Genomic DNA, 57,671 nt, shown 5'->3' on the forward strand with positions numbered 1-57,671 from the left:
CTCCGGCAAGAGCACGCTGCTCAAGCACATCATGGGAGTGATGCGGCCCACCGAGGGACAGGTGCGCACGCGCGGCCGGGTCTCCGGGCTGATCGCCACCGGGGCGGGCTTCCACCCCCAGATGACCGGTCGCGAGAACATCTACATGAACGCCGCCATCCTCGGCATGAACGCGGCGGAGACCGACGCGAAGTTCGACGACATCGCGGCGTTCGCCGACGTCGGCGAAGCCATGGACACCCCTGTCGGCAACTACTCCTCGGGCATGTTCGCCCGGCTCGGGTTCTCGGTGGCCGTGCACGTCGACTGCGACGTGTTCATCGCCGACGAGGTCCTCGCCGTCGGCGACCAGCCCTTCAAGAAGAAGTGCATCAAGAAGATGGAGCAGGTCCGCGACAGCGGCGTCACGCTCCTCTACGTCAGCCACGCCGCGGCGTCGGTCCGGCGGATGTGCACCCGGGTCATCGTCCTGGAGAAGGGCGTCGTGGGCTTCGACGGTGACGTCGACGAGGGCATCAAGTTCCTCCACTACGACGACGACAACGACGAGCCCGACGCCGAGGAAGAGACCACCGACGCGGAGCTCGGCTCCGAGGTCTGAGTTCCGGGTTCGGCCCGCGCACTAACGCTTTCTTGCCTATCTGCGTGATCGGACGGCCGCTCCGCGGCAGATCCGGGCGAGAACTACCTGTCTGACTCGCCCAGGATCATCAGCGTCTCGGGGTTCGGCATCGGCACGAATCCGACGCGGGCATAGACCGCGTGCGCGTCGGCCGTCGCCAGAAGAACTCGCTTGAGACGCATCGGCCGGAGCGCGGCCATGACCGTCTCCGACAGACGTACGCCCAGCCCGCGGCCGCGGTGGCCGCGGTCAACGTACACGTCGCACAGCCAGCCGAAGGTCGCATAGTCGGTTACGACGCGTGCGTAGGCAACCTGGGTCCCGTCGCCGGTGAACACTCCGAAGTTCATGGAATGCCGGGCCGCGGTCTCGACGACCTCGCGGGAACGCCCCAGCGCCCAGTAGGCATCAGTCGATAACCATTGATGGACACGGTCGAAGTCCATCCGAGCGAGATCCGAGTCGAACTCGTAGTCATCACTCCTGCGGTCTGCCGTCACGACGGCATTCTCTGCCCAACGAGCGATTGGCAGGTCCATGAAGTCCTCGACCGCACTGAAACTCGAGACGAGCGACCAGCGGCAGATGAGGACGGTCGGTTCCCCGACGGTTCATCAAGGGATGCTGACGAACCTGCCGTTCCCATGCCGAGTTCACCCCGGGGAGTGCGGGTTGAGCGACATCCCCTGAGGAAACTGCGGCGACCTCAACTCGGCCATGTGAGGGCGGTTCCGGAGTCTGTCTACGCCGTGGAGTCGCGCCACAGGTAGAGGCCGGAGAAGCGTTGCCTGAGCTCGGGCGACTCGTTGGCATCGATCAGGGCCCGGCCCTCCAGGTCGAGCGTTGGGCTGGATGTTGAAGCCCCAGTACTGAAGTTGTGGAGGAACGAGACCGTCCAATCTCCCAAGAACTTCATCAGGCACTTCCGGCGTGTCGACTGGAAATTACAAGTTTGTAGTTACTCAGAAACCCTAGCGCGGCTCTGTGGCTGCTGTGACAGTTGCTTCTCGTGTGACCTTCCCCCACACCTTGGAGCTCGGTTTCTCATGCGTCCCTCACGTCGTGCCTACATCGCCTTGTGCCAGCGGCTGCTGGCGCTCGGCGTGGTTGTCGTGGCCCTCGTGCCGGCCGCCGGTGTCGTGTCCCTCGACGTCGTCGGGGTGGCTCCCACCAGGCCCGTCGAGCCGCGTCAGCCCATCCAGTCCACCGTCCAGACCCCGACCCAGGGCCGCTCGGTTGAGCAGCTGGACGAGCAGCTGCGCGACTACACCGCCGAGACCACCCAGGAGTCCGAGGTTCCCGCAGCACCGGTCGACCCGGTCGTGCGCGAGGTGCCGCTGACGCCGAAGAAGACTGCCCTGCCCAAGTCCAGCGCACCGGAGGAGCCCGAGCCCGCCGACACCGAGTCCGAGTCCGCACCCGAGCCCGAGCCGCAGATGGCCAAGGCGAACGAAGTGGTCAGCGACCCGCAGGCCGTGACCGGTCTCGGCGCGGTGGGCGTGACCTGGGAGGCGGGCTCGGCGGTTCCCGACGACGCCATCGCCATCCAGGTCCGCACCGAGACCGACGGGGCCTGGTCGGAGTGGAGCGACCTGGAGTACCACGAGGAGCACGGTCCCGACCCGGACAGCGAGGAGGCCGCGCGCGCCCGGCCCGGCACGGACGGCACGATCGTCGGCGACGTCGACCAGGTGCAGGTCCGGGTCGAGATGGCGCAGGGCGAGCTCCCGGCCGACCTCAAGCTCGCCGTGGTCGACCCCGGGACCCCCACCGCGACCGAGGAGGAGGCCCCGGCGATCGACACCGCCGACCTCCAGGCGCCGCCCAGTGCCGCGGAGACCGTGGCCCCGGCCGAGGAATCCGCCGAAGAACCGGCCGAGACGCCGGCAGCGCCGGACGACCAGGCGGAGCAGCCCACCGTCGCCGGCGAGGCCATCGCCCTCCAGGCGACCACGGTCACCCCGAAACCGGTGATCTACTCGCGGGCCCAGTGGGGCGCCGACGAGTCCAAGCGAGACGGCAAGCCGTCGTACTTCGAGGTGCACGGCGGGTTCGTGCACCACACCGTCAACGCCAACGACTACAAGCGCAGGGACGTTCCGGCGATCATCCGGTCCATCTACGCCTACCACACCAAGTCCCGCGGCTGGAGCGACATCGGCTACAACTTCCTCGTCGACCGGTTCGGCCGGATCTGGGAGGGCCGCTACGGCGGGGTCGACCGCGCGGTGGTCGGCGCCCACACGCTCAACTACAACTCCTACTCCTTCGCGATGTCGGCGATCGGCAACTTCGAGCTCGTGCAGCCCTCGGCCAAGATGATTCAGGCGTACGCCGCGCTGATGGCCTGGAAGCTCTCACTGCACGGTGTCTCGGCCGCGTCCACCGTCCAGCGCATCGGCTCCAAGAACTTCCAGGCGATCAACGGGCACCGCGACGCCGCGTCCACGGCCTGCCCCGGCAAGTACCTCTACGCCCAGATCCCCGAGATCCGACGGCTGGCAGCCCTGGCGCAGGCGGACTGGTCGGGCCGCGATCCCCAGACCAACCTGGTCGGCAGCCCCGCTCCGGACCTGATCGCCCGCCGGGTCAGCGACAACCAGGCCGTGATCCTGCCGCTCGAGGCCACTCCGACCGGTGTCACCCTGGGCCAGCCCGTCGAGACCGGCCTGAGCCTCAAGAAGAGCACCCTCGTGCTGTCAGTGGGCGACTGGGACCGTGACGGGTTCAACGACATCGCCACGCAGTCCAAGAAGGGCGCGCTGCGGGTCCGCCGCGGTGACGGCGCCGGCCACTTCGTGGGGGCCCCCATCCGCCTGGGCACCGGGTTCAAGGCAGTCAGCATGCTCGCCGCGGTCGGTGACGTGACCGGCGACGGATACCCCGACCTGATGGGCCAGCCGGCCGGCTCCGGGATGCACATCTACGCCGGGGGTGGCGGCGCGGGCCTGTCGACGACGTACCCGGCCTACAGCAAGGTCAACGGCACCCAGCTGGTCGGCGTCGGCAGACTGAACGCCGACGGAGCCCCGGACGTCATGGTGCGCAACGGCAACGTGCTCACGGCCTGGACGGGCAACGGCCCGGGCGGCCTCACCGGGGCGATGCCGGTCAGCGTCGACGTCACTCGCTACGACTGGGTCGTCGGCGTCGGCGACATCGATCTCACCGGGTCACCCGACCTGGTGGTGCGCAAGGCCGGCAAGGGCAGGCTGTGGCTGATCCAGGGGGATCCCAGCGGCTTCTCGGCGCCGGTGAGCCTGGCGCGCGGGATGAAGGCCTACGACCTGGTCGGCTAGGGAACAGACATGAGCGAGGTGACACGTTCGGCCTGCGCGAGGCCGTCGAGCCGGTCGGATCCAGCTTCTCCATCGAGGCCGGGACCGACCACGAGGACCACGGAGCCGCGGCGCGCGAGCGGCTCGGTGAAGGTGGCGAGCACCGGTGGGGAAGCCGGGCTCGCCGCAACCAGGAGACGGCCGCCGTCGGTGAGGAGACTCCCGGCGGCGGCCGTGCTCCAGAGCTCGCGGTGGATGGTCGCGCTCGGGTCACCGTCCACCTCGGCCAGCACCGCGATGTCGTCGGGGGTCGGCGGGTCGTAGGCCACGAACGAGTCCGGCTGCGACCAGACCTCGATGCCGACGTCGTGCACGCCGGGAGGCAGCGGCTCGGCGAACCGCACTCCCATGGGCAGCAGCGAGCACGCGAGCACGGGCAGGTCGTCGGCGCGCACCGCCCAGCGGTCCAGCCCCTCCGGCCCCGTCACGACCGCGTCCGGCTGGTGAGCGTCCAGGCTGACCACGAGCCCGGCCGCCCAGGCCGCGCCCAGGAACACGGTGGTGAGCCAGTGGACAGGCAGGTCGACGCGGAGCAGGTCGCCGCGACCCAGGTCGTGCTCCTCGACCAGGAGCGAGGCCGTCTTGGCGACCCAGTTGGCGTACGTCGCCACCGACAGCTCGACCCGCTCGCCGGTCGTCTCGTCGTACCAGGTGACCAGCGGACGTCCGGGGTCAGTTCGCCGTTCGGCCTCGAGGATCGCGGCGAACGTGGTCGGTGAGGTAGTCACAGGAGCCACCGTAGGGTTCGCCTTGTGACTCAGCCGATCGACCAGCAGGTCGACCACACGATCCCCCACTTCTGGGCGGTAGTCCCCGCAGGTGGCGCGGGCACCCGGCTCTGGCCCCTCTCGCGGGCGATGGCGCCGAAGTTCCTGCTCGACCTGACCGGCACCGGCCGCACCCTCATCCAGGGCACCCTCGACCGCCTCGGGCCGCTCACCGCCGAGCGGGTCGTCGTGGTCACCGGGGCGGTGCACCGCGACGCCGTGGCCGCCCAGCTGCCGGGCCTGGACAGTGAGTCGATCGTCGCCGAGCCGTCTGCTCGTGACTCGATGGCGGCGATCGGTCTGGCCGCCGCGATGCTGGAGCGCAGGGACCCGGACGCGGTGATGGGGTCCTTCGCCGCGGACCACGTGATCACCGAGCCCGGGGTGTTCCGCGAGACGGTCCGGGTCGCGGTCGACGTGGCCCGCGACGACTGGCTGGTCACCATCGGCATCGACCCGGTCTCCCCGTCGCCGGCCTTCGGCTACGTCCACCTCGGGGCGGGACTGTCCGACCACCCGGGTGCGTTCCGGGTGCGGGCGTTCGTGGAGAAGCCGTCGGTGCACATGGCCCGCGAATACCTGGCGAGCGGGGAGTACCGCTGGAACGCCGGCATGTTCGTGGTGCGGCCCACCGTGCTCCTCGACCTGCTCGCCGAGTCCGACCCTACGTTCGCCGCCACGCTGCGCGACATCGCGGCCGATCCCACCCGGCTCGAGGAGCTGTGGGAGACGCTGCCCAGGATCGCCGTCGACCACGCCGTCGCCGAGCCCGCGGCCGAGGCGGGGCGGGTGGCGGTCGTGCCCGCGTCCTTCGGCTGGGACGACGTCGGCGACTTCGACTCCCTGGCCGAGCTGCTCGGGGCGACGGGGGAGCGGGCCTTCCCCGTGGTCCTGGGCGACGAGGCCCAGGTGCGGGTGGTGCACGGCACCGGCCTGGTGGTGCCGGGCTCCGGCCGGATGGTCGCGGTCATCGGCATCGACGACGTGGTCGTCGTCGACACGCCCGATGCCCTGCTGGTGACCACCCGCAGCCGGGCCCAGGAGGTCAAGCGGATCGTCGCGGCGCTGAAGGAGACGGGGCGTGAGGACCTGATTTAGAAACCCTCGCGGGGTTGCGTCAGGCTCAACCTCGACCTGCGCTCCAAGTGCGCCGAGTCGGCGCTACGGCAATTGGGGGCGCTTCGCGCCGGCGCTGCAGTACCGCCGACTCGGCGTTGCGATGTTCGGGAGCACCCCCTCGCTGCGCTCGGGAGTGCATCCCTCACATAGCGCCCGGCTCAGGCGAGTCTGTGTAGGGGTAGGTGTCCATGAACGCCTTGAGGGCGGCCCCGCTCGGCTCCGAGCAGTACTGCCAGACGCCCACCTGCTTGCTCGCGTCGGTCTCGCCGTTGCCGCCGGCCGACCAGTGCGTCAGCGCGATGTGCTGACCGTCGGGGAAGTCCTCGCCGTCCTCGGACGTCCACGGTGCCGCGATGAACTTCAGCCGGAAGTTCTCGTCGTCCTCGGTGAACTTGTCCGCGATGCCCTCGATGGTGTTGAGCATGTCGTCGTCATCGGCGGCGGTCTCGTCGTACCAGAGGATCGTGTAGCCGTGCTCGAGGTTGTGGATCAGCGACTCGAGCTCGGGGCGGTCGTTGGCGGTGTAGAACTTGCGCTCGAACGCCGCGGGCGCGAGGCCGGCGACGTTCCAGTGGGCGCCGAAGGTCGGCGGAGCGTCGGTGTATTCGACCTGTTGGGTCTCCTCGACGTGGTCGGCGTTGCCCTCGGAGGGCTTGGTGGTGATCTCACCGCACACCGAGGCCTTGGCGCCGATCTCCTCGATCTTGAGGCCGTTGAACTCGCGCAGGTCGAGGTTGCGCTTGATGATCGGGTAGACCGCGAGCCCGAGGATGACCACCGCGATCAGCGAGCAGACGCCGATGATGGCGAAGCCCCGGCGCCGGTCGGCGCCCTTCTGCTTCTTGCGGATCTCGTCGATGACCGCCTGGCGGTCGGTCTTCACGGACTTCTTGGCCACGGCTGGGGCTACCTCGGAGGTCGGGACGGGTCTGGTCTGGGCGGGTCTGGTTGGGCGGGCAGAGTCTACGGAGTCGGCGGTCGGATCCGGGTCTCGACGGCACGATCCGTGTCCGGGGTGTGATCGGCCACGTCATCGAGGGACCAGCCGTGGGTGTAGGCGAGCAGCGCCAGGCGTACGTCGGGAGGTGCCGGCACCAGCAGGTCGTCACCGTCGCGGTGGGCGGCCACGCCCGTGACCAGACGGACCGCCTCGGCCAGCTCCTCTGCGTCCGCAGGCGCGCCGAACCCGGCCCGGTCGGTGTCGCGGCCGAGCAGTGCCCGCACCACCGCCTCGCGGGCCCCGAAGCCGAACAGGTCCCCGGACTCGGGGCGGACCAGAGCAGCGGCTCCCGGCCCGTCCTCGCCCGGCGCGAGCACGAGGTCGGCCCGGCCGCGGACCACCGCGAACGGCCGGCCGCCGAGCTTGCCGGCGGCGAGCTCCGCCAGCCCGGCGATCTCGTCGGCCACCGCGGGTGCGGTGACCGCGAGCGGGTTGCCGTGGGCGTCGACCCGGCCGGCGTGGTCGTCGAGGACGGTCAGCCCGGCGGCACCGATCGCGATGTCGGTCTGGCCCTCGCGCCAGGCCCGGCCGGCGGTGTCGGTGATGACCACCCCGACGTTGAGCCCGGTGCGCTCGGCGACGGCGGCCCGGAGCCGGCGGGCCGAGCCGTCCGGGTCGAGCGGGAGGAGGACGAGCATCCCGACCTCGACGTTGGAGTTGTCGACGCCGGCCGCGGCCATCGTCAGCCCGTGCCGGGTGCGGACGATCGTGGTCGGCCCGCGGCGGGCGACGACCCGCACGGCCTCGTCCGCGATCGCCCCCTCCCGGTCAGTGCCCGGGACGACGCGTCCCTCGGCCTTGCTCACGACCTTGCTGGTCGCCACGAGCACGTCGCCGTCGGCGAGGTCGACCAGCGGGAGGAGCAGCGAGACCAGGTCGTCGCCGGGCCGGACCTCGGGCGCGCCGCCCGGTGCGGTGACGGTGACGATCACGTGACCAACCGGATCGCCGCGGCGGCCATCGCCGCGGTCGCCGCGTCGTCGGTCATCAGCAGCGGGACGGCCTCGGCCGCGAGACCGGCCTGGTGGAGGCGGTCGAGGTCGCCGACGTCTTGGCTGTCGACGAGCCAGCCGTCGAGCACACCTCCGGCCGAGCGGGCGCCGTAGTGCAGTCCGACGCCGGCCGCGCTCACCTCGACGCCGATCGAGGTCAGCATCTGCTCGGCCATGCCGCGCACGTGGGCGCCGCCGATGATGGGGGACAGGCCGACGACCGGCGCCCTGGTCGCCGCCACCGCCTCGCGCACCCGCGGTACGCCGAGGATCGTCCCGACCGAGACGACCGGGTTGGACGGCGGCAGCACGACCAGGTCGGCGTCGGTGATCGCGTCGATGACGCCCGGCGCCGGCGTGGCCTCGTCCAGCCCGACGACGACGACCGCCTCCGCGGGGACCGCCGCCCGCAGCTTGATCCAGTACTCCTGGAAGTGCACCACCCGACGGCCGCTCGGCGACTCGTCGTCAGCGACCGCGACGTGCGTCTCCACCCGGTCGTCGGTCATCGGCAGCAGGGTCACCCCAGGCTCCCAGCGCCGGCACAGCGCCTCGGTCACCTCGGAGAGGGGGTAGCCCGCGTCGAGCATCTGGGTGCGCACCAGGTGGGTGGCCACGTCGCGGTCGCCCAGCCCGAACCAGGTGGGCTCCACGCCGTAGGTCGCCAGCTCCTCCTTGACGCTCCAGGACTCGTCGCGCCGGCCCCAGCCGCGTTCCGGGTCGATGCCGTCGCCGAGCGTGTACATCACCGTGTCCAGGTCGGGGCAGACCTTGAGGCCGTGCACCCAGATGTCGTCGGCGGTGTTGGCCACCACGGTGACCTCGGCATCACCCGCAACGCCGGGCAGGAGTCCGTCCCGGATGCCGTGCAGGAGACCCTTGAGGAACTTCGCGCCGCCCATGCCGCCCGACAACACGGTGAGCCGACGCAGCTGAGTCACGGGGACCAGCCTGTCAGGCGCCTGCGGCCATACCAGACCAGGGCTTGACTTCCGTGGATGACAGGCATGTAATTCCCGTAGTGTTCTTCACTCGGGCGGACACGGCGGCAGGGTCGAAGCTACACAGGGTCGAGCTACACAAGGCCGGGAGGCGAGTGCTGTGAGAGAACTCTTTCTCCTCGACGGGGACATCGAGGACGCGAGCTGGCAGGAACGCGCGCTGTGTGCGCAGACCGACCCAGAGGCGTTCTTCCCCGAGAAGGGTGGGTCCACGAGGGAGGCCAAGAAGGTCTGCCTCACCTGCGAGGTGCGCACCGAGTGCTTGGAGTCCGCACTGAGCAACGACGAGCGGTTCGGGATCTGGGGTGGTCTCTCCGAGAGAGAGCGCCGCAAGCTCAAGAAGCGCGCAGTCTGAGATAGCAACCAGCTGACAAGCAGCGAGCAACCAACGAGGTAGCCCCCGGATGAGCGGGGGCTTCTCGCATTTCCGGGCCGGTGGTCGAGGAGGTCGCGCAGCGACCGTCTCGAGACCTCGCAAGTTCTGGCTGGAACCGCAACACCCCTACTGTGGACGACCGTGTCCGACTCCGCTGATCCTGGGGCTGACCCTGGGGCTGATCCTGGGGCGGCCCCCGCCTCCGGCCGCCGGGCCGCGCGGGCCACGGGCACGGCTGGCGGGGAGGACGTCGCGGTTCTGCTGGTCAGCCACGACGGGGCCCGGTGGCTGCCCACGGTGCTCGACGGGCTGGCTGAGCAGCAGTCGCCGGTCGCCTGCCGGGTCGCAGTGGACACCGGGAGCAAGGACGAGAGCCGCGCCCTGCTGGGCGAGGCGTTCGGTGCCGACCGGGTGGTGGAGGCACCGTCGTCGACGTCCTACCCCGCCGCCGTCCGGCTCGGCCTCGACCGGCTGAGCGCGCTCGGCGTGGACACCGAGTGGATCTGGCTGCTCCACGACGACTCCAGCCCGCACCCGGAGGCGCTCCTGGCCCTGCTCGCCGGAGCCTCCGAGCACCCCGACGCGGACGTCCTCGGCCCGATGCTGCGCGAGTGGCCCTCGCTCAAGGCGGTGCTCGAGCTGGGCGTGACCATCTCCGGCACCGGCCGGCGGGAGACCGGGCTGGAGCGAGGGGAGTACGACCAGGGCCAGTACGCCGAGGTACGGCCCGTTCTCGCGGTCAACACCGCGGGCATGCTGGTGCGCCGCCGGGTCCTGGAATCGGTCGGCGGTTTCGAGGACGAGCTCCCCATGTTCGGAAACGACCTGGACTTCGGCTGGCGCGCCGCCGCCGCCGGTCACCGCACGGTCGTGGTGCCGCAGGCGGTCGTGTTCCACGCAGAGGCGGCGCACCGGGGGGTCCGGCAGACCCCGCTGACCGGGCGGCACACCCACTACCAGGAGCGCCGCGCCGCGCTGTTCACACTGCTCGCCAACGGCCGTCCGCGCCGGCTGCCGCTGCAGGTCGTCCGGCTCGCGCTCGGCACGCTGGTCCGGATGGTCGGGTTCCTGCTGGTCCGGTCGCCGGGCGAGGCGCTGGACGACCTCGCCGCGCTGGTCTCGGTGCTCCGTCGTCCTGGTCACCTGCTCGCGGCCCGCCGCGCCCGGCAGGCCGCGGCGACCGCCGACGTACGCCCGCTGCTGCCGCCGTGGTGGCTGCCCTACCGGCACGGTCTCGACTTCGTCCGGGACGTCGGCGGCGCGCTCGGCCAACAGGCCGCCGACGTCGCCGACCGGCGTCGCGCCGCGAAGGCCGAGCAGGACCCGGAGTCGTTCGCGGCCCGCAGGACCCAGCAGCTGGAGCGCCTCAGTGGTGACGGCAGCGACGACGAGCTCATCGAGGACGGCGGCGTGGTCGCCCGCTTCTTCACCAACCCGGTGGCGGTGCTGGCCGCCGCGTTCGTCCTGGTGGCACTGGTGGCGTCCCGGGGTGCGCTCGGCGAGGCCGCCGGTGGCGGCCTCTCGCACGCGCCGGACGGAGTCGGCGCCTGGTGGCGGCTGCACACCGAGTCCTGGCACGCCCTGGGGCAGGGGACCGGAGTCCCCGCTCCTGCCTACCTGCTGCCGCTCGCCGTGGTCGCGACGATCCTCGGCGGCAGCCCCGAGGCGGCGGTCTCCCTGCTCCTGCTCCTCGCGGTGCCCGGCGCGGCCTGGGGGGCCTGGCGGTTCCTGCGGGTCGTCGGGCGCCTGGTCCGCACGGCCGGTGCGCCTCGCTGGGTGATCCTCTGGGGCACGACGACCTACGCCCTGGTGCCGGTCGTCGCCGGGGGCTGGGGCGACGGCCGGCTCGGGGTGGTCGTCACCGCGGTGCTGCTGCCCTGGCTCTCCCATGCCGCCCTGGGCTTCGCCGACCCGGAACCGGACCGGCGCTGGCGCGCCGCGTGGCGTAGCGGGGTCCTCCTCGCCGTCGTCACCGCGTTCACGCCGGTCGCCTGGGCCTTCGCGGTGCTGCTCGGTGTCCTCGTGGTCGCGGCGGCGTTCCGGCTGGTGCCCAGTGTCATGGGGGACCGGTCGACCTGGGGGCCCCCTGCCGTTGCGGTGGGTGTGGTTCCGGTCCTGCTCGCGCCGTGGTGGCTGCCGGCCCTGACGCACGGGGCCGGATCCGCACTGCTGCTGGACGCCGGGCGGGTGCCGGGCCCGGCCGCGGCCGGCCTCGACCTGCTGGTCGGGCGTCTGGGTCACGCCGGAGCCGACCTGGGGGCGCCCTGGTGGCTGGGTGTGGTGGTGCCCGTCCTCGCAGTCCTGGCGCTGCTGCCCCGGGCCACCCGAATCCCGGTGCTCATCACGTGGATGGTCGCCGCGGTGGCGGCGGTCGTCGCGCTGCTGCTCTCCTTCGTGGAGGTCGACCTGCTGGCCGGCTCCAGCGCCGCCGGTCAGGCATTCCTGCTGGTCGTGCTGCAGGGCTCGCTCGTGGTCGCCGCCGCCCTGGGCGCGCTCGGCCTGGCCGAGGACGGCGGGCCGCGCTGGCGCCGTGCAGTGGCCATCGGCGCGACGGCCGCTGCCGCGGTGGTCCCGGTCGGCGGCCTCGCCTGGTTCCTCACCGCCGGCCAGGCCGACCTCGACGAGCCGCTCGACCCCGACATCCCCGCCTACATGGTCCAGAGCTCCGAGCTCGGACCCGAGCACGGGATCCTCGTCATCCGCGGCAGCGTCGAGAGCGGGCTGCGCTACACCGTGCGGCGTGAGGACGGCATCCGCCTCGGGGAGGACGAGATCGTCGCCCACTCCGCGGCTGATCCCGGCTTCGACGAGCAGGTGCGAGCGCTGGTCTCCCGCCCCACCGCGACCGAGGTGACCGGGCTGGGTGACGCCGGTATCGAGTACGTCGTGCTGCCGGCGCCTGCGGACCCCGACGTCGCCGCTGCTCTGGACGCGACGAGCGGGCTGGAGGCGGCCAGCGCCGAGGACCGGGACACCCGGGCCTGGCAGGTCGACCGGCCGCGGTCGGCCGACGAGCTCGACGGCCCGCGCTCGTGGCTGCGGGTCGCGCTCCTCGTCGCGCAGGCCGGAGCCCTCGTGGTGGTGCTGGTCCTGTGTGCACCGACCACCAGCAGGACCAGCTCGAGGAGACACCGATGAGCAAGGTCCGCCCTGACCTGGTGATCGCCGCCGCGCTGCCAGTGGTCTGCCTGGCCGCGCTGCTCGTGACCCGCCCCGGCGCAGGCGGCTCCGGCGACGACGTACGCCGTGAGCCGGTCCTCACCCCGCTGACGTCGGCATCCGTGGTCTGCCCCGCGCCGATCGGTCCCGACTCCGCCACGGGCGTCACCACGCTCAGCGACGCTGAGGGAGAGGTGCAGGTCGGGCTCGGCGACGACGTCGCAGCCGTTCCGGTCGGGCCTGCCCGGGTCTCGTCCGTCGAGGCCACCGATGGGCCGGTCGTGGTGACCGGCACCGAAGCACTCGCGCCGGCGCTCATCGCGGGCCGCGTGGGCTCGACCCCGCTCACCGCGACCGACTGCCGCCCGCCGAGCGCCGAGCAGTGGTTCACCGGCCTCGGCTCCGGCGCCACGCACAGCTCGGTCATCGAGCTGGTCAACCCCAACGCCGGGCGCGCGGTCGGTGACGTGGTCCTGTGGTCCCAGTCCGGGCCCCTCGACCTCCCCGAGCTGCTCGGCGTCTCCGTCCCGGGAGGGGAGCGGGTGCGGGTCGACCTCGCCGAGCTCGTCCCGCGGCGCGGCGAGCTGATGGCCCAGGTGACGACCAGCCGCGGCCGCCTGGCCGTCGACGTGGCCGACTCGGTGGACGAGCTGGGCACCGGGCTCGCCGCCACGGACTGGCTCACGCCCCAGGCGGAGCCCTCCACCCGCAACCTGCTCCTCGGCCTCACCCGGGGCGCAGGGGAGCGCACCCTCGTGCTCGGCAACCCCGGCGACGACGAGGTCAGGGTGACCCTCCGGGTCGTCACGCCGGAGGCGGTGTTCGCCCCCGCGGGTCTCGAGCCGGTCGTCGTTCCTCCGGGCACCACCAAGCCCGTCGACCTGACCGCCCTGCTCGACCAGGCGGTCGGCCAGGGCGCGGTCGGCCTGCTGCTGGAGTCGACCGGACCGGTCGCCGCCAACCTGCGCCAGCTCGCCGGCAAGGACCTCTCGGAGGTGGGCCCGGTCGCCCCGGTGTCGACGGCGACCGCGGTGCTGGTCCCGGCGGGCAAGGCGCGACTGCTGCTCGCCGACCCGGCCGGGGTGGGGCTGGCCACCGTCGTCGCGCTGGACGCGGCCGGCCAGGAGCTGGCGACCGAGGAGGTCGAACTGGTGCCCGACACTGGCGCGACGGTCGCGCTCCCCGAGGGCACCGCCCTGGTGCGGGTCACGCCCGAGCGCACCTCGGTCCGCGCGGCGCTGGTGGTGACGGCGGCTCAGGGCGTCGCCGTGGTGCCGCTGCGCGAGCTGCTGACCGACGGGCTGGTGCCCGACGTCCGGCCAGCGCTGCCCTGAGCCCCTGCGGGACCTCAGGACTCCAGGACGTCGCCGCGCATGACGTTGTCGCCGGCGCCGCCGGCGAGGAGCAGACCGACGTTGTCGCCCGCCGAGGCGGAGTCGAGCACCTTGCGGAACATCTCGACGCCGGTGACCGTCGTGGTGCTCAGCACGGTGCCCGCCCGCCGGATCCGCACCTGCTGACCCACTGTGACCGAGCCGGAGCCAACCCTGCCGGTGGCCACCGTCCCGCGGTTCTTGATGGTGAAGACGTCCTCGACCACCATCTCGAACGGGCCGGTCGGCGAGGCGGCGTCGGCCTCGGCCAGCAGCACGTCGACGTCCTTGCTCTTGGTGCCGTCCGGGGTGCGCTCGCGCTGCCAGGGCCACTTCATGGCGCGACAGTACGCCGTCGGACGCCGTCAGTCCGGCCGGCTGCGGTAGCGCGGGTCGACATCCTCGGGGTCGATCCCGAGCAGCTCGGCCACCTGCTCGACGAGCACGGTGAGCACCATCGCGGCCAGGTCCGCGCGGGTCTCGCAGCGGTGCTCTATCGGCCGCCGGAACAGCACCAGGCGGGTCGGCCGGGCCCCCGTGCCGCGCACGAGCGAGGACAGTGGGACGTGCGGGCTGTCCCAGTCGTCGGGGATCCGCGGTGCGTCCTCCACGGCGTACTCCACCAGCCCCAGCCGGTCCGACCATCGCCGGTCGATCGCGGTCACCACGTCGAGAACCAGCTCGTCGAACCGCTCCCGAGAGGTGGGCAGCTCGGGGACCCCGGGCTGCCTGGGCAGGACCCCGGGGCCGCGCATGCCACGCCCGCGGCGGTCTCGCGTTCTCGGCACGTAGCGACAGTAGTGGCGAGCCTCAACGCCGGAGCGCGCGCTCGCCGCTACGGTCGCCCTTGTGAGTACCGCCGCGTCGTCACAGGGGATGGGCCGGGCCCGTCGCTGCTCGCGTTCCACGTGCGGCCGGAGCGCCATCGCGACGCTGACCTACGTCTACGCCGACCAGACCGCGGTGCTCGGCCCGCTCGCGACCTATGCCGAGCCGCACGCCTACGACCTGTGCAGCGAGCACAGCGAACGGCTCTCGGCGCCGCGCGGCTGGGAGGTCCTGCGGCTGGCCAGCGACCTGTCACCGCGCGGCCCGTCCGACGACGACCTGCTGGCGCTCGCCAACGCCGTGCGGGAGGCCGCCCGTCCGGTCACGCCCGCCGCACCTCCCGCCGGCGAGAGCGGCTACAACGAGACGATCCGCCGCGGCCACCTGCGCATCCTGACCGCGGACGACCCGGCCCCGGACCCCGAGCCGGCCCGCTAGCCGGGCGTCGATGCCGGCTCCCAGGGCCGGCCGCGAGCGGAAAGATCCCTCAAAGGGGGGACACGCGCGATGCCTGCACGGGTGTTTAGTGCTGGGAGGTTGCGAGGAGGGCACCAATGCGCCGATGCGCGAGGTCCGGATACGTGGTCGCGGTCATCGGGCTGGTGATCGCGGCAAGCCTGCTCACGGTCCAGAGTCCGGCCGAAGCAGACACCTTCCCGGACTCCGGGTTCGCCACCGAGACGGTCGCGACCGTGGCGCCGTACACCCTGGTCGGGATGGCGTTCGCACCGGACGGACGCATGTTCGTGTGGCAGAAGAACGGCGTCGTCCGGGTGGTCAAGAACGGGCAACTGCTCCCGACGCCCTTCATCGACCTGAGCGCCAAGGTGAACACCTTCGACGACCGGGGCTTCTGGGGCCTGGCCTTCGATCCGCAGTTCGCGACCAACGGCCGTGTCTACCTCAGCTACACGTTCGAGGACGCGGGCAACCCCAACAGCAGCGCCCCCCGCACCGCACGGCTGACGCGGGTCACCGCCGACCCCGCGAACCCCGACACCGCCCTGCCGGGGAGCGAGGTGGTGATCCTCGGGAGCGTCGGGACCCCACCCTGCAGCGCCCTGCCCTCCAGCGCCGACTGCATCGGGTCCGACGGCGGCTCCCACACACTCGGGTCCCTCCACTTCGCGGACGACGGGACGCTCTTCGTCGGGGTCGGGGACGGCAGCGACGGCGACGCGAACGCGCTGCGCGCCCAGAACCTGGACAGCCCGAACGGGAAGATCCTGCGGATCAGGCCCGACGGGTCCGCGCCGCCGGACAACCCGTTCTACGACGGGACGAACTCGTGGCGATCGCGGGTGTGGCTCTACGGGGTCCGCAACCCCTTCGGGTTCTCGCTCCAGGCCGAGACCGGGGAGATCTGGTTCGGCGACGTCGGGTGGAACACCTGGGAGGAGGTCGACCACGGAGGCGCCGGGGCGAACTTCGGCTGGCCCTGCTTCGAGGGCACCGGTCCGCAGCCGTACTTCCAGAGCCAGTACCCGTCGCAGTGCGCACTGACCGGGGTCACACCGCCGTTCCACACCTACGACCACACCGTCGGCTCCGCGGTGATCGGCGGTCCGTTCTACACCGGCACGACCTATCCGCAGCAGTACCGGGACAACTTCTTCTTCGCCGACTACTCGGGCCGCTTCATCAAGCGGGTGGTGTTCGACTCCGAGCAGCGGCCTGTGTCCGTGGAGCCGTTCGCCACCGGCGTCCCGGACCCGGTCGCCCTGACCATGGGCCCCGACGGGCTGATCTACTACCTGTCGTTCACGACGGGCGAGATCAACCGGATCCGGTACAACGGACCGGTCGCGAAGGCCGCGGCGACGCCGACCAACGGACCCTCGCCCCTCGCGGTCTCCTTCTCGAGCGCCGGGTCGAGCGCGCCCGGAGGCGGGACGCTCTCGTACCTGTGGGACTTCGGGGACGGCGCGACCTCGACCGCCGCCAACCCGTCTCACACCTACACCACGTCGACGCCGAGGAGGTTCACGGCTCGGCTCACGGTGAGCACCGCGTCCGGGGCGTCGTCGTCCGACACGGTGGACGTGACGGTGGGCAGCGTCCCCCCGACGCCGACCATCAGCGCTCCCACGGACGGGACGACGGTCCTCCCGGGCCAGACCATCAACTACCAGGGATCGGCCACCGATCTGGAGGACGGGCCGCTGCCCGCGTCGGCCCTGACGTGGACGGTGCTGCTGCACCACAACACCCACGTCCACACCTTCGTGGCTGGCGCCGGCGACCAGGGCAGTTTCGTGGCCGAGGACCACGGCTCGGTCGGCACCTTCAGCTACGAGATCATCCTCGAGGCCACCGACAGCACCGGTCTTGAAGCGACCACCAGCGTCAACGTCCCGGTAGGCAGCGACACCTCGCCGCCGTCGGTGCCGACGGGGTTGGCGGCGGTCGCGGCTTCCGGTCAGGTGAGTCTGGGCTGGACCGCGTCGTCGGACAACGCCGCCGTCACCGGTTATCGGGTGGAGCGTTGTCAGGGGGCGGGTTGCACCGACTTCGCGCAGGTGGGGACGCCGGCCGGGACCACCTTCACCGACACCGGGTTGGCGGCCTCGACGCTGTACCGGTTCCGGGTGCGGGCGGTCGATGCGTCGGGGAACCTCAGTGGCTACTCCTCGGTCGTCGAGGCGGCTACGCCGGATCCGCCGCCCACGCCGGCGGGTCTGGTCGGGGCCTGGGCGTTCAACGAGGGCACCGGCACCACCACCGCCGATGCGTCCGGCAGGGGCAACCAGGGAACGCTGGTCGGCGCCACCTGGACGACACAGGGGCGGTACGGCGGAGCGTTGAGCTTCGACGGCTCGAGCAGCCTGGTCCGGGTGGCGGACTCGGCGTCGTTGGATCTGAGCACCGCGATGACGCTGTCGGCGTGGATCATGCCGACCGCCAACCAGAGCGGCTGGCGGACCATCATGCAGCGCCAGACCGACGCCTACTTCCTCAACGCCAGCTACGACGGCGGGGCGCTGCGTCCCGCGGGTGGCGGGACCTTCGGCAGCACCACCTCCTACGTGGGCGGTCCGACGGCCAGTCCGCTCGACGCCTGGACCCATGTGGCGCTGACCTACGACGGTGCCGTCCTGCGGTTGTTCGTCAACGGCACCCAGGTCGCCACCCGGGCGACCACGGGCACCATCCAGGCCACCGACAACCCCCTGTGGATCGGTGGCAACAACCCCTACGGGGAGTACTTCACCGGGCGGATCGACGAGGTCCGCGTCTACAACCGCGCCCTCACCGAGACCGACATCCAGGCCGACATGAGCTCGGGCATCCTGCCCGCCGCGGGGGACACCTCCCCGCCGACGGCGCCCACTGGGCTGTCCGCGAGCGCGGGTCCCGGCCAGGTGAACCTGACGTGGACCGCCTCGACCGACAACGTCGGGGTCAGCGGTTACCGCGTCGAGCGCTGCCAGGGGGCCGGCTGCACCAGCTTCGCCCCGGTGGGGACGCCGAGCGCAGCCGGCTACAGCGACACCGGCCTGGCACCCTCGACGACCTACCGCTACCAGGTGCGCGCGGTCGACGCCGCGGGCAACCTCAGCGCCTACTCCTCGATCGCTACGGCCACGACGCCCGATGCTGCCGACACGACGGCGCCCTCGGCGCCCACGGCCCTCTCGGCCACGGCGATCAGCACGACACGTGTCGACCTGACCTGGACCGCCTCGACGGACGACGTCGGGGTCACCGGCTACCGCGTGGAGCGCTGCCAGGGGACAAGCTGCACCGACTTCGCGCAGGTGGGGACGCCGACCGGCACGGCCTTCACGGACCCGGGCCTGGCGGCCTCGACTGAGTACCGGTTCCGGGTGCGAGCGGTCGACGCCGCGGGCAACCTCAGTGCCTATTCCTCGATCGCCACGGTCACGACGCCCGCCGCTGCCGACACGACGGCGCCCTCGCCGCCCACGGCTCTCTCGGCCACGGCGGTCAGCTCGAGCCGGATCGACCTGACCTGGACCCCGTCCACGGACAACGTGGGGGTCGCCGGCTACCGCGTGGAGCGCTGCCAGGGGACCAGTTGCACGAGCTTCGCGCAGGTGGGGACGCCGAGCGCGGCGACGTACAGCGACACCGGCCTGTTGCCCGCGACGACCTATCGGTTCCGCGTGCGGGCGATCGACGCCGCGGGCAACCTGAGCGCCTACTCCTCGATCGCGACGGCGACGACGCCTGCCGCAGGTGACACGACGGCGCCGTCGGCGCCCACGGCGCTCTCGGGCACCGCGATCAGCACGAGCCGCATCGACCTGACCTGGACCGCCTCGACCGACAACGTCGAAGTCACCGGCTACCGCGTGGAGCGCTGCCGGGGAACCAACTGCACCAGCTTCACCCAGGTGGGAACACCGACCGCGGCCGCGTTCAGCAACACGGGACTGGCCGCGAACACCAACTACCGGTTCCGGGTGCGAGCGGTCGACGCCGCGGGGAACCTGAGTGCCTACTCCGCCATCGTGACCATCCGGACGCTCGCCAAGGACACGACGCGGCCGACCACCCCGACCGCGCTCTCGGCGACGGCGGTCAGCGCGACCAGGATCGACCTGACCTGGACCGCGTCGACCGACAACGTCGGGGTCACCGGCTACCGCGTGGAGCGCTGCCAGGGGGCGGGCTGCACCAGCTTCGCCCAGGTGGGGACTCCAACGGCGACCACCTACAGCGACGCCGGCCTGACGCCCTCGACGACCTACAGGTACCGGGTGCGGGCGGTCGATGCGGCGGGCAACCTCAGCACCTACTCCTCGATCGCCACGTCGACGTCGCAGGCCGTCGTCGACACGTCTGCGCCGTCGGTGCCGACGGGGTTGGCGGCGGTTGCCGGTGTCGGTCAGGTGGATCTGTCGTGGACGGCGTCGACCGACGATGTGGGGGTCACCGGTTATCGGGTGGAGCGTTGTCAGGGGGCGGGTTGCACCGACTTCGCGCAGGTGGGGACGCCGGCCGGGACCACCTTCACCGACACCGGGTTGGCGGCCTCGACGCTGTACCGGTTCCGGGTGCGGGCGGTCGATGCGTCGGGGAACCTCAGTGGCTACTCCTCGGTCGTCGAGGCGGCTACGCCGGATCCGCCGCCCACGCCGGCGGGTCTGGTCGGGGCCTGGGCGTTCAACGAGGGCACCGGCACCACCACCGCCGATGCGTCCGGCAGGGGCAACCAGGGAACGCTGGTCGGCGCCACCTGGACGACACAGGGGCGGTACGGCGGAGCGTTGAGCTTCGACGGCTCGAGCAGCCTGGTCCGGGTCGCGGACTCGGCGTCGCTGGATCTGAGCACCGCGATGACGCTGTCGGCGTGGATCATGCCGACCGCCAACCAGAGCGGCTGGCGGACCATCATGCAGCGCCAGACCGACGCCTACTTCCTCAACGCCAGCTACGACGGCGGGGCGCTGCGTCCCGCGGGTGGCGGGACCTTCGGCAGCACCACCTCCTACGTGGGCGGTCCGACGGCCAGTCCGCTCGACGCCTGGACCCATGTGGCGCTGACCTACGACGGTGCCGTCCTGCGGTTGTTCGTCAACGGCACCCAGGTCGCCACCCGGGCGACCACGGGCACCATCCAGGCCACCGACAACCCCCTGTGGATCGGTGGCAACAACCCCTACGGGGAGTACTTCACCGGGCGGATCGACGAGGTCCGCGTCTACAACCGCGCCCTCACCGAGACCGACATCCAGGCCGACATGAGCTCTCCGGTTCCCGGCTCCTGATCGTGACGGCGCGCTAGGCCTGAGGGGGCTGTTCGTCCGCAGCACGCCAGGGTCTCGGCAGGGGACACTCCAGCAGGAACTTCGACACTGGTCGATATTGACACACGTCGATATCAAGGGCGCCCGTGCCTCAGCAGGACGCGCTCACTAGGCTCCGCTCCATGGCCGGCGACCTCGACTCTGCGCTGGACCCGGCCTGCGTGCACGCGGTGTTCAAGGCCTACGACGTGCGGGGTCTCGCACCCGAGCAGATCGACCCGGCGCTGGCCCGGGCGACCGGGCGCGCGCACGCCCAGGTGACCGGCGCGGCGACCGTCGTGGTCGGCCACGACATGCGGCCGACGTCCCCGGCGTTGGCGGCCGCCTTCGCCGAGGGCGCCACCGAGGCCGGCGCCGACGTCGTCATGATCGGGCTCGCCTCGACCGACCAGCTCTACTTCGCCTCCGGCCACCTCGGCCTCCCGGGCGCGATGTTCACGGCCAGCCACAACCCGGCCGCCTACAACGGCATCAAGATGTGCCGCGCCGACGCCGTCCCGATCGGCATGGAGTCGGGGCTGGCCGAGATCCGCGACCTGGTCCTGTCACCGCGTCCGGTCCCCGGGCCGAGAGGGAGCATCAGCGAGCGTGACCTCCTGGAGGCCTACGCCGCCCACCTGCTGTCGCTCGCTCCGGTCTCGGGCCGGACCCTGACGGTGGTGGTCGACGCCGGCAACGGGATGGCGGGTCACACCGCGCCGGCCGTCTTCGCCCTGCTGGGCGACCAGGTGCGGCTGGTCCCCATGTACTTCGAGCTGGACGGGACCTTCCCCCACCACGAGGCCAACCCGATCGAGCCCGAGAACCTGCGTGATCTTCAGGCGCAGGTGCTGGCCGAGGGTGCCGACGTGGGGCTCGCCTTCGACGGCGACGCCGACCGGTGCTTCCTGGTCGACGAGCGCGGCCAGGCGGTCTCCCCGTCGGCACTGACCGGTCTCATCGCGGCCCGTGAGCTCGCCAAGGAGCCGGGCGCGACGGTGATCCACAACCTCATCACGAGCCGGGCGGTGCCCGAGCTGGTCCTCGAGCTCGGGGGCAACCCGGTCCGGACCCGGGTCGGTCACTCCTTCATCAAGGCCACGATGGCGGAGACGGACGCCGTGTTCGGCGGCGAGCACAGCGGTCACTTCTACTTCCGCGACTTCTGGAGGGCCGACTCCGGGATGCTCGCGGCGCTGCACGCCATGGCGGCACTCGCCGAGGCCGACGTCCCGCTCTCGGAGCTGCTCGCGACGTACGACCCCTACCCGGTGAGCGGCGAGATCAACTCGGAGGTCCGCGACCCCCAGTCGGTCATCGACGCGGTGGAGGCGGCGTACGCCGCGATGGACGGTGTCGACCTCGACCGTCTCGACGGGCTCACCGTCGCGCACGCGGACTGGACCTTCAACGTGAGACCGTCCAACACCGAACCACTGCTGCGTCTCAACGCCGAGGGCCGCGACACCGCGACCATGACCCGGGTGCGTGACGACGTGCTCGCGTTGATCCGAAGGGAAGGTTCCTGATGACTCCGCCCCTCAACCTGTCCGAGGAGCTCCTCGCGGTCATCGTCTGTCCCGACTGCCACGGCGACCTCGAGGTCGTGGAGGGCGCCGCAGACGGTGAGGGCGAGCTGGTCTGCCAGAGCTGCGGTCTCGCCTACCCGGTCCGCGACGACATCCCGGTGCTGCTGGTCGACGAGGCCCGGCGTCCCGACTGACTGCCGGCGGACGAGACCCACGATGAGCACCTGGTTCGACGAGTCGCGGCTGGACGACGAGACCGTGCTGGCCGCCGCAGACCAGCGGCTGCGCCAGCTCGCCGAGTCCGGAGCCCGGGTGCGGCTCCAGGCCGGCGAAGCGGCGGCGGCCACCGCGGAGGCGGTCGAGCGGTCCCGCGAGCTGGCCCGTCCCCGGGCGGTGATCGCCGCCGGCCCGGACTCGCGGCTGCTGCGGGCCGTGCTCGAACCCTGGTGCCCGGTCCCGTTCGTGGCCTGGCCCAACCCGGCCCTGCCCGGCTGGGCCGGCAGCCTCGACCTCGTGGTCGTGCTGGCGCCGGACGGCTCGGACGTCGGCACCGCCTCCGCGGTGGCCGAGGCCGTCCGGCGCGGCTGCCAGGTCGTGGTGGCGTGTCCCCCGAGCTCGATGGTCGCCGAGCACGCCGCGGGACGCTGGAGCACGATCCTGCCGACCACTGCCGGCGACCAGCTGGCCACCGCAGTCGTGATGCTGTCCTACCTCGACCAGGTCGCGCTCGGTCCGGCGGCGGACGCCGAGCAGGTCGCCCAGGCCCTCGACGACGTCGCGATCGCCTGCTCCCCGCACCGTGACCTGGCGGTCAACCCGGCCAAGGTGCTCGCCATCGCCCTGGCGGACTCCACCCCGCTGGTCTGGGGCGGGTCCGTGCTCGCGGCCCGGGCCGCGCGGCGCGTCGCGGAGTCGGTGCGCCGCGCGAGTGGCCGCACCGCACTGGCCGGCGACGCTGAGCATCTCCTCCCGGTCATCGAGGCGGCGCGCCCCCGCGACGTGTTCGACGACCCGTTCGCCGAGGGTCCCAGCGCCGAGCTCCGCCCGATGCTCGTCGTCCTCGACGACGGCGCCGAGGAGGCCGTGGTCCGTGAGCAGCGCGGCCGCCTGCAGGCAGCCGCCGCGGCCCGCGGCGTACGCGTCGAGACCGTGACGACCGAGGCGCCCACCGAGGTCGCCCGCTACGCCTCCTTGCTGCTGAGCGGCACCTACGCCGCGGCCTACCTGGGCATCGGCCTCGTCGAGGAGTGACCCTGGTCTCGCCCTTCTCGGCCCGAGCAGGGGGTTGAGGGTCCTCCCGGACGGGTAAGGCCCCACTGTGGTGAGAGATCCGTGGTTCGACAACGCCAAGATGGCGCTGGTGACCCTCGTGGTCCTGGGCCATGCCTGGACACTGCTGCCGCAGACCGGCGTCAACGAGGTTCTCTACGACGCGCTCTACGCGTGGCACGTCCCCGCATTCGTCTTCGTCACCGGCTACCTCTCGCGATCATTCGCCTACACGCCGGCCCGGATGTGGCAGCTCGTCCGCACGGTCGTCGTGCCCTACCTCATCTTCGAGTGCCTGCTCGCGCTGTTCCGGGTCCACGTCGGTGGCGAGAACCTCGAGCGGCTGTTCCAGAACCCCCACTGGCCGATGTGGTACCTCTCGGCGCTCTTCTTCTGGCGGCTGCTGACCCCGCTGTTCCGGGCGTTCCCGGCGGCCCTCGCGGTCGGCGTCGCGGTGGTCACCAGCCTGGTCGCCGGCGTGTGGGCGGGCGACACCTTCGACGCGGCGCGGGTCCTCGGCCTGCTCCCCTTCTTCGTGCTGGGGCTGCATGCCACCCCCGAGCGTCTCGCGTCGGTCTTCGATGTTGGTCGACGCAGGTGGGCGGCGGTGGCTCTGCTCGCCATCGGCGTCCTCGCCATCTGGACCGACCGGCTGGCGCGCACCGAGTGGCTCTACTACCGGGCGCGCTACGCCGAGCTCGACGTGAGCGACGCCCGCGCCCTGCTCACCCGAGCCGGGGTGGTGCTCGTCGGCCTGGTGGGTGCCTGGGCCTTCCTGACCCTGGTGCCGCGGGTCGCCGGCTGGTTCACCCGGATGGGCGCCTTCACGTTGGTGGTCTACCTCGTGCACGGCTTCTTCGTGCTCGGCGCCGAGTACGCCGGTCTGCCGACGTGGACCGGGGCCCACCCGGTGCTCGGGTTCGTCTCGGTGAGTGCCGCGGCCGTGTGCCTGGCGCTGCTGCTGGCCTGGCGTCCCATCGGCTCCCGCCTGCAGCACGTGGTCGACCCGTTCGCCGTGGCCGAGCACGAGGTCCGCAAGGCCGTCGACGTGACCGTCGCGCAGGAGGACGTGGGGGTGGGCCAGCACTTCGATGCGGAGAGTCCGGCTAGCCTTCCCGCCATGACAGCGACCGCAGGGACGCAGGAGAGCGGGCGGTGAGCGCAGGCCTCTTCGGCCTGCTGGACGACATCGCCGCTCTCGCGCGGCTCGCCGCCGCCTCGGTCGACGACGTCGGCGCCGCCGCCGGGCGTGCGAGCGCCAAGGCCGCCGGTGTGGTGGTCGACGACACCGCCGTCACCCCCCAGTACGTCCAGAACGTCGCGGCCAAGCGCGAGCTGCCGATCATCTGGAAGATCGCGCGCGGGTCGCTGCGCAACAAGCTCCTGTTCATCCTCCCCGGGGCCCTGGTCCTCAGCCAGTTCCTGCCGTGGCTGCTCACGCCGCTGCTGATGTGCGGCGGCACCTACCTCTGCTACGAGGGCGCCCACAAGATCTGGGAGCGGATCCGCCCACACGAGGAGCACCGCCCGGTGGCCACCGAGCAGGGCGCCATCGGCGCGGAGCACGAGGCGACGATGGTCGCGGGCGCGATCCGCACCGACTTCATCCTGTCCGCGGAGATCATGGTCATCGCTCTCAACGAGGTGGCCGACGAGTCTTTCGTGCCGCGGGCGATCATCCTGGCCGTCGTCGCCCTCGGCATCACCGCACTGGTCTACGGCGTGGTCGCGCTGATCGTGAAGATGGACGACGTGGGCCTGTCGCTGAGCCAGCGCAGGTCCGAGCTCGCCCGGCGGATCGGGGTCGGCATGGTCAAGGCCATGCCCGGCCTGCTCAACGTGATCTCGACCGTCGGCGTCGCGGCGATGGTCTGGGTCGGTGGCCACATCATCCTGGTCGGCCTGGACGACCTCGGCTGGCACTGGCTCTACGACGTGGTGCACCACTGGGAGGAGGACGTCCACCACTGGTTCGACGGAGCGCTGGCGTCGGTCGGGGCCGTCGCCGCGTGGCTGGTCAACACCCTGGCGTCGGCCATCCTGGGCCTGGTCGTCGGTGCCGTGGCCGTCGTGGTCATGCACTTCCTGCCGTTCGGTAATAAGCACGGTTCGGCTCACTGACGTCCGCCGCGGGAGTGGGAGTTTCGTCGGCCGGCCGATGAAACTCACGCCGGGACGACGAAGCATCATCGTCCCGGCGTGATTTCCGTGGTGTCAGCCCGCGCGGAGAGCCTGCATCGTGGTGATCGATTGCCGGAGACGGTCATCCAGCTGCTGCGGCTGATCCAGTTCGGACCAAACCACGCGGAACATCCGGTAGCCGGTGAGGTCCTCGAGCAGTCTTTCGCGAGCACGTTCAGCCTTGATCACATCGACGAGGGTCTGGCCAGGCTTCAACAGCCGTCCGTACTTCACCTTTCCGTCGAACTCGATCATCAGTCGCAGGTCGTGGAGAGCGAAGTCGACGATCCCGGCCACGCGACCGTCTGGTCGGCGCACCGTCCACTGGCACTGGGGCTCCGGGTATGACCAGTCATGCAGGAACAACCCCGTGCGTGTCTCGCCGACCGATGCCCGCTTGGCCCGAGCGAGATCGAGGCGAGAGGACAGGTCGACGGTCCCTGCCCACTCCCGCATGAGCGGATCCACAAGCCGCTGGCAGTCCTCACGGGTCGTCAGGCTCTGGTTCATGAACCAGTCCAGGACTGCCACTGCGCTGTCGCGGCCTGTCAGCACTGCGGTCTCCATCGCGTTGCGGGCTGGTGCAGTGATCCAGTGACCATCGCGGCGGCTCACATCGATGACCAGACACGTCCCCCGATGATGGGTGATGCCCGCCTGGGTGCGATCTCCCCGACCGAACAGGTTGGTCAGGTGCACGCTGGCCAGGTCGAGGCCCCAGGTGGGTCCACCCCGGCGTACGACGCCGCTGACATGAGACAGGGCGACGCGGTCGTCGTACTGACGCATCACTGCCCAGCTTCGGAGATCGTGGCGCTCGCTTGGTGATGCGGGTCGCCACACTCGAGCGTCGGCGTAGGCGCCCTGCCGCATGCGAATCAACGCCTGCGACCGGACCATGCGCCCGAGCCAGTTGTCGTCGAGGCCCCGCGCCAGCGCGTCGCGCCGGAGCAGAATCCCACGCTTGTCGAACAGGGAGTCAGTCATGTCGACACCGTGTCCAGCACAGCCGACAAGCGGCCCGAGCGCATACGCAGCCTGTGGACGGTTGCGGGCGACGTAAGCCTGTGGGCGCCGCCCGGCGTATCGCATCACCCGCCGACCACATAACCAACGGCTGGACGACGAACCTTCATCGTCCAGGCGTGGGATTTGCCGGCCGGCCGATGAATCTCTCCCGGGCCTCCAGCGGGTGCGCCGAGGATTCCTTCTCTTGGCGCCAGGCGTCCTACGCTCTTCCGGTCAGCGTGGGAGATCCCGTCAACGTGCAGATGCGCGACGCAGGCCTGACTCCACCGTTACGAGGAGACACACAGATGGACTTCAAGGTCGCCGACCTCAGCCTGGCCGACTTCGGCCGCACCGAGATCTCTCTCGCCGAGCACGAGATGCCCGGCCTGATGGCCATGCGCGAGCGCTACGGCGACTCCAAGCCGCTGGCCGGTGCCCGGATCGCGGGCTCGCTGCACATGACGATCCAGACCGCGGTCCTCATCGAGACCCTGGTCGCGCTGGGCGCCGAGGTCCGCTGGGCGTCCTGCAACATCTTCTCGACCCAGGACCACGCGGCCGCGGCCGTCGCCGTCGGTCCCACCGGCACCGTGGAGGCTCCCGCCGGGGTCCCGGTCTTCGCGTGGAAGGGCGAGACCCTGGAGGAGTACTGGTGGTGCACCCAGCAGATCCTCATGTGGCCCGACGGCCCCGACGGCTCGAAGCGCTTCGCCAACATGATCCTCGACGACGGCGGTGACGCCACCCTGCTCGTCCACCTCGGCGTCGAGATGGAGAAGACCGGCGTCGCGCCTGACCCGGCCTCGGCCAAGAGCTACGAGCAGAAGGTCATCTTCGACGTGCTCAACGCCTCCCTCGCGGAGACCAAGGAGCGCTGGACGCCCATCGCGGGCGAGATCAAGGGCGTCACCGAGGAGACCACCACCGGCGTGCTGCGTCTCTACGACATGATGAAGGAGGGCTCGCTGCTCTTCCCGGCCATCAACGTCAACGACTCGGTCACCAAGTCCAAGTTCGACAACAAGTACGGCTGCCGCCACTCCCTGATCGACGGCATCAACCGCGCCACCGACGTGCTCATCGGCGGCAAGGTCGCGGTCGTCTGCGGCTACGGCGACGTCGGCAAGGGCTGCGCCGAGTCCCTGCGCGGCCAGGGCGCTCGCGTCATCATCACCGAGATCGACCCCATCTGCGCGCTCCAGGCCGCGATGGACGGCTACCAGGTCGACACCCTCGACAACGTCCTCGACGTCGCCGACATCGTGATCACCGCGACCGGCAACAAGGACGTCGTCACCGTCGAGCAGATGTCGAAGATGAAGCACCAGGCGATCCTGGGCAACATCGGCCACTTCGACAACGAGATCGACATGGCCGGCCTGGAGGCCGAAGGCGTCGCCACCCGCAAGAACGTCAAGCCGCAGGTCGACGTCTGGACCTTCCCTTCCGGCAACTCGATCATCGTGCTCTCCGAGGGCCGGCTGATGAACCTCGGCAACGCGACCGGCCACCCGTCGTTCGTCATGTCCAACTCCTTCACCAACCAGGTGCTCGCGCAGATCGAGATCTTCACCAAGCCCGAGGACTACCCGGTCGGCGTCTACGTGCTGCCCAAGCACCTCGACGAGGAGGTCGCCCGGCTGCACCTCGGCTCCCTCGGCGTCAACCTCACCGAGCTGACCGCCGACCAGGCGGCCTACCTCGGTGTCGACGTCAACGGCCCGTACAAGTCGAACCACTACAGGTACTGAATACCCTCGTGAACTTCGGCCCCCAGGCCGCGACGACGCTCGCTCCGCTTCGCGGGCTTCGCAGTCGTCACGGCCGCGGGGGCCGATCACGAGGCGCGCTCGCTGCGCTCGCCATCGCACGCCGCGGTCGCTCCGCTCCCTGGCTCGCAGCTGGCGACCCGGACTTCGCTCGCAACCGATCGGGTCAGCCCGGGGGCGCAGGACGCCCAGGCTGGCACACTTGAGTTCATGACCGCAGCACCAGCGATCGACCCGACCAAGGGACGCGTTCTCGTCGTCGACGATGACGCGTCGCTGGCCGAGATGCTCACCATCGTGCTGCGCCAGGAAGGCTTCGACGCCCGCTCGGTCACCCGCGGCGACCAGGCGATGGAGCACTTCCGCGACTATCGGCCCGACGTCGTCCTGCTCGACCTGATGCTGCCCGGCAAGGACGGCATCGACGTGTGCAAGGAGATCCGCGCCGAGTCCGGCGTCCCCATCGTGATGCTCACCGCCAAGGGCGACACGGTCGACGTCGTGGTCGGGCTGGAGTCGGGTGCCGACGACTACGTCGTCAAGCCGTTCAAGCCCAAGGAGCTGATCGCCCGCATCCGGGCGCGGGTCCGTCGCCTCGACGGCAACAACCAGGAGTCGCTGGTGATCGGCGACCTCGCCATCGACGTGGCAGGTCACTCCGTGACGCGCGGTGACGTCCCGATCGCCCTGACGCCGCTGGAGTTCGACCTGCTCGTGTGCCTGGCCCGCAAGCCGTGGCAGGTGTTCACCCGTGAGGTCCTGCTCGAGCAAGTCTGGGGCTACCGGCACGCGGCCGACACCAGGCTGGTCAACGTGCACGTCCAGAGGCTCCGGTCCAAGGTCGAGCACGACCCCGAGAACCCGGAGATCGTCGTCACCGTGCGCGGCGTCGGCTACAAGGCCGGGAAGCCGTAGCCGCAATGCTGCGCGCCCGTGCGCCGCGCCGGCCGCCCACGGCCGTACGCCGGGCGCTCACGTTCTGGCGGCGGTCGATCCAGGCCCGGGTCGTGGTCAGCACGGTGCTCCTCTCAGCGGTCGTGGTCAGCGGCGTCGGGTGGCTGCTGCTGCAGCAGACCCGCGACGGACTCCTCCAACACCGGGTCGACGTGGTGCTGGCCGAGGTCGCCGACGAGGTCGACGAGGCCAACGAGCGGCTCGCCGAGACCCCGGCGACCGACCCCGACCCGACCGCGCAGCGGCGCGGCCTGGTCGACCTCATCGTGCAGCGCGGCGCGACGCGTGGCTACCAGGTGGTGGTCGCCGGCCCGGTCGGCAGCGAGACGGGTTCCATCGCGAGAGGCGGCACCGAGTCCAGCCTGCACCTCGACCTGGCCAGCGTGCCGCCTCGGCTCGAGGAGCACTTCTCCGCGATCCGCAACGAGTCCGCTTGGACCTACACCAGGATCGGCACGACCGGCGACGACGGCGCCGTCGTGGGCAGCGAGCCCGGGATCGTGGTCGGTTCGCAGGTCGCGCTACCGGCCGACGGCCGCACCTACACGCTGTATTTCCTGTTCCCGCTCGACGAGGAGCAGCAGACCATGGGCCTGGTCACCCGGGCGATGCTGACCGCCGGCGGCCTGCTGGTGGTCCTGATCGGGCTGCTGACGTGGCTGGTCGCTCGCCAGGTCGTCACCCCGATCCGGCTGGCCCGCCGGGTGGCCGAGCGGCTGGCGGCCGGCCGGCTCACGGAGCGGCTCCGGGTGACCGGTGAGGACGACCTGGCCCGCCTGGCGACCTCGTTCAACCAGATGGCCACCAACCTCCAGCGCCAGATCCGCCAGCTGGAGGAGCTGAGCCGGGTCCAACGCCGGTTCGTGTCGGACGTCTCCCACGAGCTGCGGACACCGCTCACGACCGTACGGATGGCCGGCGACGTGCTTCACGACGCCCGCGACGAGTTCGACCCTGCCACCGCCCGGGCGGCCGAGCTCCTGCAGACCGAGCTCGACCGCTTCGAGACGCTGCTCGCCGACCTGCTCGAGATCAGCCGCTTCGACGCGGGCGCGGCCGTCCTCGAGCTCGACGACGTCAACCTCGTCGACGTCGCGCACCGGGTCGTCGAGGCGACTCGGCCGCTGGCCGAGCAGCGCGACGTGCGGATCGTGGTCCGCGCCCCCGACCACCCCTGTCTCGCGCAGGCCGACGTACGACGGGTCGAGCGCATCGTGCGCAACCTGGTCACCAACGCCATCGACCACGCCCGCCGGCCGCCGGGCGAGTCGGACGACGGCGTGATCCCGGAGGTCGTTGTGACGGTGGCCGCCGACGAGCAGGCAGCGGCGGTCGCGGTCCGCGACTACGGCATCGGCCTGGCGCCGGGGGAGTCGTCGATGGTCTTCAACCGGTTCTGGCGGGCCGACCCGGCGCGGGCGCGCACCAGTGGCGGCACGGGCCTCGGGCTGTCGATCTCCCAGGAGGACGCCCACCTGCACGGCGGCTGGCTCCAGGCGTGGGGCCGGCTGGGCGAAGGGTCGCAGTTCCGGCTGACGCTCCCGCGCCGCGTCGGCGACGTCCTGCGGCAGAGCCCGCTGCCGCTGGTGCCCGCCGACGCCCCGGAGCCGGTCGGATGAGGCGCGTCCCGGCCCTGGTCGCGGGCCTGCTCGGCGCGCTCCTGCTCACCGGCTGCATCGGACTCCCGGACGACGGGCCGGTCGAGGAGGCGCGGACCTCCGGCAGCGGCACCCGCGCCGACGCCATGGCGATCAACCCGCGTGGGCCGCAGCCCGGCCAGTCCGCCAGCGAGGTGGTCAAGGGCTTCCTCGACGCGATGCAGGCCACGCCGATCCGCACGGACGTGGCCCGGGAGTTCCTCGCCGCGGAGTTCCGAGAGGCCTGGGACCCCCGGGCGACGATCGTCTACGACAGCACATCGCTCCCCAGGCCCAGCTCTCTGGCGGGCGACCTCGTCGACGTCACGCTGACCGGTGCCGACCGGATCGACGAACGGGGCTCCTGGCAGGGTGCCGTCGAGGGCGACCTGAGCTTCCGGGTCATCAAGGAGAGCGGCGAGGCTCGGATCGCCGACCCGGCCAACGCCCTCATCGTCCCGCAGAGCTGGTATGCCCAGCGATTCCGGCAGGTCTCTCTCTACTTCTTCGACCCGACCTCGCAGGTGCTCGTCCCCGACCCGGTGTTCGTGCCGCGCGCCTCCGACCTCGCCTCGACGCTGGTCCAGCGCCTCATCGCGGGTCCGGCACCGGAGCTCACCGACTACGCCCGCAACGCGCTGCCCGCAGGCGCCGACCCGGAGATCTCGGTGCCGGTGACCGACGACGGGCTCGCCAGGGTGGATCTCGAGGGCGACGTGACCATGCCCGGGCTGGTCGACCGGGGGTTGCTGGTGGCCCAGCTCGCCTGGACCCTGCGCCAGGACCCGTCTGTCGAACGACTGCGCGTCACGGTGGACGGGGAGCTGGTCACCGCGACGGGGCAGCCGGAGGTGCCGGTGACCGCCGGCGAGGCGTTCGCCCCGTTCGTGGCGACTGCCAACAAGCTCCTGTTCGGGCTCGACGACGGCCGGATGGTCTCGGGGGTTGCTCAGGACCTGGCCACGGTCATCGGACCGTTCGGCCAGACCGACTTCGGCCTCCGGTCGATCACGCCCGACCTCAGCGCCTCGCAGGCAGCGGGAGTCACCTCCGACGGCAGCGTCATGTACGTCGGGCCGGTGCGCGAGTCCGTCGCGACCGGGCAGGTCACCCCCGTCGTCACCGGAGCCGCTGACCTGCTGGTGCCCGCCTGGGACTTCAGCAACCGGTTGTGGCTGGTCGACCGCCGGCCGGAGGGTGCCGTCGTGACCTACCTGCGTGAGGGGCGGACGGAGGAGATCGTGATCCGGGGGGTCACCGGCCGGGACGTGAAGTCGTTCCTGGTCTCCCGCGACGGGTCCCGGTTCGTCGCGGTGCTCCGGGGAGACACGGAGGACGTGATCGTGGTGAGCCGCCTGCTCCAGGATGCCGAGGGCAGGGTGGAGGGTGCCCTCGAGGCTCGCCGGGTCGACGTCGAGGGCGGTCGCGGGCTGCGGATCCGCGACATCACCTGGCTCTCGCCGACCAGCATCGTGGTGCTGCACCCGATCGGCCAGCGGCTCTTCCAGGTCCGGAGCGCGTCGGTCGACGGTGCTCCTGCCGACGTCGACGACCTGTCCATGACCATCGATGACCGGGTCCTCGGGCTGGTGGGGTCTCCCGATCCCGAGCAGAGCACGTATGCGATCGTCCGCGGCGGGCTCATCGACATCTTGGGCTCCTCCGGCGGCGACCTGGACGTTGCGCCCGGTATCACCAGCCTGGGCTACGTCGGTTGAGGTTTCGCCCCGAGGAACGAGGAGCGAAACCACTCAACCGAGGTCGAGCAAGCCGCCGTTCTCCACAAGATGGGCGACCGTAGTTGTTCCGCAGCACCTGTTGCGGTCGGCTGGGGCGCATGACCTGGCTGACCGCTGCCGCCGCCGACCTGCTGCTCGGCGGCCGCTGCGTCGGCTGCGGGGAGCCTGGGCGCCCGCTCTGCTCGCCCTGCCGGGCCGACCTCCCCTGCGCGGCGTACCAGGCGTGGCCGGACCCGGTGCCCGACGGCCTGGCGCAGCCGTGGGCGAGCGCGGCGTACGAAGGTGTGGCCCGCGACCTCGTGCTCGGCCTCAAGGAGCGGCGGCTGCTCGGCCTGGTCGGTCCCGTGGGCGAGCTGCTGGCGACGTCGGTCCGGGGCGCGTCACCGCCCGGTCCGGTCGTGCTCGTGCCGGTGCCGTCGCGTCGGGCGACCGTGCGGGCTCGCGGCCACGACCCGACGTGGGCGATCACCTCGCGGGCGGCCCGGCTGCTGACCGGTGCTGGGCGCGACGTCATCGCGCAGCGGCTGCTGCACCTGCGGCCCGGTGTGGTGGACCAGGCCGGACTCGGGGCGGAGATGCGGGCGGTCAACCTGGCCGGGTCGATGACGTGTCCGGCCGCGGGGCTGCGGCGTCTCGGCGGCCGCCGGTCCCGGGTCCGGGCGGTGGTTTGTGACGACGTCCTGACCACCGGGTCCACCGCCCGCGAGGCCCAGCGCGCCCTCGAGGCGGTCGGCGTAGAGGTCGCCGGGGTGGCCGTCGTCGCGGCCACCCGCCGGCGTTCGCCAAGAAGCGTCTGAGGATCTGGGACTTCCCTTTCGGTAGGTGGGGAGGGGCGGTACGGTCGAATCCACCCCCGTCGGAAGGAGCCGCGCACCTGCCCCTGCATCTCGGCCAGCCCAGGAAAGTCCCGACGAGGAGGTTCACATGGAAGTTGTGGTCACTGGACGGCACATCGAGCTCAGCGAGCGTTATCGGGCTCATGTGGAGGAGAAGCTGGGTCGGCTGGAGAAGCACGACCACCGGATCATCCGGGTGCAGGTCGAGGTGGAGCACGAACGGAATCCGCGGCAGCACGACCGCGCCGTGCGCCTCGAGCTGACGGCGTTCTCCAAGGGGCCGGTGATCAGGGCCGAGGCCTGCGCGGCCGACAAGATGGCGGCGCTCGACCTCGCGCTGGACAAGATGGCGGCGCAGATGCGGCGGGCCGCCGACCGCCGCCGGGTCCACCACGGCCGGCACGCACCGGTCTCGGTCGGCCAGGCGCTCGCGGGGCAGGAAGGACTCGCTCCCGACGACGCCGGCGACGACGCCACGGTGATCCACGAGCGTCAGGTCGGACCCATCACGGTCACCGGTGACGGCCCTCTCGTGGTGCGGGAGAAGACCCACCCGGCGAGCCCGATGACCCTCGACCAGGCCCTCTACGAGATGGAGCTGGTCGGCCACGACTTCTACCTGTTCGTGGACAAGGAGAGCGAGCGTCCCTCGGTCGTCTACCGCCGGCGCGGCTACGACTACGGGGTCATCTCGCTCGACGTCGACCAGTAGCTCGACCAGTCGGTCGAGCCCCAGGTCTTCACCCCAAAGGGTGATCAGATCGGGGCTGGCCCGAACGGGTCACTCGGATGATGCGCGCCATGCCCCGTTCGTGCCCCCATAGCGGCACCTCGGACCCCCCAGCCGTGTCATGATGGCCGGGTGGCTGACATGAACAGCAACGGGGTGGAGCCAATCAGGATCCTCGTCGTCGACGACCAGGAGCTCTTCCGTCGGGGACTCACGATGCTGCTGGCTGCCGAGCAGGGCATCGAGGTCGTCGGCGAGGCCGGCGACGGGCTCGAGGGGACGAGTCTGGCCGCGACCGCCGCGCCCGACGTCGTCCTTCTGGACATCCGGATGCCCAAGCGCTCCGGGATCGAGGCGTGCCTCGCGATCAAGGAGGCCGTCCCGTCGGCCAAGATCCTGATCCTGACCGTCTCCGACGAGGAGGCCGACCTCTACGAGGCCGTCAAGAGCGGAGCCTCCGGCTACCTGCTCAAGGACTCCTCCATCGAGGAGGTCGCCCAGGCCATCCGCGTGGTCGCCGACGGTCAGTCGCTGATCAGCCCGTCGATGGCGGTCAAGCTCATCGACGAGTTCAAGCAGATGTCGCGGCCCGAGCGCGAGCACGTCCCGGGGCTCAAGCTCACCGACCGTGAGCTCGAGGTGCTCCGTCTCGTCGCCAGGGGGATGAACAACCGGGAGATCGCCCGCGACCTCTTCATCTCCGAGAACACCGTCAAGAACCACGTCCGCAACATCCTGGAGAAGCTCCAGCTCCACTCGCGGATGGAAGCCGTGATGTACGCAGTGAAGGAAAAGCTGCTCGACCTGCCGTGACTGGATACCCCCGCGAGCTTCGACCCGGACCCACGACGGACGCTCGCTCCGCTTCGCGGGCTTCGCAGTCCATCGTGGGCACCGGGCCGATCGCGGGGCGCGCGCTCCGCGCATCGCTCGCTCCGCTCGCCCGTGCCACTCGGGCTGACGCTGTCGGTCGTGCGTGGTTGAGTGCAACCCGTGCAGACCCTGAGCCGCCGCCAGGCGCGTCGGATCGCGCTGGCGGCCCAGGGGTTCAAGGACCCCCGCCACACCTCGCCCACCATGCGCACGTTCAGCCGGACCCTGGCGCGCACCGGGGTGCTGCAGGTCGACTCGGTCAACGTGCTCCAGCGCGCGCACTACATGCCGGTGTTCTCGCGGATCGGTCCCTACGACACCGCGCTGCTGCACCGGGCCTCGGAGAAGGCGCCGCGGCGGATCGTCGAATACTGGGCGCACGTCCAGGCGTTCATGCCGGTGGACCTCTGGCCCGTCATGCAGCACCGGATGGCGTCCTACCGCGCCAAGCAGGGCAAGTGGTGGCGTGGCGTGCCGGACGAGGTCCTGTCGGTGCTGCTGGCCGAGATCACCCAGCGGGGGGCGTCGACGGCGCGCGACCTGGAGGCGATGGTCGACGCCGGTCCGCGCCGCAAGGACCACTGGGGGTGGAACTGGTCGCAGGCGCGCAAGGGACTCGACTTCCTCTACATGGTGGGTGACCTAGCGATCGCCGGGCGCACCAGCCAGTTCGAGGTTCGCTACGACCTGCCCGAGCGGGTGATCCCCGCCGAGGTCCTGGCCCGCCCGACACCTTCCCTGGAGGAGGCTGAGCGCGAGCTGGTCCGGCGCGCGGCGGCGTCCCACGGCGTCGGCACGCTCAAGTGCCTCGCGGACTACTACCGGACCACCCAGGCGCCGGTGAAGAAGGCCGTCGAGCAGTTGGTCGAGGAGGGCGAGCTGGTCCCGGTCCGGGTCGAGGGGTGGAACAAGCCGGCCTTCCTGCACCGGGACGCGGCCCTGCCGCGCAAGGTCGACGCCCGGGCACTCCTGAGCCCGTTCGACCCGGTCGTCTGGGAGCGGGAGCGCACCGAGCGGCTCTTCGACTTCTTCTACCGGATCGAGATCTATACCCCGCCCGACAAGCGCGTGCACGGCTACTACGTGCTGCCGTTCCTGCTCCGCGACGAGATCGTCGCGCGCGTGGACCTCAAGGCCGACCGCGCGACGGGCACGCTGCTGGTCAAGTCCGCCTGGGCCGAGGACGGCGCCCCGGACGACACGGCCGAGGAGCTGAGCGAGGAGCTGCGAGTGCTCGCCGCCTGGCTCGGGCTCGACGACATCAGGGTCGAGGCGAAGGGCGACCTGGCGCCGCAGCTGCGTCCCTGACCAGCTCCTCCACGACGTCCGCACCCCGAAGAGCGCCCGGGTAGCGGCGTACCTCGTCCCCGAGCCGGGCCGCGGCCGCCCGGTGCGGGCCGTCCGCGAGCAGCTCCTGGACCAACGGCCGGATCCGGTCCGCCGGCGCCCGTTTGCGTACGACCCGGCCGGCTCCGGCCTGCTCGAGGCTGCGCCCGACATGCGGTTGGTCGGTCAGCCGGTCCATCGGCATGACGAGCACGGGCAGGTCGTGGGCCAGCGCCTGCATCGTGGTGCCGTGCCCGCCGTGGCCGATGACCAGGTCCACGCGCGGCATCAGCTCGACGTGCGGCACGTAGCGGTGGACCTCCGTCCCAGGGGCGACGTCGAGCGACGCCGGGTCGACGGCCGGGCCGGTCGTCACGACGACGTGCGCGCCGAGGTCACGGGTGGCGTCGACCACGGCCTGCAGGCACTCACGCATCCTGGGGAACGCGAAGGTGCTGAGGCTGACCAACACGGTCGGCACGTCGTTCGGCCGGCGCTCCGCGACCGGCACGACCGGTCCGATCCTGTGGAGGTTGGCCGGTGGCGCCGGCATCGGGTCGAGGCTGGGGATGGTGGACAGCAGCCGGGCCGCGGCCTGGTCGAGCGCCTGGTGGGGGCGGAGTCGCCGCACCCTCAGGCTCAACCCCATCGGGCCACCCAGGATCCCGCGGCGGTAGACGCGGTCGAACATGTGCTCCAGGACCGCGTAGTGCAGTCCGGCATCGGCGGCGGCCCGCATCGCCCCGAACATGAGACCGTCCACGACGACCAGGTCGGCCGGTCGCCGGGTCACCTCGTCGAGCAGGTCTCGCCCCATGCCCCGGTCGCCGAACGTCGCCATCATGGCGAGCGGGGAGTAGTCGCGGACGTTGTCGAAGTCGCGCGCATGTCGTGGCCGGACGGTCTCGAACCCGGCCTCGGTCAGGGAGTCGAGCTGGGCGGTATGGCCCAGGAACCGGACCGCATGGCCGCGAGAGACGAGCTCGCGGGCGATCCCGGTCGCCGGCGGCACGTTGCCGCCGCCGTCCCAGGTCACGAACAGGAGGTCGGCCATCTCAGGACTCCTTGCCGGGTGCGGGGCTGGTGCGTAGGAGCGCGCCCACGAGGTCGTGCATGCGTCGTTCGGTGAGGGCCCGGGAGTGCCCGCGGTCGAGGCGCAGCAGCTTCCAGGTGTAGACGTCGGTGGCCACGACCAGCAGGTCGAGGAGCCCCACGTCGTCGGTGGCGGGGGAGAAGGCGTCCCGGACCCAGGCCCGGTGCATCGCCTTGCCGCGGTCTGTCGCCTGGCGGGCGACGTCGTCATGGTCCTCCTGGGCCAGCATCAGCAGCGCCGTGCGGCCGCGGCGTTCGTAGTGGTCGACGACACTGCGCACCGCGGCCTCGGCGTCTCCAGGGGGCGTGCGGCGCTCGTCCTCGGTGTCGCGCATCGCGGCGTCCATGGCCGCGGCGAAGAGGCCGTCCCGGTTGCCGTACTGGCGCAGCACCGTCTTGACGCTGACGCCGGCGCGCTCGGCGACCGCGTCGAGGGTGATCTCCGCGAACGGCCGCTCGCTCGCCAGCCCGACCACGGCCTCGACGATCCGCCTGCGGGTCGCCTCGGCGGCCTCCGCCCGGGTGGTCATCGTGTAGGAGCGTGTCGTTTTCATGTCAGTAGCAGTGGACACCAATACTGGATTGATGTCAATGGCCGTGGACATGAAATCTGGGCGGACAGCGCTGAGGAACGCTCGGCTCGGCCTGGCCGTTACGATCTAGGACGGCGCCGGCCTTCTCCCGAAGCCCAGCGCGCCCCGCTGACCTCGACCCAGGAGTCCTGTTTCCCCGTGCCTGCCATCCTCGACAAGCTCCTCCGCATCGGTGAGGGCAAGATCCTCCGCCAGCTCGAGACGATCTCCGCGGCGGTCAACGCGATCGAGGACGACTTCGTCGCGATGAGCGACGACGAGCTGCGGGGCATGACCGACGAGTTCAAGGAGCGGCTCGCCAAGGGCGAGAGCCTCGACGACCTGATGCCCGAGGCGTTCGCCACGGTGCGCGAGGTCGCTCGCCGGGTGCTCGGCCAGCGCCACTTCGACGTCCAGATCATGGGCGGTGCGGCGCTCCACCTCGGCAACATCGCCGAGATGAAGACCGGTGAGGGCAAGACCCTCGTCTCCACCTTGCCCGCCTACCTCAACGCGCTCGAGGGCAGGGGCGTGCACGTCGTCACCGTCAACGACTACCTGGCGAAGTTCCAGTCGGAGTGGATGGGTCGTGTCCACCACTTCCTCGGACTCACCGTCGGGGTGATCCTCCCGGAGATGCGGCCCGACGAGCGGCGCGTGGCCTACGGCTGCGACATCACCTACGGCACCAACAACGAGCTCGGCTTCGACTACCTGCGCGACAACATGGCCAGCTCGATCGAGGACTGCGTCCAGCGCGGCCACCACTTCGCCATCGTCGACGAGGTCGACTCGATCCTCATCGACGAGGCGCGCACACCGCTGATCATCAGCGGCCCGACGCAGGACGAGGTCAAGTGGTACGGCGAGTTCGCCAAGATCGCCAAGACGCTGGTCCGCGACGAGGACTACGAGGTCGACGAGAAGAAGCGGACGATCTCGGTGCTCGAGCCGGGCATCACCAAGGTCGAGGACCACCTGGGCATCGAGAACCTCTACGAGGCGGTCAACACCCCGCTGATCTCGTTCCTCCACAACTCCATCAAGGCCAAGGAGCTCTTCCGCAACGACAAGGAGTACGTCGTCATCGACGGCGAGGTGCTCATCGTCGACGAGCACACCGGCCGGATGCTGGCCGGCCGCCGCTACAACGACGGTCTCCACCAGGCGATCGAGGCCAAGGAGGAGGTGACCGTCCGCGAGGAGTACCAGACGCTCGCGACGGTGACCCTGCAGAACTACTTCCGTCTCTACGAGAAGCTCTCCGGGATGACCGGCACGGCCATGACCGAGGCCTCGGAGTTCGACAAGATCTACGGCCTCGGCGTGGTGCCGATCCCCACCAACAAGCCGATGCTGCGCGTCGACAACCCCGACCTCGTCTACCGCACCGAGGAGGCGAAGTACGACGCCGTCGTGGAGGACATCGCCGAGCGACACCGCAAGGGCCAGCCGATCCTGGTCGGCACCGTCTCGGTCGAGAAGTCCGAGCACCTGTCCGGCAAGCTCCGCAAGCTGGGCGTACCGCACAGCGTCCTCAACGCCAAGGTCCACGCCGACGAGGCCAAGATCGTGGCGATGGCCGGCCACAAGGGCGCGGTCACGGTGGCCACCAACATGGCCGGCCGGGGCACCGACATCATGCTCGGCGGGTCGGTCGAGTTCCTCGCCGACGCCGAGCTCCGGGCCAAGGGCCTCGAGCCCCTGGGGGAGACCTCCGCGGACTACGAGGCCGCGTGGCCCGAGACCCTGGAGCGGGTCAGGGCGCGGGTGGCCGCCGAGCACGACGAGGTCAAGGAGCTCGGCGGCCTCTACGTCGTCGGCACCGAGAGGCACGAGTCGCGCCGGATCGACAACCAGCTGCGCGGCCGTTCGGGCCGTCAGGGCGACCCGGGCGAGTCCCGGTTCTACCTGTCGCTGCAGGACGAGCTGATGCGCCTGTTCAAGTCCGACTGGGTCGACCGGGTGCTCCAGGTCCTCAAGATCCCCGACGACGTGCCGATCGAGAACAAGCGCGTCACGAGTGCGATCGCCAACGCCCAGGGCCAGGTCGAGTCGCAGAACTTCGAGTCGCGCAAGAACGTCCTCAAGTACGACGACGTCATGGACCGTCAGCGCAAGGTCATCTACGGCGAGCGGCGCGAGGTGCTCGAGGGCGCCGACATCGAGGAGCAGGTGCGGTCGTTCATCGACGACGTGGTCACCGGCATGGTCACCGGTGCCACCGAGGGCCTCGTCGTCGAGTGGGACCTCGAGCAGCTCTGGACCGACCTCGGTCAGCTGTGGCCGATCTCCGTGGACCGTGAGGCCTACGTCGCCGGGGTCGGCGGCGAGGACGGCATCGACCGCGACGACCTGATCAAGACCCTGCAGGCCGATGCCCAGGCCGCCTACGACAAGCGCGAGGCCGAGGTCGGTGAGGAGGTCATGCGCGAGCTCGAGCGGCGGGTGCTCCTGTCTGTGCTCGACCGCAAGTGGCGCGAGCACCTCTATGAGATGGACTACCTGCGCGAGGGCATCTACCTGCGGGCCTACTCCCAGCGTGACCCACTGGTGGAGTACCAGCGCGAGGGCTTCGACATGTTCGCGGCGATGATGGACGGGATCAAGGAGGAGTCGGTCGGGTTCCTGTTCAACCTCGAGGTCACTGTCGGTGACGAGGAGGAGGAAGAGGAGGAGGACGAGGAAGTGGTCCTCGAGCCGATGCGCCAGTCGATCCCGAGCGCTCCCCAGCCCGACGCCCCGGCGCCGGCGCCGGTCTCGCCGCTCGTCCGCGCCAAGGGGCTCGAGCCGGCCAAGCAGCCGCAGAACCTGTCCTACTCGGCGCCCACCGAGCAGGGCGAGGTCGAGGTCAAGGGCAGCACGGTCACCAACGCCGACGACCCGTACGCCAAGGTCGGACGGAACGCGCAGTGCCCCTGCGGCTCGGGCAAGAAGTACAAGATGTGTCACGGCCGCGCGGGTGGCCCGACCGGCCTCACGGCCCGGCCGGCCGGCTAGGCGGAACTCAGGCGAAGTCGAGGGCGGTGCAGAGCCACCGCCCTCGGCGCTGCTCGAACCGGGCGGCCACGGCGCGCGAACGCTCGCCGTAGCGCACGTGGATGCTCGCCTCGGCGACCGCGGGGGTGACGAACCGGGTGTGCACGCTGCGCACCTGCGGCCGCACCGGCTGCATCCGGGCCACCCCGGGTTGGTGTCCGGCGGCCCGGGCCACGAGCATCGCCCGCCGCTGCAGGTCCTGGTAGACCGTGCCACTCGTCCAGCGGAGGAGCTGGCTGGCCGGACGGTCGCCACCGACGATCTCGACCGCAGCCTGCGCGAACCGGCGAACCCAGAGTTCGACCTCGTGCTGGTCCCGCCCCAGCGGCGCTCCGCGCGGCGGTGGGGGCTCGAGGTGCGGCTGGAGGTCCAGCGCGAGGGTTCCCTGGACGCTGGCGATCGGGATGCGGGGCAGCGGTACGACAGTCACGAGGTTCTCCTTCGGGTCTCACTGCGTGGCGGGGCGTGGTGGAAGGACGAGGCGCTGGCCGGGATGGATGAGGTCCGGGTCGGGTCCGATCACCTCGGCGTTCAGGCGATGGATGGCCTGCCAGCGCGCGGTCAGGCGGGCCGCGGAGGCGTCGGCGGGTAGGTCCGCGGCCGCCAGGTGCCACAGGCAGTCGCCGCTGCGCACGACCACGGTCCGCGGCGCCGCGGGGTGGACGACGGGGTGCGGGGGTCTGGCCGGACCGGTGGCGCGGTCGGGGAACGGAAGCCCAGAGATCGCCGGCCGCGGAGACGGTCGTTCGTCAGCAGTCGCTGCGGTCAACGGTGTCGCCAGCACGACGCCGCAGCACAGCAGCACCAGGCGCCGCCAGGGCGCCGCGACCCGGCCGCGCCCGGCGAGACCGCTCCAGGCCTCGGCGACCACGCTCAGCGTGGCGAGCCAGGCCCAGACCACCGCGCCGAGGAGGGCGCCCAGGCAGAGGCGCACGAGGGCCTCGTCCACGGCCGCGACGGGACCGGTCACACCGCGCACCAGCGACTGCGCCGTGGCGATCGCGGCGGCCGTGGTCGCAACCGCCACGAGGGCGCACCGAGGACGCGAGGGATGCTGCCGAGTCAGCATGGGGAGCCTTGTATCTATGCGTTTGCGTGTGTTTGCCTTAGTCAACGGTGATTCGCAATGCTGGTCAACCCGCTCTCCACAGCGGCCCACATGACGTGGCGGCGACGTGGCAGGGTCGGGTCATGGCCTGGGAGGACGAGCTCTTCGCCTACCTCGACGACCTCGAGCAGCAGGCGGCGGCTCTCTACGACGCCGAGCGCGCCCCCGACCTCGCAGACCGGGGACGGGCGGAGTACCAGCAGGTGACCCTGGCCAGCCGGTTGATGGCCAGTGTCGACCTGGAGGTGACCCTGGAGCTCACCGGCGTCGGCGCCGTGTCCGGACGGCTGGACCGGGTCGCCGACGGGTGGCTGGTCCTGAGCGGCCACGGCCAGGACTGGGTGGTCCGCACCGGGGCGGTCGCCTCCGCCCACGGGCTCTCGGAGCGGTCCGTGCCCGAGGTCGCGTGGCCGATCGTGGCTCGGCTGAGGATCGGGTCGGCGCTGCGCCGCCTCTCAGACGGGGGCGTGGCCTGCTCGCTGCACCTGATGGACGGGCGCCGCCACGACGGGGTCGTCCGCCGGGTGGGCGCGGACTTCTGCGAGCTGAGCACCGGCGACGCCGGACGGCTCGTGATCGTGGCCTTCGACCAGCTGGCCGCGGTGCAGTCCAGGCGGTAGCGGCCCCGTCCGGGTCAGGTGGCGTCGACGTCGTAGGGCGGGCGCTCGCCCTCGGTGAGGGGCCTCAGGCCCTTGCGCTTCGGGCGGGCGTCCTCCTCGGCGTCCTCCATCGCCTCGATGATGTGCTTGCGCACGATCGTGCGCGGGTCGAGGTCGCGGAGCTCGAGGTCGGCGTACTCGGGCCCCAGCTCGTCGCGGAGCTCGTCGCGAGCGGCGTTGGCGAACTGCTTGGCCTTGCGCACCATCTGGCCGGCCTGCTTGGCCAGGTCGGGGAGTCGGTCCGGTCCGAAGACGATCACCGCGACGAACGCGATGAGCGCCATCTCGGCCAGGCCGACTCCGAACACGTGACGTCGGCTCTCAGAGCCGGCCGGCGGGGGTGAGCCCGAGCTGCAGGCCCGCGAGGCCCCGCTGCCTCCCGGCGAGGCGCCCGGCGACCTCGGAGAGGACCACCGAGGCGGGCGCCGCCGGGTCGGAGTCGACGATCGGCCGGCCCGCGTCGCCACCCTCGCGCAGGGCCAGGTCCAGGGGGATCCGGCCGAGCACGGGTACGTCGTAGCCGAAGCGCGCGGACAGCGTCGCGGCGACCCGGTCGCCGCCGCCGGCGCCGAACACCTCGAGCCGGTGGTCGGTGCCTGCCTCGGCACAGTGGGGGCAGACCAGGTAGCTCATGTTCTCGACGACGCCGACCACCCGCTGGTGCATCATCGAGGCCATCGTCCCGGCGCGCTCGGCGACCTCGGCGGCGGCCTCCTGCGGGGTGGTGACGACCACGACCTCGGCGCCCGGAAGGTGCTGGCCGAGCGAGATCGCCACGTCGCCGGTGCCCGGCGGCAGGTCGAGCAGGAGCACGTCGAGGTCGCCCCAGTAGACGTCGGCGAGCATCTGCACCAGGGCCCGGTCGAGCATCGGGCCACGCCACGCGACGACCTGGTCGCGACGCGGCTTGAGCATCCCGATGGAGATGACCGAGACCCCCGAGTCGGTGGGGACCGGCATGATCAGGTCGTCGACCTGGGTCGGGCGCGAGTCCGCCACTCCGAGCATCGCCGGGACCGAGTGGCCATAGATGTCGGCGTCGACCACCCCGACCCGCAGCCCCTGCTTGGCCATGGACAGTGCGAGGTTGACGGTCACTGACGACTTCCCGACCCCGCCCTTGCCGGAGGCGATGGCGAACACCTTGGTCAGCGAGCCCGGCTGGGAGAACGGGATCTCCCGCTGTGCCTTGCCGCCGCTGAGCACGTCCTTGAGGCCGGCTCGCTGCTCCGGCGTCATCACGCCCAAGGTCAGGTCGACGTCGGACACCCCGTCGACCGCGCGCAGTGCGCCGTTGACGTCGCGGGTGATCGTGTCCTTGAGCGGGCAGCCGGAGACGGTGAGCAGCACGGTCAGGCGGACGAGGCCCGCCGCGTCGACATCGACGGAGTCGACCATGCCGAGCTCGGTGATGGGGCGCTTGATCTCGGGGTCCTGGACGGTCGCCAGGGCCGCGGTCAGCTGGTCGACGGTGGGAAGGCTCATGATGCGGCCAGGGTAGTCCGGGACCCTGGGTCGCTCGTGCCCCAGGACCGCTGTGAGATCAGTCGCGTGCCGGCTCGGTGGGCGGCTCGTCCTCGCGCTGCCGCTCCTCGAGCTCGTTGAGCAGCGAGCGCAGCTCCGAGCGCAGGAAGTCCCGGGTCGCAACCTCGCCGACGGCCATCCGCAACGACGCGACCTCGCGGGCGAGGAACTCCATGTCGGCGTGCGCCCGGGCGTTGGCCTGCCGGTCCTGCTCGGCGATGACCTTGTCGCGGTGCTCCTGGCGGTTCTGCGCGAGCAGGATCAGTGGGGCCGCGTAGGACGCCTGGAGGCTGAGCATCAGGGTCAGGAAGATGAAGGGGTAGGCGTCCCACTCCAGGTCCTGGGGAGCCAGGGCGTTCCACAGCACCCACACCGCGACGAACGCGGTCATGTAGAGCAGGAACCGGGCCGTTCCCATGAAGCGGGCGAACTGCTCGGCGAAGGTTCCGAACGTGTCGGGGTCGTACGCCGGGCGCCGGACTAGCGGCTGCCGGCGGCTCTCGCGAGGGGTGTCGAGGCGCGCCCGGCGACGGGACTCAGCCATCGCGCACCACCTTCGTCGATCCGGGGGCGGCGACGGCGCGGTCGCGCCAGTTGTCCGGGAGCATGTGGTCGAGCAGGTCGTCGACGGTCACCGCGCCGATGAGGTGCCCGTTCTCGTCGACCACGGGCGCGGCCACCAGGTTGTACGTAGCGAGGTGGGCGGCGACCTCGCCGATCTGGGCCTCGGGACGGAGGCTCTCCATCGAGTCGTCGAGCGCGCCCGCGACCAGGGTCGAGGGGGGCTCCCGCAGCAGCCGCTGGATGTGGGCGACCCCGAGGAACCGTCCGGTGGGCGTCTCCAGTGGCGGGCGGCAGACATAGACCAGCGCGGCGAGGGCCGGCGTGAGGTCGGGGTTGCGGACGTGAGCGAGCGCATCGGCGACGGTGGCGTCGGGGCCCAGGATGATCGGCTCGGAGGTCATCATCGCTCCGGCCGTGTCCTCGACGTAGGACATCAGCCGTTTGACGTCCTCGGCCTCCTCGGGCTCCATCAGCTCGAGCAGCCGCTCGGCGGTCTCGGGCGGCAGCTCGGCCATCAGGTCGGCCGCGTCGTCGGGGTCCATCTCCTCCAGCACGTCGGCCGCCCGCTCACCCGCGAGCTGGCCGAGGATCTCGACCTGGTCCTCCTCGGGCAGCTCCTCGAGGACGTCGGCGAGCCGCTCGTCGCTCAGGGCGGCCACGACTGCGGCGCGGCGGTCCGCCGGAAGGTCGTGGATGACCGTCGCGGCGTCGGCGGGCCGGAGCTCGTTGAGGGCGTGGATCAGCTGGGTGGCTCCCTGGGTCGGCTCGCGGCGGGTCAGCCCCTCGACCTCGCCCCACTCCACGACGTGGGTCTGCCCGCGCCGACGCAGCGCCTTGGCCGGCTCCTGCACGGCCACTCGGCTGATGACCCAGTCGCGGTTGCGGGCCTGCTCCATGCCGATGTCGTAGACGGTGCCCGTGATCCCGGACGTCGTGATGGTGACCGCCTTGTCGAAGAGCTCGCCCACGACCAGGGTCTCGGTCGAGCGCTGCTCGAAGCGGCGCATGTTGAGCAGCCCGGTCGTGTAGACCTGCCCCGCGTCCACGTTGGTCACCCGGGTCATGGGCACGAAGATCCGCCGCCGGCCGAAGACCTCGGCCACCATTCCGAGGACGCGAGGCTGGCTCGACTCCGAGCGCACGGCCGCCACGAGGTCGCGAACCTTGCCGACCTGGTCTCCCTGAGGGTCGAAGATCGGCAGGCCGACCAACCGGGCGGCGTACACGCGGGACGGTGCCGTGCTCACGTGAGGTCACGCTACCGGCCGGAGGACGACGAAGCCGGTCGCCGAGACGGCGCGTGGCCCGGCGCTCGCCGGCGAGCCCTGTGCGCGCCGTCTCGTAGACTCGCGGCATGAAGAGGCTCCTGGCTCGGGCGGCGGCAGGGTCCCTGGCAGCGGTTCTGCTGCTCGGGAGTTGCGGCGATGACAGCGCCACCGACCCGTCGGCAGCGGACGGCTCGGACACCTCTCAGAGCTCGTCGGCGTCGGTGACGACCTCCGAGCCCGCCGAGCCGACGCCGAGCGAGTCGCCGATCGAGCCGACAGAGACGACGGAACCACTCCCCGACTGGCCGGCCTGCACCGAGGTCTGGGTCGAGGACGCGCGACTGCCCGGCGACTACAAGGGCTGCCTCGAGGGCGCGACGGCGGTGAAGGCCAAGAACCGCTACTGCGAGTTCGGCAGGAAGCTGGTCACCTACGCCGACCGGTTCTGGGCGGTCCGCGGCGGCAAGGTCAACGACGCGAAGGGCCCGCTGAAGGACAGCGAGGACTACCGCAACGACCTGGCGTCATGTCAGGGCTGAGCGTGCCGGATCGAATTACAGTTTTGTAGTTCACGGCAAACGGTTCGTCACACCAGTCACACTGGTTACAGTCCTCGCATGCAACGCCGTTCCCCCGGTAATGCATGGCTCACCTTCCCCGTCTGGACATCCCTCTCGGTGGCGTCGGCCATGTCCCTGCTTGCTGCCCTCCTCGCGGTGGTCGCGGCCGGTCCAGCGACCGCCACGGCCGCTCCAACCGCCGCACCAACCGGCGCACTTGCGGCCAGCTCGTGCGCCCCGGTGCTGCTGGTCGGTGTCGAGGGGCCGCGCGACAAGCGCGTTGCCGGGGCGACCTACTCCCCGGCGCTCATGCAGGTGGGCGAGACGTTCCGGGCTCGGGCGGCCGCGACGGGTCGAGGCGTCGAGCTCGTCCGGGTCGTGTCCGGCGGGGCCAGGCCGGACAGGCTCGTGGGCAAGGACCTCAAGGCCAAGGCCAGCAAAGCGGTCACCGTCGACTCGGCCAACGCCTGGATGAGCAAGGTCGGCCGGGCCCAGTCCCGCACCGCCGCTGCCCTGTCCGCAGCGGCGGCGGCCTGCCCCGACCAGCAGATCGTGCTGGCCGGCTACAGCCAGGGCGCCACCGCCCTCCACCGCTCACTCAGCGCCTTCCAGGCCGCCTACGGCGCCCGGCTGATGGGTGCCATCCTCATCAGTGACGCCGACAAGGTCCGCCGCACCAACGCCGCCATCCTCGGCGCGCCCGCCGCCTCCCGTCGCGGGCGGGGGGTCGGGACCCGGGTCCTCGGCAACACCGTGGACGCGCCTGCCACACCCACCGGCACGCCCGTCATCAGCGTCTGCACCAAGGGCGACGTGGTCTGCGATCTTCGCGGCACCCCCGCGGGCAAGGCGGTCGAGAAGCACCGGAGCTACGGCTCGGGCGGCGGAGCGGCTGCGGTGGCCTCGGCCGCCTCGACCATGTGGTCGCGGGTCGCCAGCTGGGCGCGCGCCTCGACGACCGTCGTCCAGGTCCCCGTCAACCAGGCGTTCAGCCGGCAGCTCTCCGCCGACGTCGACCCCGCCCAGGCGCCGTACGTCGAGTGGTCGCAGGTCAGCGGACTGCCGGACTGGGCATCGCTGAGCTCGACCGGCCTCCTCACGGGCACCGCGCCCGCCGAGGGCAGCTGGACGGTCAGCTACGCGGTTCGCACCACCAACCCCCCGTCGCCCTACTCCTATGGCCAGTTCGTCCTGACCGCGGCAAACCCGAAGCCCATGGTGAGCTCGGGCGGGCAGTCAGCCTGCGAGGTCCGTGCGGACACCTCCCTGTGGTGCTGGGGCAATGCGGCGTACGGCCAGGTCGGTGACGGCCAGACCAAGGACCGCACCAACCCGCAGCCGATCGGCACCCCCGGGTGGGGGAGCGTCAGCGCCAGCGGCTCCACGACGTGCGGCATCCGTCTCGACCAGACGCTCTGGTGCTGGGGCATGAACCACCGGGGGCAGCTCGGCATCGGTGAGGCCCCGCGCCAGCTCACACCGGTCCAGGTCGCGCCCCTGCAGCGGTTCCTCCAGGTCTCCACCGGCTGGCTCAACACCTGTGCCGTCGCCGTGGACTCCTCGCTGTGGTGCTGGGGCGACAACAGTCGCGGGCAGGTCGGGGTGGGCGACACCAAGACCCGCTACACGCCAACCCTGGTGAGCGCGTCCGGCTGGTCATCGGTCACCATCGGCGGCTACTACGCCTGCGGCACGCGGACCGACGGCGGCGCCAGCTGCTGGGGCCAGAACTCCTTCGGACAGCTCGGCACCGGCGCGACCTCCAACAGCAGCGTCCCGGCGACAGTCACCGGCGGCCTGGGCTGGCAGCAGCTAGACGCCGGGTGGGCGTCGACGTGCGGTCTCACCACGCTCGGCAAGGCCTACTGCTGGGGACTCAACGACACCGGTCAGCTGGGCTCCAGCGGCCCCAACACCGCTTCCCCGCGCGAGGTCGAGGGCGGCGCCACGTGGCGCTCGGTCACCGTGGGTGACAGCTTCGGTTGCGGCGTCACCACCAGCTCCGAGGCCACCTGCTGGGGCAGCAACCGCTACGGCCAGCTCGGTGACGGACAGGCGAGCCTGAGGATCGAGACGCGCAAGGTCAGCGGCACCTGGGACAGCGTGGACGCCGGCTGGTACTCGGTCTGTGCGCGTCCCGTGGCCGACGGCCCGACCGCCTGTTGGGGCAACAACGAGCGCGGCCAGCTCGGCCGCGGCGACCGGACCAATCGCAACACGCCCCGTGGGCAGGTCGCGAGCCGACCGTTCCCGACCCGGGAGCGCCGGGATCCCGCCGAGTTCGTCGCCACCAGCTTCAACATCCTCGGCAGCCAGCACACCGAGCCCGGGGGCGGGGTGCCCGAGTGGGCACCGGGGCGGCTGCGGACGGAGTGGGCCGCGAACCTCATCCAGAAGACGAGCACCGGGATCATGGGTTTCCAGGAGATCCAGCCCGACCAGATCACCGCACTCGACCGGATCATCGGCAACCGCTTCGACTTCTGGCCCGGCAACACCAACGGCCCCCGCGCCGCCTGGCAGACGGTGGCCTGGGACAGCACGAAGTGGGAGCTGGTCACCTCCGAGAACGTCGACCTCCCGGTGCTGGGCAAGAAGCGTCCGCACCCCCTGGTGCTGCTCCGCAACAAGGCGACCGGGAAGTCGACGTGGCTGTTCAACATCCACAACTCCTCGAAGAACACCCCCGAGCGCAAGAAGGAGCGCCGCAAGGCCCTCAAGCTCATCGTCAAGGAGGTCGCGAAGAAGCGGAAGGACGGGACGCCGCTGATCCTCCTCGGTGACTTCAACGACCGTAGGGAGGCGTTCTGCACCGTCACCGGCAAGACCGACCTCAAGGCCACCAACGGTGGCTCGTTCAAGAAGGGCAAGTGCAAGCCCCCCAAGAACATGGGCATCGACTGGATCTTCGCGAGCAAGGACCTCAAGAGGCAGTCGTTCACCCGGGACCGCAACCTGATGATCCTGCGGATCACCGACCACCCGGTGATCTACAGCACGCTGAAGTTCAAGTGACTGAACTCCTGCGAGGAACGAGCAGGAGGTTCAGTCGAGGGTGGTCGAGCAAGCCGTGCGGTCGAGGAACGAGGCCGCAACCGGCGTGTCGAGACCTCGCAAGCCGGGGCTGAAACTGACTCACTCGCGGGCCAACCGGCGACGCACGCGGGCGAGGAGCGTCGTCCCCGGGTCACGTTCTGCGCGCACTCCCTGCCCCGCACCCGGCCTCACGCCGTCCTTGAGGTCGCTCATCAGCCGGGCAGCCAGGTCCAGAGCGACCTCGGCGACCTCCGCGTCGGTCACCGACGAAGGGTGGCGGCGCTCGGGCAGGTCGTCGGGAACGCGGAGGGAGTCCAGGTCTCCGACCACGTCGTAGCCGCGGGCCCGGACGAGCGCTACGGCCGCCTCGCCCCGGCGACGGCAGTCCTCGACCTGATCGGCGCCGGGCCAGAACCGTTCCCCGCCGCGGGGGACGAGCCGCTCGTCGGCCAGGAAGCTGCGGATCCAGACGCCGCGGTCGAAGGCGGCGTCGAACCCGACGAGCCGTCCGTTGAGTCGTCGCAGCGTCTCGGCCTCGACGACCCCCATCGAGGCGTTGGGGAACCGCCCGGCCGGGCCGACGACATCCGGGTCGGTGTCGAGCACCGAGCAGAATGCCCGCCAGAGCGCGTCCTGGGGAGCGTCGGGACGGGGGACCGGGATGATGTGCACACGGTCCGCCGGCACGTGCCGTGCCCAGCGCTCGAGGACGAGGCCGAGGTCGAGCGCCCGCCAGTCCCAGACCTCGAGCGGGTCGTCGGACTCGCCGCGGCCGTAGTCCTCGATCGGGGTGGTCCCCTTGTTCTTGAGGGACTCCTGCCAGCTGGAGGTGAACAGGCCGAGCGGCTCACGTGCCGTGACCACCAGGTGCACCTCGGTGGGGCCCAGCTCGTCGACGACGCGACCAGCCTGCTCCGCGGACGCCGCGCAGAAGAACTCGTGGCTGATCACCACGTCGCCGTCCCAGACCGCGGTGTCCTCCAGCAGGATCGACCACGACTCCGGCGCCTTCGCGTTCCGTCTCGCGAGCCGAGGGTCGTCCCGGACGACGAGCGAGGCCCACAGGTGGTCGCGCCGCTCCCGCCCGGGGACCAGCAGCCCGGCACCGCGCAGCTGCTCGCGGTGCGACCACAGGATCGTCTGGAGGTAGCTCGTCCCGGTCTTGGGGAGACCGAGGTGCAGGAAGACGCGACGGGCCACGACGGGTGCGTCAGCCCAGCTGCTCGGTGTACTTCGCGAGGATCTCGTCGACCGCGGCCTCGTCGCGGCGCGACAGCGGGATGAGCAGCTCCTGGACGATGTCGGTCAGCTCGGCGAGCCGATGCTGGTCGCGACGGCACTCCTTGACCTCGTCCTCGAGCTCGGCGACCCGCTTGGAGAGCCGCGCGACCTCGATGCGCAGCTTGACGGGCCCGAAGCGCTGCAGCCCCTCGCGCAGGTTCTGCTTGTTGATCGGGGAGTTCAGCTCTGCCATGCGACCACCATCCTGCATGTCGATCGGCCCCGGGCGTCCGGGCCGCTGTCCGTGCGCTCCACGACGGTGCCGCCGCGTTCGCCGAGCTCACGCTCGACCGTCTCGGGGTCGAGCGGATGCAGGAGGTGGCGATGCACCCAGGGATCGCCGTTCTCGGCCCCGGTGAGGAACTCGAGGTAGAGCCGGCCCTGGGGCGCGCACGCCATCTCCGCCAGCCGCCACAGGTTGCGCCGCCCGGCACCGGGTACGGCGTCGGCGACGTGCCTGGCCAGCAGCACGTGGGTCCCGGGCTCATGGGCGAGCCGGGCCCCCCAGCCGAGTACGTGGCGCAGCTCGAGCAGGTTGAGCATCGCGAAGCGGAGCCGCAGCTCGGGCCGCTGCTCGGCCCACGCAGCCATGAACTCGTAGGCAGTGGGGGCGTAGTCCAGCCCGAGCACGTCGAACCCACGGCGCGCGAGCCAGCGCGCCGAGCCACCGCGGCCGCAGCCGACGTCGACGACCTTGACGTCGGCGGACTCCCGCTCCAGCACCCAGCGGGCCAGCTCGGACGGCTTGCGCCGCGGGTTGGTGCGGCGCTGGCCCAGGTAGCGGCGGTCCCAGTCCTTGCGGTTGACGCGAGTGCCCCGGAACCAGTCGTTGAAGCGTAGGTAGGTCGTGCGCGGCGTCTCGTAGACGAACGCCGGGTCCGGGGTTCGCCAGTGCGGGCCGTAGGTCGCGGTCAGGAACGCATCGGTGTCGGCGGGGGCGGGCAGGGTGCGGCCCTCGAGCGTGGTCGTGCCGAGCGGGAAGACCGCCGACTCCGGCAGCGGCACCCGGATCTCGCCCATCACCATCAGGTGGCCGTGGGCGAAGAACCCGCCGAACACGTCGAGCCCGCGCACCGACCCGTCGCTCTCGGCCACGAAGACCTTGATGCCGGCGCCGCTGTAGCGCTCGGTCCGGTAGCCCATGTCGGCCAGCCGACGCTCGATCTCGTAGGACTCCCGGATCACGTCGACGGGGACGGTTCGCCGGCTGACGTAGGCCAGGTCGGCGTCGGAGTCGTGCCCGAGCAGCCGGCCCTCTCGCACCGCGCCCAGCAACGTCCCGTAGGCGGGGAACGCCGCGATGCCGATCTCGTGCAGTGCGTCGAGGATCCGTTCGACCGAGTCGAGAAGGGGCGCGGTCTGGGCCTCGCTGCGGGTCTCGAAGGTCCGCTGGAGCCTGCCGTCGTTGTCGATGCCCACCGGCCGGCCCTGGGCGTCGACGATGTTGATCCGGTCCTGCCCGGTGCCGAAGTGGTGCTCCTCGTCGTGCAGCACGGTGTCGTCGACGTGGGCCCGGAGCTCGACGCGGGAGTAGCCGTCGAGGAACCGGCGCAGCCGCTTGGGCCAGGCCACGAACCGGTCGCCGCCGTGCGGTGCCGGCACGCTGTCGCGGAGCACCCAGAAGGACCAGACCCGGCGGCCGTCGAAGCGGACGTCGACCACGACGTCCTCGCCGCCCGCTCGCGCGACGATCCCCTCGTCGTCGACCCGGTCGACGTGGACGTTGGCTTGGACGTTGGCTGGGCCCGTGGCCACCATCGACTCCTCGACTCCCTAGACGGCCCGGCGCGCGAGCGCCCAGTAGGCCACCGAGACGCGTCGGAGCATAGTCGGGACGGTGAGGCCGTCCACGCCTGGCGTGACGTCACCCGTCAACAGGGTGGCCAGGTGGGTGTCCGGCACGACGCGGGCCGCCTGCACCTCGCGGCGTCGGCGGCGGACGACCCCGGCGTGCCGCAGCAGCCACCACCAGCCTGCGACCTTGCGGCCGGCCCAGCCGTCCTTGGCTGCCATCGCCAGCATCGCGACCTCCATCGCCAGGAGCGGGACCAGCACCGCGCCGAGCAGACGCCAGGAGTAGACGGTGAGGATCATGAGCAGCCGGTTGCGCTCGAGCAGGAAGAGCTTCTCGGGGTTGCGGCTGAACTCGTAGCGGTGCAGCACGACCGCGTCCGGCACGAGCACGACCCGCCAGCCGCGCTGCCAGCAGCGCAGGCTCAGGTCGGTGTCCTCGCAGTAGGCGAACATCGGCTCGCAGAACCCGCCCAGCGCCACGAACCGGTCGGCGCGCACCACGGTCGCGGCGCCCGTCGTGGATGCGACGTCCTCGGGGCCGGACCGTCCGTGCTCGTAGGCCGTGGCGGCTACGCCGTGCCCGCCGGCCCAGCTGAGGCCGAGGTAGTGCACGGGGTTGCCGGCCGAGTTGAGCGTCTCCGGGTCGTCGTACAGCCGCAGTGAGGCCGTGGTCAGGCCGATGTCGGAGTCCGGCCCGCCGAGCCCGGCGACCAGCGCGCCGAGGGCGTCCGAGCGCACGACCGCGTCGCCGTTGACGAAGGCCACGAACTCACCGGAGGCCTGGGCGGCGCCGAGGTTGCAGCCGGCCGCGAAACCCAGGTTGTGGCCGGGCCTGACCACGGTCACGCCGGCGACCGACGACAGGATCTCGACGGCGTCGGAGGTGCAGCCGTTGTCCACCAGGACGACGTCGGGCGTCACGTCCTCGGACGCGAGCACCGCGCGGACCGCCTCCTCGAGCACCGGCTCGTCGCCCCACGCGAGGATCACGGCGGTGACCGTGGGTCGCGAATCGTGGGGGGCGGCCATTCGACGTAGCCTAGGCCCGCCTCACCGCTCCGACCGCTTCCGGACCAGGACGACTCAGTGCTCCGCAGACTCCTCGACGCGCTCCTCGACTGCGCCGTCGTCTCCTTCGCCCTCTGGACGCTGCTCTACTGCCTCGGCGTGGCCACGCAGTGGTCGCTCTTCCCGTCCGGCTGGCTCTGGCTGGGCGCGACGGCGGTGCTGGTGGTCTGGCAGGTCGTCACCGTGTGGCGCAGCCAGTACGACCTCGGTGACCCCCACGAGGTCGGCGAGCCGGTCGCCGCTGACCGGGTGAGGCGAGCGGCTCCGCGGGTGCTGCTCGTCGCCGGGCTGGTCGCCACCGGTGTCGCGGCCGTGGGTGGTGTCGTGTGGACCGAGGGGACGTTCCGGTTCACCTGGCTCGCCACCGTCGCCGCGACCTCCTGTCTCCTGCTGTGGTCCTACCTGCACGGACGCTACGAGCCGGTGGCCGTCGACGAGTGGACGCGCGTCAAGGAGGAGCACGGCAGCGGCTGGGACGACGCCGTGGTCCTCGGCGTGCTGGTGCTCACCACCGTCGCCAGCCTGTTCATCCATCTCGCCGACACCGACGACCCCTACTACCTCAACCGCTCGGTCTGGGTGGCCGAGCACGGCAACGCCGCGACTCTCGACACGATGTTCAGCCCCGAGGTGCTCAACTCGCCGTACGGCGGGGGCGTGCCGATCGCCTCCATCGAGTCGCTGCTCGGCGTGATCGCCCACATGACCGGCCTGCGTGCCGGCACGGTGACCTACCTGGTGGCCACCCCGGTGTTCACCGCGCTCTCGGTCTGGGCGATCTGGCGTCTCGTGCGGCGCTGGGCCCCCCGCCGGGCGGTGTGGGTGCTGGTCGCGGCCATCGCGTTCCTGATGCTCAGCGGTGACTCGATGCTCGGCAACTTCTGGATCGTGCGGATGTGGCAGGGCAAGGTCATGGCGGTCACGTTCCTGATGCCGCTGATCTGGGCCTACCTGACCGAGGCGCACGACGCCGACCGACGCGGCGACACGCGGCTGCGGGTGCGCACCCTGGCACTCCTCCTGGCCTCCGGCGTCGCCTTCTTCGGCTTCACGCCCACCGCCGTGGTCTGGGGCCCGGTGATGTTCGGCGTCGTCGTCCTCGCGGCGGCCGCGGTGCGGTCCCGGACACTGCTCCTCGGCGGCGCGTTGATGGTGGTGGGGCCGATCCTCAGCGGACTGGCGGTGGTCGCCTTCTCCACGAGTGTCGGAGGCGAGGACCCGACGCCGCTGTCGGCTCGGGCCTCGTTCGTCCGGGTGCTCGGCGAGGTCGGGCCCATGGTCGCTCTCGCCCTCGTCGCCCTGGCGGTCGCGCCGCTGCTCGCGCGCCGCGGCGCAGGGGGCGTGCTGGCCGGCGCCTCGGCCCTGGTGGGGGTGCTGGTCTACGCACCGGGCGTCCTCGACCTCATCAACGCCGTGACCGGGTCGGGACCGATCCTGTGGCGGATGCTCTACGTCGCGCCGGTGCCGGTGCTCGTGGGCCTGCTCGTCGCGCTGCCCTGGGCGAAGGCGGACCGGAGCCAGTCGGTGAGCGACGAGGAGGGTCAGGGAAGCCGGGGGAGCAGCCTCCAGCGGGTCGGTGCCCTCGCCGGCCTGGCTGCGGTGGTCGTCGGCTTCGCGCTCGGCGGCCGGCCGGTGTGGGCCTACACCGGCCACGGGGGCCCGGTCACGGTGTCCGCGCGGCCGGAGTGGAAGCTCGACCTCGAGGCCCTTGCGGACGTCGAGATCCTCGCCGAGCGCGACCTCGAGGGCACCGTCCTGCTGCCACCGCGCCGGATGAAGGTCCTCACGATGTATACGACTGAGGCCTTTCCGGTGGTGCCGCGCGAGTGGTTCATCGAGAACATGCAGGAACCGCGTGCCAGCACCCAGGCGCGTCGTCTGCTCTATGGAGTGGCCGGCGGCGTCGGGCCCTTCCCGAGCGAGGGCAACGTGCGCAAGGCGCTGGAGCAGCTCGACGTCACGCTCGCGTGCGTGGGGGAGAGCGAGGACGCCGATCGCGTCGTCGAGCTCTACGAGGCCGCGGGCTACCGGAACCTGGAGAGGGTCGGCTCGTTGACCTGCTTGTGGGCCTCCGAGGGCCCCTGAAGCCTCGGCGAACCGGTCCGGAGCCGACCCCGGTCCCTGTATCCTCGAGGTGCCCTCCGGCTTCGACTCCGCCCGCCCGAGCGCATGCCTGAACCACGCCTGACCCACGCCTGAGAAGAGCCCGATGACCTCGCCGCGCGCTGTGCTGCACGTGGGGCTCCCGAAGACCGGGACCTCCTTCCTGCAGGGCGTGCTTCGCGGCAACACCGACGTCCTCGAGCACCACGGTGTGCGGCTGCCCCAGGACGCGAGGACGCAGACCCAGCAGCTCTTCCTGGCCGTCCTCTACCTCACCGAGCGCTCGGAGACGTGGGGCCGGTCCGCGGAGGCCGGTCGCCGGGCCTGGGAGCGCATCGCCGCCGACGTACGCCGCCGCGAGGGCACCACCGTCATCAGCAGCGAGACCCTCTGCCTGGCCACCGACGAGCAGATCCGGCGGATCCTGGCCGACCTGGACGGCGTCGAAGTCCACGTGGTCGTGACGGCACGGGACCCGGCGCGGCAGGTCCCCGCCGAATACCAGGAGGGTGTGAAGCACGGGCGGCGCATGTCCTTCCCGAGGTTCCTCGAGACCATCCTGGCGCCGGACGACGCCCGCGGGTCACGCAGTCGCTCCACGCGGCGTCGCTTCTGGAACGCTCAGGACCCGGTCGCCGTCCTCGACCGCTGGGCCGCACACCTGGCTCCCGAGCGCTGCCACCTGGTCACGTGTCCACCTCCGGGGGCCGAGCCAACGCTCCTCTGGTCGCGGATGGCCAAGGTTCTCGGCGTCGAGGACGTCGAGGTCGAGATGCCTCCCAAGGAGGTCAACACCTCACTCGGGGCGGTCCAGATCGAGGTCCTGCGCCGGCTCAACCGGCGGGTCAACCGCCAGGGCAACGAGCGGGCCTACGGCGACGTCGTCAAGCGCCTCTACGCCGGGACCATCCTTCGCGGCCAGGCCGGGGAGAAGCTGCGCCTGCCTGCGGACTACGCCGACCGGGTCCGCGACATCGCGTCGGGGTGGGTGGCACAGCTGGGCGACCGTGGCTACCACGTCAGCGGTGACCTCGCCGACCTAGTGCCCGCGCCCGATGGCCGGGACGTCGAGCCCCGCAAGGGCGCCGCGAAGATGCTCGCCTCGTCGCTGGACGCGACCGCCGAGCTCTTGCGTGAGGTGGAGCGGCTGCGGGAGGAGAACGCCCGGCTGCGCGGGGACTCGGCCGGGTCTCGGCTGCGGCGGCGCAACCCGGTCAAGGTCATCTCCGGGGGGCGGCTGTGAGCGGCGGTGCCCGCAAGGCCCCGCCCGGTCCGGGGAGCCTGGTGAGGAAGGTCGGGGGTGGGGCGCTGGCTGTGGCCCTGCTGGCCACGGTGGCGATCCTGATGGTGTTCGGCGACCGCCTCGTTGCCGACGACCCGGCCGAGAACGACAACAAGGACAAGGAGTCGGCGGCGGTCACGCAGGTCGACGCCGAGCAGCGCAACGAGGTGGTCGAGGCGGCCTCGGCAGTGCTCAACCGGTGGTCCCAGCCGGCCCTCGGCTACGACGAGTGGTGGTCCGGCCTGAAGCCACTGCTGACGCCCGGCGGCCGGGAGGCCTACTCCTTCACCGACCCGGCGCAGGTGCCCGAGCTCGCCGACCTGACCGCTGACCACGTGGTCCTGAACCCCTCCGGCGCCACCGCCACGGTCTGGTTCGAGACCAGTGACGGGCGGTTCGGGGTCGATCTCTCGCGCAAGGCCGCGACCGGCGAGTGGCTGGCGAACCGCGTCGTGTTCCCCGGCCAGGAGTCGATGTTCGCATGACACCCCGCCTCCCCTCCCGATCGCGCTTCCCGCGCGCGACCGCGCTCGCAGCGG

General features: G+C 71.4%; 49 protein-coding genes (2 of these 49 cut by a window edge). 29 read left to right on the forward strand and 20 right to left on the reverse strand.

Annotated features, from left to right (window positions below):
• Positions 1 to 601 carry the 3' portion of an ABC transporter ATP-binding protein gene (locus ACYVC6_RS13385; RefSeq protein ID WP_460714837.1) on the forward strand. The gene continues 194 nt to the left of window position 1, outside the view, so the window shows 601 of its 795 coding nt (coding positions 195–795); its start codon lies beyond the left edge, outside the window; the stop codon is at positions 599 to 601.
• A gap of 83 nt (positions 602 to 684) precedes the next feature.
• On the opposite strand, the gene ACYVC6_RS13390 is transcribed toward ACYVC6_RS13385, so the two are convergent.
• Complete coding sequence (locus ACYVC6_RS13390; protein WP_460714839.1) at positions 685 to 1,122, reverse strand: GNAT family N-acetyltransferase; 438 nt, start codon at positions 1,120 to 1,122, stop codon at positions 685 to 687.
• Between the two features lie 546 nt (positions 1,123 to 1,668).
• On the opposite strand from ACYVC6_RS13390, the gene ACYVC6_RS13395 reads away from it, so the two are divergent.
• Positions 1,669 to 3,921, forward strand: coding sequence for an FG-GAP-like repeat-containing protein (locus ACYVC6_RS13395; RefSeq protein ID WP_460714841.1), 2,253 nt, complete (start codon positions 1,669 to 1,671; stop codon positions 3,919 to 3,921).
• On the opposite strand, the gene ACYVC6_RS13400 is transcribed toward ACYVC6_RS13395, so the two are convergent.
• The gene (locus ACYVC6_RS13400) at positions 3,918 to 4,688 is read right to left on the reverse strand and encodes a TIGR03089 family protein (RefSeq protein WP_460714843.1); all 771 of its coding nucleotides are present in this window, start codon (positions 4,686 to 4,688) and stop codon (positions 3,918 to 3,920) included. The genes ACYVC6_RS13395 and ACYVC6_RS13400 overlap by 4 nt on opposite strands.
• Before the next feature lie 24 nt (positions 4,689 to 4,712).
• Between ACYVC6_RS13400 and ACYVC6_RS13405 the strand changes: the two genes are divergently transcribed.
• Positions 4,713 to 5,825, forward strand: a complete 1,113-nt coding sequence (locus ACYVC6_RS13405; RefSeq protein WP_460714845.1) for a mannose-1-phosphate guanylyltransferase — start codon at positions 4,713 to 4,715, stop codon at positions 5,823 to 5,825.
• Positions 5,826 to 5,988: 163 nt separating this feature from the next.
• Here ACYVC6_RS13405 and ACYVC6_RS13410 read toward each other — a convergent pair whose 3' ends face one another.
• From ACYVC6_RS13410 to cofD, 3 genes are all read right to left on the reverse strand, one after another.
• Entirely contained in the window at positions 5,989 to 6,744 is a 756-nt protein-coding gene (locus ACYVC6_RS13410; protein WP_460714847.1) for a DUF3105 domain-containing protein, read from the reverse strand.
• Between the two features lie 65 nt (positions 6,745 to 6,809).
• On the reverse strand, positions 6,810 to 7,778 hold the full coding sequence (gene cofE, locus ACYVC6_RS13415; protein WP_460714849.1) for a coenzyme F420-0:L-glutamate ligase: 969 nt from the start codon (positions 7,776 to 7,778) through the stop codon (positions 6,810 to 6,812).
• Entirely contained in the window at positions 7,775 to 8,779 is a 1,005-nt protein-coding gene (cofD, locus tag ACYVC6_RS13420) for a 2-phospho-L-lactate transferase (protein ID WP_460714851.1), read from the reverse strand. The genes cofE and cofD overlap by 4 nt, the downstream gene beginning before the upstream one ends.
• 160 nt (positions 8,780 to 8,939) lie before the next feature.
• On the opposite strand from cofD, the gene ACYVC6_RS13425 reads away from it, so the two are divergent.
• The 3 genes from ACYVC6_RS13425 (at position 8,940) to ACYVC6_RS13435 (ending at position 13,708) form a co-directional block, all read left to right on the forward strand.
• A complete protein-coding gene (locus ACYVC6_RS13425; protein WP_460714853.1) occupies positions 8,940 to 9,194 on the forward strand; it encodes a WhiB family transcriptional regulator in 255 nt (84 codons plus the stop codon).
• Between the two features lie 162 nt (positions 9,195 to 9,356).
• A complete protein-coding gene (locus ACYVC6_RS13430; RefSeq protein WP_460714855.1) occupies positions 9,357 to 12,353 on the forward strand; it encodes a glycosyltransferase in 2,997 nt (998 codons plus the stop codon).
• Positions 12,350 to 13,708 carry a DUF5719 family protein gene (locus ACYVC6_RS13435; protein ID WP_460714857.1) on the forward strand — a complete coding sequence of 453 codons (1,359 nt, stop codon included), beginning with the start codon at positions 12,350 to 12,352 and terminating at the stop codon, positions 13,706 to 13,708. Before ACYVC6_RS13430 ends, ACYVC6_RS13435 begins: the two co-directional genes overlap by 4 nt.
• Positions 13,709 to 13,722: 14 nt before the next feature.
• On the opposite strand, the gene ACYVC6_RS13440 is transcribed toward ACYVC6_RS13435, so the two are convergent.
• Both ACYVC6_RS13440 and ACYVC6_RS13445 read right to left on the reverse strand, forming a co-directional pair.
• The gene (locus ACYVC6_RS13440) at positions 13,723 to 14,085 is read right to left on the reverse strand and encodes an EF-Tu/IF-2/RF-3 family GTPase (protein WP_460714859.1); all 363 of its coding nucleotides are present in this window, start codon (positions 14,083 to 14,085) and stop codon (positions 13,723 to 13,725) included.
• Between the two features lie 27 nt (positions 14,086 to 14,112).
• A complete protein-coding gene (locus ACYVC6_RS13445) occupies positions 14,113 to 14,535 on the reverse strand; it encodes a metallopeptidase family protein (RefSeq protein WP_460714861.1) in 423 nt (140 codons plus the stop codon).
• A gap of 88 nt (positions 14,536 to 14,623) precedes the next feature.
• Between ACYVC6_RS13445 and ACYVC6_RS13450 the strand changes: the two genes are divergently transcribed.
• From ACYVC6_RS13450 to ACYVC6_RS13480, 7 genes are all read left to right on the forward strand, one after another.
• Positions 14,624 to 15,013, forward strand: coding sequence for a DUF3499 domain-containing protein (locus ACYVC6_RS13450; protein ID WP_460715339.1), 390 nt, complete (start codon positions 14,624 to 14,626; stop codon positions 15,011 to 15,013).
• 116 nt (positions 15,014 to 15,129) lie between these two features.
• Positions 15,130 to 20,310 carry a fibronectin type III domain-containing protein gene (locus tag ACYVC6_RS13455; protein WP_460714863.1) on the forward strand — a complete coding sequence of 1,727 codons (5,181 nt, stop codon included), beginning with the start codon at positions 15,130 to 15,132 and terminating at the stop codon, positions 20,308 to 20,310.
• A 161-nt stretch (positions 20,311 to 20,471) separates the two neighbouring features.
• Positions 20,472 to 21,857, forward strand: a complete 1,386-nt coding sequence (locus tag ACYVC6_RS13460; RefSeq protein WP_460714865.1) for a phosphomannomutase/phosphoglucomutase — start codon at positions 20,472 to 20,474, stop codon at positions 21,855 to 21,857.
• Complete coding sequence (locus ACYVC6_RS13465; protein WP_460714867.1) at positions 21,857 to 22,051, forward strand: Trm112 family protein; 195 nt, start codon at positions 21,857 to 21,859, stop codon at positions 22,049 to 22,051. Before ACYVC6_RS13460 ends, ACYVC6_RS13465 begins: the two co-directional genes overlap by 1 nt.
• Positions 22,052 to 22,073: 22 nt before the next feature.
• The gene (locus tag ACYVC6_RS13470; RefSeq protein ID WP_460714869.1) at positions 22,074 to 23,108 is read left to right on the forward strand and encodes an SIS domain-containing protein; all 1,035 of its coding nucleotides are present in this window, start codon (positions 22,074 to 22,076) and stop codon (positions 23,106 to 23,108) included.
• Between the two features lie 70 nt (positions 23,109 to 23,178).
• Positions 23,179 to 24,285: an acyltransferase family protein gene (locus ACYVC6_RS13475; RefSeq protein WP_460714871.1), complete on the forward strand. Its 1,107-nt coding sequence runs from the start codon at positions 23,179 to 23,181 to the stop codon at positions 24,283 to 24,285.
• Positions 24,282 to 25,247, forward strand: a complete 966-nt coding sequence (locus ACYVC6_RS13480; RefSeq protein ID WP_460714873.1) for a DUF808 domain-containing protein — start codon at positions 24,282 to 24,284, stop codon at positions 25,245 to 25,247. The genes ACYVC6_RS13475 and ACYVC6_RS13480 overlap by 4 nt, the downstream gene beginning before the upstream one ends.
• Before the next feature lie 93 nt (positions 25,248 to 25,340).
• On the opposite strand, the gene ACYVC6_RS13485 is transcribed toward ACYVC6_RS13480, so the two are convergent.
• Positions 25,341 to 26,294 (reverse strand): PDDEXK family nuclease, encoded by a 954-nt coding sequence (locus ACYVC6_RS13485; protein WP_460714875.1) that lies wholly within the window; start codon positions 26,292 to 26,294, stop codon positions 25,341 to 25,343.
• Positions 26,295 to 26,623: 329 nt separating this feature from the next.
• On the opposite strand from ACYVC6_RS13485, the gene ahcY reads away from it, so the two are divergent.
• The 8 genes from ahcY (at position 26,624) to ACYVC6_RS13525 (ending at position 36,164) form a co-directional block, all read left to right on the forward strand.
• The gene (gene ahcY, locus ACYVC6_RS13490; protein WP_460714877.1) at positions 26,624 to 28,069 is read left to right on the forward strand and encodes an adenosylhomocysteinase; all 1,446 of its coding nucleotides are present in this window, start codon (positions 26,624 to 26,626) and stop codon (positions 28,067 to 28,069) included.
• Positions 28,070 to 28,297: 228 nt separating this feature from the next.
• Entirely contained in the window at positions 28,298 to 29,002 is a 705-nt protein-coding gene (gene mtrA / locus ACYVC6_RS13495) for an MtrAB system response regulator MtrA (RefSeq protein WP_460714880.1), read from the forward strand.
• A gap of 5 nt (positions 29,003 to 29,007) precedes the next feature.
• Positions 29,008 to 30,660 (forward strand): MtrAB system histidine kinase MtrB, encoded by a 1,653-nt coding sequence (gene mtrB, locus ACYVC6_RS13500; RefSeq protein WP_460714882.1) that lies wholly within the window; start codon positions 29,008 to 29,010, stop codon positions 30,658 to 30,660.
• The gene (locus ACYVC6_RS13505) at positions 30,657 to 32,396 is read left to right on the forward strand and encodes an LpqB family beta-propeller domain-containing protein (protein ID WP_460714884.1); all 1,740 of its coding nucleotides are present in this window, start codon (positions 30,657 to 30,659) and stop codon (positions 32,394 to 32,396) included. The genes mtrB and ACYVC6_RS13505 overlap by 4 nt, the downstream gene beginning before the upstream one ends.
• A 119-nt stretch (positions 32,397 to 32,515) precedes the next feature.
• Positions 32,516 to 33,214, forward strand: coding sequence for a ComF family protein (locus ACYVC6_RS13510; RefSeq protein ID WP_460714886.1), 699 nt, complete (start codon positions 32,516 to 32,518; stop codon positions 33,212 to 33,214).
• Positions 33,215 to 33,341: 127 nt separating this feature from the next.
• On the forward strand, positions 33,342 to 33,965 hold the full coding sequence (hpf, locus tag ACYVC6_RS13515) for a ribosome hibernation-promoting factor, HPF/YfiA family (protein WP_460714888.1): 624 nt from the start codon (positions 33,342 to 33,344) through the stop codon (positions 33,963 to 33,965).
• Between the two features lie 159 nt (positions 33,966 to 34,124).
• Positions 34,125 to 34,796 (forward strand): response regulator, encoded by a 672-nt coding sequence (locus tag ACYVC6_RS13520; RefSeq protein ID WP_460715340.1) that lies wholly within the window; start codon positions 34,125 to 34,127, stop codon positions 34,794 to 34,796.
• Positions 34,797 to 34,976: 180 nt separating this feature from the next.
• Positions 34,977 to 36,164 carry a winged helix-turn-helix domain-containing protein gene (locus ACYVC6_RS13525; RefSeq protein WP_460714890.1) on the forward strand — a complete coding sequence of 396 codons (1,188 nt, stop codon included), beginning with the start codon at positions 34,977 to 34,979 and terminating at the stop codon, positions 36,162 to 36,164.
• Here ACYVC6_RS13525 and ACYVC6_RS13530 read toward each other — a convergent pair.
• Both ACYVC6_RS13530 and ACYVC6_RS13535 read right to left on the reverse strand, forming a co-directional pair.
• Complete coding sequence (locus ACYVC6_RS13530) at positions 36,118 to 37,236, reverse strand: glycosyltransferase (protein ID WP_460714892.1); 1,119 nt, start codon at positions 37,234 to 37,236, stop codon at positions 36,118 to 36,120. The genes ACYVC6_RS13525 and ACYVC6_RS13530 overlap by 47 nt on opposite strands.
• Before the next feature lies 1 nt (position 37,237).
• Positions 37,238 to 37,828 (reverse strand): TetR/AcrR family transcriptional regulator, encoded by a 591-nt coding sequence (locus ACYVC6_RS13535; RefSeq protein ID WP_460714894.1) that lies wholly within the window; start codon positions 37,826 to 37,828, stop codon positions 37,238 to 37,240.
• A 177-nt stretch (positions 37,829 to 38,005) separates the two neighbouring features.
• Between ACYVC6_RS13535 and secA the strand changes: the two genes are divergently transcribed.
• Positions 38,006 to 40,846: a preprotein translocase subunit SecA gene (secA, locus tag ACYVC6_RS13540; RefSeq protein WP_460714896.1), complete on the forward strand. Its 2,841-nt coding sequence runs from the start codon at positions 38,006 to 38,008 to the stop codon at positions 40,844 to 40,846.
• Between the two features lie 7 nt (positions 40,847 to 40,853).
• Here the strand turns inward: secA and ACYVC6_RS13545 are convergent, their stop codons facing one another.
• Together ACYVC6_RS13545 and ACYVC6_RS13550 are read right to left on the reverse strand one after the other, a co-directional pair.
• On the reverse strand, positions 40,854 to 41,315 hold the full coding sequence (locus tag ACYVC6_RS13545) for an Rv3235 family protein (protein WP_460714898.1): 462 nt from the start codon (positions 41,313 to 41,315) through the stop codon (positions 40,854 to 40,856).
• Between the two features lie 18 nt (positions 41,316 to 41,333).
• Positions 41,334 to 41,912, reverse strand: a complete 579-nt coding sequence (locus ACYVC6_RS13550; protein WP_460714900.1) for a LysM peptidoglycan-binding domain-containing protein — start codon at positions 41,910 to 41,912, stop codon at positions 41,334 to 41,336.
• A 164-nt stretch (positions 41,913 to 42,076) separates the two neighbouring features.
• Here ACYVC6_RS13550 and ACYVC6_RS13555 point away from each other — a divergent pair, with 164 nt between their 5' ends.
• Complete coding sequence (locus ACYVC6_RS13555; RefSeq protein ID WP_460714902.1) at positions 42,077 to 42,613, forward strand: hypothetical protein; 537 nt, start codon at positions 42,077 to 42,079, stop codon at positions 42,611 to 42,613.
• 14 nt (positions 42,614 to 42,627) lie between these two features.
• Here ACYVC6_RS13555 and ACYVC6_RS13560 read toward each other — a convergent pair whose 3' ends face one another.
• Genes ACYVC6_RS13560 through ACYVC6_RS13575 form a run of 4 tightly spaced genes read right to left on the reverse strand, consistent with a single transcriptional unit; the run spans position 42,628 to position 45,987 of the window.
• Positions 42,628 to 42,960: a sec-independent translocase gene (locus ACYVC6_RS13560; protein ID WP_460714904.1), complete on the reverse strand. Its 333-nt coding sequence runs from the start codon at positions 42,958 to 42,960 to the stop codon at positions 42,628 to 42,630.
• 13 nt (positions 42,961 to 42,973) lie between these two features.
• Complete coding sequence (locus tag ACYVC6_RS13565; protein ID WP_460714906.1) at positions 42,974 to 44,137, reverse strand: Mrp/NBP35 family ATP-binding protein; 1,164 nt, start codon at positions 44,135 to 44,137, stop codon at positions 42,974 to 42,976.
• 58 nt (positions 44,138 to 44,195) lie between these two features.
• Entirely contained in the window at positions 44,196 to 44,720 is a 525-nt protein-coding gene (locus ACYVC6_RS13570) for a DUF1003 domain-containing protein (RefSeq protein WP_460714907.1), read from the reverse strand.
• Positions 44,713 to 45,987: a magnesium transporter MgtE N-terminal domain-containing protein gene (locus ACYVC6_RS13575; protein WP_460714908.1), complete on the reverse strand. Its 1,275-nt coding sequence runs from the start codon at positions 45,985 to 45,987 to the stop codon at positions 44,713 to 44,715. Before ACYVC6_RS13575 ends, ACYVC6_RS13570 begins: the two co-directional genes overlap by 8 nt.
• Before the next feature lie 107 nt (positions 45,988 to 46,094).
• Here ACYVC6_RS13575 and ACYVC6_RS13580 point away from each other — a divergent pair, with 107 nt between their 5' ends.
• Both ACYVC6_RS13580 and ACYVC6_RS13585 read left to right on the forward strand, forming a co-directional pair.
• Complete coding sequence (locus tag ACYVC6_RS13580; protein WP_460714909.1) at positions 46,095 to 46,547, forward strand: hypothetical protein; 453 nt, start codon at positions 46,095 to 46,097, stop codon at positions 46,545 to 46,547.
• Between the two features lie 150 nt (positions 46,548 to 46,697).
• The gene (locus ACYVC6_RS13585; RefSeq protein ID WP_460714910.1) at positions 46,698 to 49,583 is read left to right on the forward strand and encodes a cutinase family protein; all 2,886 of its coding nucleotides are present in this window, start codon (positions 46,698 to 46,700) and stop codon (positions 49,581 to 49,583) included.
• Positions 49,584 to 49,703: 120 nt separating this feature from the next.
• Here the strand turns inward: ACYVC6_RS13585 and ACYVC6_RS13590 are convergent, their stop codons facing one another.
• From ACYVC6_RS13590 to ACYVC6_RS13605, 4 genes are read right to left on the reverse strand one after another with little or no spacing between them, the layout of a single operon-like run.
• Positions 49,704 to 50,804: a hypothetical protein gene (locus ACYVC6_RS13590; RefSeq protein ID WP_460714911.1), complete on the reverse strand. Its 1,101-nt coding sequence runs from the start codon at positions 50,802 to 50,804 to the stop codon at positions 49,704 to 49,706.
• A gap of 10 nt (positions 50,805 to 50,814) precedes the next feature.
• Positions 50,815 to 51,078: a DUF6752 domain-containing protein gene (locus tag ACYVC6_RS13595; RefSeq protein ID WP_460714912.1), complete on the reverse strand. Its 264-nt coding sequence runs from the start codon at positions 51,076 to 51,078 to the stop codon at positions 50,815 to 50,817.
• The gene (locus ACYVC6_RS13600) at positions 51,066 to 52,640 is read right to left on the reverse strand and encodes a class I SAM-dependent methyltransferase (RefSeq protein ID WP_460714913.1); all 1,575 of its coding nucleotides are present in this window, start codon (positions 52,638 to 52,640) and stop codon (positions 51,066 to 51,068) included. Before ACYVC6_RS13600 ends, ACYVC6_RS13595 begins: the two co-directional genes overlap by 13 nt.
• Positions 52,641 to 52,658: 18 nt before the next feature.
• Positions 52,659 to 53,708, reverse strand: a complete 1,050-nt coding sequence (locus tag ACYVC6_RS13605; RefSeq protein WP_460714914.1) for a glycosyltransferase family 2 protein — start codon at positions 53,706 to 53,708, stop codon at positions 52,659 to 52,661.
• A 57-nt stretch (positions 53,709 to 53,765) separates the two neighbouring features.
• Between ACYVC6_RS13605 and ACYVC6_RS13610 the strand changes: the two genes are divergently transcribed.
• The 4 genes from ACYVC6_RS13610 to ACYVC6_RS13625 form a co-directional block, all read left to right on the forward strand.
• Positions 53,766 to 55,832 (forward strand): DUF6077 domain-containing protein, encoded by a 2,067-nt coding sequence (locus ACYVC6_RS13610; RefSeq protein WP_460714915.1) that lies wholly within the window; start codon positions 53,766 to 53,768, stop codon positions 55,830 to 55,832.
• A gap of 124 nt (positions 55,833 to 55,956) precedes the next feature.
• Complete coding sequence (locus tag ACYVC6_RS13615; protein WP_460714916.1) at positions 55,957 to 57,093, forward strand: hypothetical protein; 1,137 nt, start codon at positions 55,957 to 55,959, stop codon at positions 57,091 to 57,093.
• 41 nt (positions 57,094 to 57,134) lie between these two features.
• On the forward strand, positions 57,135 to 57,617 hold the full coding sequence (locus tag ACYVC6_RS13620) for a hypothetical protein (RefSeq protein WP_460714917.1): 483 nt from the start codon (positions 57,135 to 57,137) through the stop codon (positions 57,615 to 57,617).
• Positions 57,614 to 57,671: the start of a peptidoglycan DD-metalloendopeptidase family protein gene (locus ACYVC6_RS13625; RefSeq protein ID WP_460714918.1), read on the forward strand. 1,838 nt of this gene lie beyond the right edge of the window; the window shows 58 of its 1,896 coding nt (coding positions 1–58); it begins with the start codon at positions 57,614 to 57,616; the stop codon falls past the right edge of the window. The genes ACYVC6_RS13620 and ACYVC6_RS13625 overlap by 4 nt, the downstream gene beginning before the upstream one ends.

This window comes from Nocardioides dilutus, assembly GCF_054779555.1.

Coding starts and splice junctions, on each gene's coding strand:
- ACYVC6_RS13555 (WP_460714902.1), top strand. CDS start 42,077: ATGGCCTGGGAGGACGAGCTCTTCGCCTACCTCGACGACCTCGAGCAG.
- ACYVC6_RS13395 (WP_460714841.1), top strand. CDS start 1,669: ATGCGTCCCTCACGTCGTGCCTACATCGCCTTGTGCCAGCGGCTGCTG.
- ACYVC6_RS13595 (WP_460714912.1), bottom strand. CDS start 51,078: ATGGCAGAGCTGAACTCCCCGATCAACAAGCAGAACCTGCGCGAGGGG.
- ACYVC6_RS13455 (WP_460714863.1), top strand. CDS start 15,130: ATGCGCCGATGCGCGAGGTCCGGATACGTGGTCGCGGTCATCGGGCTG.
- ACYVC6_RS13565 (WP_460714906.1), bottom strand. CDS start 44,137: ATGAGCCTTCCCACCGTCGACCAGCTGACCGCGGCCCTGGCGACCGTC.
- ACYVC6_RS13570 (WP_460714907.1), bottom strand. CDS start 44,720: ATGGCTGAGTCCCGTCGCCGGGCGCGCCTCGACACCCCTCGCGAGAGC.
- ahcY (WP_460714877.1), top strand. CDS start 26,624: ATGGACTTCAAGGTCGCCGACCTCAGCCTGGCCGACTTCGGCCGCACC.
- ACYVC6_RS13470 (WP_460714869.1), top strand. CDS start 22,074: ATGAGCACCTGGTTCGACGAGTCGCGGCTGGACGACGAGACCGTGCTG.
- ACYVC6_RS13520 (WP_460715340.1), top strand. CDS start 34,125: ATGAACAGCAACGGGGTGGAGCCAATCAGGATCCTCGTCGTCGACGAC.
- ACYVC6_RS13435 (WP_460714857.1), top strand. CDS start 12,350: ATGAGCAAGGTCCGCCCTGACCTGGTGATCGCCGCCGCGCTGCCAGTG.
- ACYVC6_RS13615 (WP_460714916.1), top strand. CDS start 55,957: ATGACCTCGCCGCGCGCTGTGCTGCACGTGGGGCTCCCGAAGACCGGG.
- ACYVC6_RS13530 (WP_460714892.1), bottom strand. CDS start 37,236: ATGGCCGACCTCCTGTTCGTGACCTGGGACGGCGGCGGCAACGTGCCG.
- hpf (WP_460714888.1), top strand. CDS start 33,342: ATGGAAGTTGTGGTCACTGGACGGCACATCGAGCTCAGCGAGCGTTAT.
- mtrA (WP_460714880.1), top strand. CDS start 28,298: ATGACCGCAGCACCAGCGATCGACCCGACCAAGGGACGCGTTCTCGTC.
- ACYVC6_RS13460 (WP_460714865.1), top strand. CDS start 20,472: ATGGCCGGCGACCTCGACTCTGCGCTGGACCCGGCCTGCGTGCACGCG.
- ACYVC6_RS13510 (WP_460714886.1), top strand. CDS start 32,516: ATGACCTGGCTGACCGCTGCCGCCGCCGACCTGCTGCTCGGCGGCCGC.
- ACYVC6_RS13465 (WP_460714867.1), top strand. CDS start 21,857: ATGACTCCGCCCCTCAACCTGTCCGAGGAGCTCCTCGCGGTCATCGTC.
- ACYVC6_RS13440 (WP_460714859.1), bottom strand. CDS start 14,085: ATGAAGTGGCCCTGGCAGCGCGAGCGCACCCCGGACGGCACCAAGAGC.
- ACYVC6_RS13505 (WP_460714884.1), top strand. CDS start 30,657: ATGAGGCGCGTCCCGGCCCTGGTCGCGGGCCTGCTCGGCGCGCTCCTG.
- ACYVC6_RS13535 (WP_460714894.1), bottom strand. CDS start 37,828: ATGAAAACGACACGCTCCTACACGATGACCACCCGGGCGGAGGCCGCC.
- ACYVC6_RS13450 (WP_460715339.1), top strand. CDS start 14,624: ATGGGCCGGGCCCGTCGCTGCTCGCGTTCCACGTGCGGCCGGAGCGCC.
- ACYVC6_RS13585 (WP_460714910.1), top strand. CDS start 46,698: ATGTCCCTGCTTGCTGCCCTCCTCGCGGTGGTCGCGGCCGGTCCAGCG.
- ACYVC6_RS13485 (WP_460714875.1), bottom strand. CDS start 26,294: ATGACTGACTCCCTGTTCGACAAGCGTGGGATTCTGCTCCGGCGCGAC.
- ACYVC6_RS13605 (WP_460714914.1), bottom strand. CDS start 53,708: ATGGCCGCCCCCCACGATTCGCGACCCACGGTCACCGCCGTGATCCTC.
- ACYVC6_RS13580 (WP_460714909.1), top strand. CDS start 46,095: ATGAAGAGGCTCCTGGCTCGGGCGGCGGCAGGGTCCCTGGCAGCGGTT.
- mtrB (WP_460714882.1), top strand. CDS start 29,008: ATGCTGCGCGCCCGTGCGCCGCGCCGGCCGCCCACGGCCGTACGCCGG.